This window comes from Enterobacter sp. B79-1, from assembly GCF_057444735.1.
In genome coordinates, this window is the sequence record NZ_JBYAZJ010000009.1 from 114,002 (window position 1) to 171,672 (window position 57,671).

Sequence of the window (57,671 nt, forward strand, 5' to 3'; positions counted from 1 at the left end):
TAGCTCACACTTATTCACTTCGCGCACGTTTGGATATTGCTTCTCTTTTGCCCCGGCAGGACAATGTTACCGATAACTGTTACCCGTAACAATTGACTGAGGGACACCCTTTGAGCACGACTAATCACGATCACCACGTTTACGTCCTGATGGGCGTGTCCGGTAGCGGTAAATCTGCCGTGGCGAGCGAAGTGGCGCATCAACTTCAGGCTGCGTTTCTTGATGGCGACTTCCTCCATCCGCGCAGCAACATCATGAAAATGGCCTCCGGAGAGCCGCTGAACGACGACGACCGCAAACCGTGGCTGCAGGCGCTGAACGATGCCGCCTTTGCGATGCAGCGTACTAACAAAGTCTCCCTGATCGTCTGCTCCGCGCTGAAAAAAACCTACCGCGACCTGCTGCGCGACGGTAACCCGAACCTCTCCTTCATCTATCTGAAGGGCGATTTCGAGGTGATTGAAAGCCGTCTGAAGGCGCGTAAAGGTCACTTCTTCAAAACCCAGATGCTGGTCACGCAGTTCGAAGCGCTGCAGGAGCCGGGTGCGGATGAGCAGGACGTCTTAGTGGTTGATATCGATCAGTCACTGGAAGGTGTTGTCGCCAGCACCATCGAGGTCATTAATAAAAGGCAGTAAGTTTTGAGTACATTAACGCTTGTTTTGACAGCGGTGGGTTCCGTATTACTGCTGCTGTTTCTCGTGATGAAGGCGCGTATGCATGCCTTCGTTGCTTTGATGGTGGTTTCTATTGGTGCAGGTCTCTTTTCCGGTATGCCGCTCGACAAGATCGCCGCGACGATGGAAAAAGGGATGGGTGGCACGCTGGGCTTCCTGGCGATTGTGGTCGCGCTCGGCGCGATGTTTGGCAAGATTTTGCACGAGACGGGCGCGGTCGATCAGATTGCCGTCAAGATGCTGAAATCCTTCGGCCACAGCCGCGCGCACTACGCGATTGGTCTGGCTGGCCTGATTTGCGCGCTGCCGCTGTTTTTCGAAGTGGCGGTCGTGCTGCTGATTAGCGTCGCGTTCTCGATGGCACGCCATACCGGTACGAACCTCGTGAAGTTGGTCATTCCGCTGTTTGCGGGCGTGGCGGCGGCCGCGGCGTTCCTGCTGCCGGGGCCTGCGCCGATGCTGCTGGCCTCCCAGATGCACGCTGACTTCGGCTGGATGATCCTCATTGGCCTCTGCGCCGCGATCCCGGGGATGATTATCGCCGGCCCGCTGTGGGGTAACTTCATCAGCCGCTACGTTGAGCTGCACATTCCTGATGACATCACCGAGCCGCACCTGGGCGAAGGCAAAATGCCTTCCTTCGGCTTCAGCCTGTCGCTGATCCTGCTCCCGTTGGTGCTGGTGGGTCTGAAAACCATCGCCGCGCGCTTTGTGCCGGTCGGTTCCAGCGCTTACGAGTGGTTTGAGTTCATCGGCCACCCGTTCACGGCGATTCTGGTGGCGTGTCTGGTGGCGATTTACGGCCTGGCAATGCGTCAGGGGATGCCGAAAGACCGCGTGATGGAGATTTGCGGTGCCGCGCTGCAGCCGGCGGGTATCATCCTGCTGGTGATCGGTGCCGGTGGCGTGTTCAAGCAGGTGCTGGTGGATTCCGGCGTGGGCCCGGCTCTGGGTGAAGCGCTGACCGGAATGGGCCTGCCGATTGCGGTCACCTGCTTCGTGCTGGCGGCGGCGGTGCGTATCATCCAGGGTTCCGCAACCGTGGCATGCTTAACGGCGGTCGGTCTGGTGATGCCGGTGATTGAACAGCTGAACTACTCCGGTGCGCAGATGGCGGCGCTGTCTATCTGTATCGCGGGCGGTTCGATTGTGGTATCCCACGTGAACGACGCAGGCTTCTGGCTGTTCGGTAAATTTACCGGTGCCACCGAAGCGCAAACCCTGAAAACCTGGACGCTGATGGAAACCATCCTCGGCACGACGGGTGCGATTGTCGGGATGATTGCGTTTACGTTGTTGAGCTAACTCCGGTTTTCTCCCTCTCCCAGTGGGAGAGGGTCGGGGTGAGGGCAACAGGCCGCAGAGGCCGTATGTTAGTCGGGTGGCGGCTTCGCCTTACCCGACCTACAAAAAAATCAGGTCCCGTAGGCCGGGTAAGCGTAAGCGCCACCCGGCTTTTTTACATCCTCACCCTTTCATCCACGCCCGTATCCCGTCCAGGAACATCTGTGTCGCCATCATCACCAGAATCAGCCCCATCAGGCGCTCTAGGGCGTTCACCCCTTTCTCCCCCAGCAGGCGCAGGAACAGCGACGACTGCAGCAGGATGATAAATGTCCCGCCCCAGGCAATCAGCAGGGCAATCACCAGGTGGCTCATCTGATTCGGGTACTGGTGCGACAACAGCATCAGCGTCGCCAGAATCGTTGGCCCGGCAACCAGCGGGATCGCCAGCGGCACGATGAACGGCTCTTCACCCGCAGGCAGGCCGCTGCTGCTGCCTTCCGCACTCGGGAAAATCATTTTGATGGCAATCAGGAACAGAATAATCCCGCCGGAAATGGAGACCGTTTCGGCGCGCAGGTTCAGGAAAGCGAGAATTTTTTCCCCGGCAAACAGGAAGATAAACATCACCAGCAGGGCGATGAGCAGCTCGCGGATCATGATCGCCCGACGGCGCTTCGGCTCGGTGTGCTTTAACACCGACATGAAGATCGGCAGGTTTCCCAGTGGATCCATTATGAGGATCAATAAAACCGCCGCGGAAATGATTTCACTCATGTAAATTATCCCTGAAAATCTCTATGGTTATTATGATAATTAGCTGTATTTCTGATTGCCGGGCAATCATCGATTAATTTCGCTTGCGACTTTGGCTGCATTTTGTAATGTGAAGCATATCCCAGTTCAATACTGGCTTGCACAATCAGCACACACCCTCAGCAGGAAAAAAATGCTATGAAAAACGTTGGTTTTATCGGCTGGCGCGGTATGGTCGGCTCTGTACTCATGCAACGCATGGTTGAAGAGCGCGATTTCGACGCTATCCGCCCGGTCTTCTTCTCCACTTCCCAGCTCGGCCAGGCTGCTCCGTCCTTTGGTGGTACCACAGGCACGTTGCAGGATGCTTACGATCTGGAAGCGCTGAAGGCACTCGACATTATTGTGACGTGCCAGGGCGGCGATTATACCAACGAAATCTATCCAAAGCTGCGTGAAAGCGGCTGGCAGGGCTACTGGATTGACGCGGCCTCTTCGCTGCGCATGAAGGACGATGCCATCATCATTCTCGACCCGGTTAACCAGGGCGTGATCACCGACGGCCTGAACAACGGCGTGAAAACCTTTGTTGGCGGTAACTGTACTGTCAGCCTGATGCTGATGTCCCTCGGCGGCCTGTTCGCGCAGGATCTGGTGGAGTGGGTCTCCGTGGCGACCTACCAGGCCGCGTCCGGCGGCGGCGCGCGTCACATGCGCGAGCTGCTGACCCAGATGGGCCAGCTGCACCAGAGCGTCGCGACCGAGCTGGCAAACCCGGCGTCCGCGATTCTTGATATCGAGCGTAAGGTCACTCAGCTGACCCGCAGCGGCGAGATGCCCGTGGACAACTTCGGCGTACCGCTGGCCGGTGGTCTGATCCCGTGGATCGACAAACAGCTGGATAACGGCCAGACCCGAGAAGAGTGGAAGGGCCAGGCTGAGACCAACAAAATCCTCGCGACCGCGAACACCATTCCGGTTGACGGTCTGTGCGTGCGTATCGGCGCGCTGCGCTGCCACAGCCAGGCTTTCACTATTAAACTGAAAAAAGATGTGTCTATTCCGACCGTGGAAGAGCTGCTGGCCGCACACAACCCGTGGGCGAAAGTGGTGCCAAACGATCGCGATATCACCATGCGCGAACTGACCCCGGCAGCCGTCACCGGCACGCTGACCACGCCGGTTGGCCGTCTGCGCAAGCTGAACATGGGGCCGGAGTACCTTTCCGCGTTCACCGTCGGCGACCAGCTCCTGTGGGGTGCCGCCGAACCGCTGCGCCGCATGCTGCGCCAGCTGGCGTAATAATTTGTTAAATACCGGGGGTGATTTTCACCCCTTTTTTTTGCGTACTACATGGAGTAACACGCGGATGTCTTATTTTTTATCAGGAGTCATTTAGAGCGTTGGCTATGCTTTAAGGAAGAGTCATTTCTTACCTGAGGTTCGAACGGAGCAGAAAGGATGCACATATTTGTGCTGTCCCGTTCAGGTCACATTAAAAGTCGTCCCGGAGCGCGTAAAAAGGACGACATAAAAAACAGGATGAATACCATGTCCGATCGTGTGGATAGAGACGTGATTAATGCGCTTATTGCGGGTCATTTTGCTGACCCCTTTTCTGTGCTTGGGATGCACCGAACGGAGGCTGGACTGGAAGTTCGGGCGCTGTTGCCGGATGCCACAGAAGTTTGGGTGATAGAACCCAAAACCGGCCGCAAGGTCGGTAATCTGGAATGCCTCGATTCTCGTGGCTTCTTCTCGGGCGTGATGCCCCGTCGTAAAAACCCTTTTCGCTATCAGCTTGCCGTCATCTGGCACGGTCAGCAGAACCTGATTGACGACCCTTACAGCTTCGGCCCGCTCCTGAAAGAGATGGACGCCTGGCTGTTGTCCGAAGGGACTCACCTGCGGCCCTATGAAACGCTGGGCGCGCATGCCGATACCATGGACGGGATCACCGGCACACGTTTTTCCGTGTGGGCACCGAATGCCCGGCGGGTTTCCGTAGTCGGGCAGTTCAACTACTGGGATGGCCGTCGTCATCCGATGCGCCTGCGCCGTGAAACCGGCATCTGGGAGCTGTTTATCCCTGGCGCGCAAAACGGCCAGCTCTATAAGTTCGAGATGATCGATGCCAACGGCAAGCTGCGCATTAAAGCTGACCCGTATGCCTTTGAAGCGCAGATGCGCCCGGATACCGCGTCGCTGATTTGTGGGCTGCCGGAGAAGATCGTCCAGACGGAAGAACGCAAGCAGGCCAACCGCTTCGACGCGCCAATCTCCGTCTATGAGGTGCATCTCGGCTCCTGGCGTCGCCACACCGATAATAACTTCTGGCTCAGCTATCGTGAATTGGCCGATCAGCTGGTGCCGTACGCCAAATGGATGGGCTTTACTCACCTTGAGCTGCTGCCGATTAACGAACACCCGTTTGACGGAAGCTGGGGCTACCAGCCTACAGGGCTGTATGCGCCAACGCGCCGCTTCGGCACGCGCGATGATTTCCGCTATTTCATCAATGCCGCGCATGCCGCCGGGCTGAACGTGATCCTCGACTGGGTGCCCGGCCACTTCCCGTCCGATGATTTCAGTTTGTCGGAATTTGACGGCACGAAGCTGTACGAGCACAGCGACCCGCGCGAAGGCTATCACCAGGACTGGAACACGCTGATCTATAACTACGGTCGCCGTGAAGTGACAAACTTCCTGGTGGGCAACGCGCTGTACTGGATCGAGCGCTTCGGTATTGATGCCCTGCGCGTCGATGCGGTGGCGTCGATGATCTACCGCGACTACAGCCGTAAAGAGGGGGAGTGGATCCCGAACGAGTATGGCGGCCGTGAAAATCTGGAAGCCATTGAATTCCTGCGCAACACCAACCGCATTCTCGGCGAGCAGGTGGAAGGCGCGGTGACGATGGCGGAAGAGTCCACCGACTTCCCCGGCGTCTCTCGCCCTCCGTCAATGGGGGGGCTGGGCTTCTGGTACAAGTGGAACCTGGGCTGGATGCACGACACGCTCGACTACATGAAGCTCGACCCGGTTCACCGTCAGTATCACCACGACAAGCTCACGTTCGGGCTGCTCTACAACTACACCGAAAACTTCATGCTGCCGCTGTCGCATGATGAAGTGGTGCACGGCAAAAAATCCATTCTTGACCGCATGCCGGGCGACGCGTGGCAGAAGTTTGCCAACCTGCGCGCTTACTACGGCTGGATGTTCGCTTTCCCGGGCAAGAAACTGCTGTTTATGGGCAATGAATTCGCGCAGGGCCGCGAGTGGAACCACGATTCCAGCCTCGACTGGCACCTGCTGGAAGGCGGTGACAACTGGCACCACGGCGTACAGCGTCTGGTGCGTGACCTGAACCTGACCTATCGCCACCACAAAGCGCTGCACGAGCTGGATTTTGACCCGTACGGCTTCGAGTGGCTGGTGGTGGACGATCGTGAACGGTCGGTATTTGTCTTTGTGCGCCGCGATAAAGCGGGCAATGAAATTATCGTTGCCAGCAATTTCACGCCGGTGCCGCGCGAACATTACCGCTTCGGCATTAACCAGGCAGGGAAATGGCGCGAAATACTGAACACCGATTCTATGCATTATCACGGCAGCAACGCGGGTAACGGCGGGCTGGTACAGAGCGACGCACTCGAAAGCCACGGGCGACCAAACTCCCTGAGCCTGACGCTGCCGCCGCTTAGCACCATCTGGCTGGTGCGGGAGGGGGAATGACGCAGCTAACGGCAGGTAATCCCGAACCGCTCGGGGCGCGCTTTGACGGGAAGGGGGTGAACTTCACGCTCTTTTCTGCGCACGCGGAGCGGGTAGAACTCTGTGTGTTTGACGGGGAAGGTAACGAGCACCGTTACGATTTACCGTCCCGCACGGGGGATATCTGGCACGGTTACCTGTCCGGCGGGCGTCCGGGAATGCACTACGGTTTTCGCGTTCACGGCGCATGGGAACCTTCACAGGGACACTGGTTTAACCCGGCGAAGCTGTTGATTGACCCGTGTGCGCACCGTGTGGACGGCGAGTTTAAAGACGACCCGATATTCCACGTCGGCTACGGTGAACCCGACCACCGCGACAGTGCGCCGCTCGCGCCAAAAAGCGTGGTGGTGAACGACCTCTACGACTGGGAAGACGATGCCCCGCCGCGCACGCCGTGGGGCAATACCGTCATTTACGAAGCGCATGTGAAAGGGCTGACGTATCTGCACCCGTCGATTCCCAAAGAGATGCGCGGGACCTATAAAGCGCTCGGGCATCCGACCATGGTTGCCTACCTGAAGCACTTAGGGATCACCGCGCTGGAGCTGCTGCCCGTGGCGCATTTCGCCAGCGAGCCGCGGTTACAGCGCCTTGGGCTGAGCAACTACTGGGGTTACAACCCGCTGGCGATGTTCGCCCTTGAACCCCGCTATGCCGCCCATCCTGAAAAAGCCCGGGACGAGTTCCGCGATGCGGTGAAGGCACTCCACGCGGCGGGCATTGAGGTCATTCTGGATGTGGTGCTCAACCACAGTGCCGAAAGCGATCTCGATGGCCCGACGCTCTCGCAGCGCGGAATTGATAACCGTAGCTATTATTGGATCAGGGAAGATGGCGATTATGAGAACTGGACCGGCTGCGGTAACACGCTCAATCTCAGCCATCCGGCGGTGACGCATTATGCGTATGAGTGCCTGAAATATTGGGTGGAAACCTTCCATGTCGACGGTTTTCGTTTCGACCTGGCCCCCGTCATGGGGCGCACGCCGGCGTTCAGCCAGCAGGCACCGCTGTTTGAGGCAATCAAAAATTGCCCGGTGTTGTCGCAGGTGAAGCTGATTGCCGAGCCGTGGGACATTGGTGAGGGCGGCTATCAGGTGGGAAATTTCCCGCCGCTGTTTGCCGAGTGGAACGATCACTACCGCGATGCCATCCGCCGCTTCTGGCTGGCGCGCGATCTGTCGTTGGGGGAATTCGCAGGACGTTTTGCCGGTTCCAGCGATCTCTTTAAGCGCGACGGCAAACGTCCGTCGGCCACCATCAACCTGGTAACGGCGCACGACGGTTTCACGCTTCGCGACTGCGTTTGTTTCAATCAGAAACACAATGAGGCAAACGGTGAGGAGAATCGCGATGGGACTAACAATAACCATAGCTTTAACCATGGTATAGAAGGGTTAGGCGGAAGTCTGGACGTGATCGAGCGGCGACGCGCCAGCGTTCACGCGCTGCTCACGACGCTTTTGCTGTCGCAGGGCACGCCGATGCTGCTGGCGGGCGACGAGCATGGCCACAGCCAGCACGGCAACAACAACGCCTATTGCCAGGATAACACCTTAACCTGGCTCGACTGGGGAGAAGCAAACAGCGGGTTGAACCATTTCACCGCGGCGCTGATCCACCTTCGCCAGCAAATCCCGGCGCTTACCGCCGACAGCTGGTGGGAAGAGGGCGACGGCAACGTTCGCTGGCTGAATAAAGACGCGCAACCGCTGAGCGCGCAAGAGTGGCAACACGGCATAACCTGTCTGCAAATCCTGCTCTCGGATACGTGGCTGGTCACGCTGAACGCGACGGATGACGTCGCAGAGATTGTTTTACCTGACGGGGAGTGGCGAGCCGTTCCCCCCTTTGCCGGAGCGGATAATCCGGTTGTTATGGCTGTCTGGCACGGGCCTGCGCACGGAGTGTGCGTATTCCAAAGATGATAAAAAAGGAGTTAGTCATGGTTAGATTAGAGAAGAACGATCCGTTAATGTTGGCGCGCCAGCTACCATTAAAAACTGTTGCCCTGATACTCGCGGGCGGGCGTGGAACCCGTCTGAAAGATTTGACCATCAAGCGCGCCAAACCGGCCGTTCACTTTGGTGGTAAGTTCCGTATTATCGACTTTGCGCTCTCCAACTGCCTCAACTCTGGCATTCGCCGCATTGGCGTCATTACTCAGTATCAGTCGCACACGCTGGTGCAGCATATCCAGCGCGGCTGGTCGTTCTTTAGCGAAGAGATGAACGAGTTTGTCGATCTGCTCCCGGCGCAGCAGCGCGTTCACGGGGAAAACTGGTATCGCGGCACGGCGGATGCGGTGACCCAGAACCTCGACATTATTCGCCGCTACAGCGCGGAATATATCGTCATCCTCGCGGGTGACCACATCTACAAGCAAGACTACTCGCACATGCTCATCGACCACGTCGAAAAAGGGGCGCGCTGCACCGTGGCGTGTCTGCCGGTGCCCGTTGCTGAGGCGACGGCGTTTGGTGTGATGCACGTGGATGCCGACGACAAGATTATAGACTTTGTTGAAAAACCGGCGAACCCGCCGACCATGCCGGGAGATGACACCAAATCGCTCGCCAGCATGGGGATCTATATCTTTGATGCAGAATACCTTTATGAGCTGCTGGAAGAAGACGACAAAGACGAAAACTCCAGCCACGACTTCGGTAAAGACATCATCCCGAAAATCACCAAAGCTGGCATGGCGTATGCACATCCTTTCCCGCTGTCCTGCGTGCAGTCAGACCCGAATGCGGAACCTTACTGGCGCGACGTCGGTACGCTGGAAGCCTACTGGAAAGCGAACCTCGACCTGGCGTCTGTTACGCCTGAACTGGATATGTACGACCAGAACTGGCCGATTCGCACCCACATGGAATCGCTGCCGCCCGCGAAGTTCGTGCAGGACCGCTCCGGCAGCCACGGCATGACGCTGAACTCGCTGGTTTCCGGCGGGTGCATTATCTCCGGCTCCGTGGTGGTGCAGTCCGTGCTGTTCCCCCGCGTGCGTGTGAATTCATTCTGTAATATCGACTCGGCAGTCCTGCTGCCGGATGTCTGGGTAGGGCGCTCGTGTCGTCTTCGCCGTTGCGTGATCGACCGTGCCTGCGTCATCCCTGAAGGGATGGTGATTGGTGAAAACGCGGAAGAAGATGCGCGTCGCTTCTACCGTTCTGAAGAGGGGATCGTGTTAGTCACACGGGAAATGTTGCGGAAGCTGCAAATCAAACAGGAGCGATGATGCAGGTTTTACACGTATGTTCTGAGATGTTCCCGTTGCTGAAGACGGGCGGGCTGGCGGACGTTCTTGGCGCATTACCGGCGGCGCAGATCGCCGGTGGGGTGGATACCCGAGTCCTGTTGCCCGCCTTCCCGGATATCCGGCGTGGTATTCCTGATGCAAAGGTCGTTACCCGCCGTGAAACCTTCGCCGGACGCATCACCCTGCTATTTGGACATTACAATGGCGTAGGGATTTACCTGATCGACGCGCCTCACCTGTACGACCGACCGGGTAGTCCGTATCACGATACGAACCTGTTCGCCTATACCGACAACGTGCTGCGCTTTGCGCTGCTCGGCTGGGTGGGGGCGGAGATGGCCGTCGGGCTGGATCCGTTCTGGCGACCGGATGTTGTACACGCGCATGACTGGCATGCGGGCCTGGCGCCTGCGTATCTGGCGGCGAAAGGTCATCCGGCCAAATCGGTCTTTACGGTGCACAACCTGGCGTATCAGGGCATGTACTATGCCCATCATATGAATGACATCGATCTGCCATGGTCGTTCTATAACATGCACGGTCTGGAGTTTAACGGGCAGATCTCGTTCCTGAAGGCGGGGCTGTACTACGCCGATCACATCACGGCGGTGAGTCCAACCTACGCGCGTGAAATCACCCAGCCCGAGTTTGGCTACGGTCTGGAAGGGCTGTTACAACAGCGCCACCGTGAAGGCCGTCTGTCGGGCATTCTGAACGGCGTGGATGAAAAGATCTGGAGTCCGGATACCGATCTCCTTTTGGCTGCGCGCTATGGCCGCGATTCGGTGGAAGACAAAGCCGAAAACAAACGCCAGCTGCAAATTGCGATGGGGCTGAAGGTGAACGACAAAGTGCCGCTGTTCGCCGTGGTCAGCCGCCTGACCAGCCAGAAAGGGCTGGATTTGGTGCTCGAAGCGCTGCCGGGACTACTGGAGCAGGGCGGCCAGCTGGCGCTGCTCGGCGCGGGCGATCCGGTGCTGCAGGAAGGTTTTCTTGCCGCCGCCGCAGAACATCCGGGGCAGGTGGGCGTGCAGATTGGTTATCACGAAGCATTTTCGCACCGCATTATGGGTGGGGCAGACGTCATTCTGGTGCCGAGCCGCTTTGAACCCTGCGGCCTGACGCAGCTTTACGGCCTGAAATACGGCACCCTGCCGCTGGTACGCCGCACGGGCGGGCTGGCGGATACGGTGTCCGACAGCTCTCTGGAAAACCTGGCGGACGGTATCGCCAGCGGCTTTGTTTTTGAGGACAGTAATGCCTGGTCGCTGCTTCGCGCGATTCGGCGTGCGTTCGTCTTGTGGTCCCGTCCATCGCTGTGGCGTTACGTACAACGTCAGGCGATGTCCATGGACTTTAGCTGGCACGTTGCGGCGCAGTCCTACCGCGACCTTTATCAACGCTTGATGTAACGAGGCGAAGTTACTGATATGAACGCTCCATTTAGCTACTCTTCACCCACGCTCAGCGTTGAGGCGTTAAAGCACTCCATCGCCTACAAGCTGATGTTCACCATCGGGAAAGATCCGGTTATCGCCAACAAACACGAGTGGCTGAACGCCACCCTGTTTGCGGTGCGTGACCGTTTAGTCGAACGCTGGCTGCGCTCCAACCGCGCCCAGCTCTCGCAGGAAACGCGTCAGGTTTATTACCTGTCGATGGAATTTTTGATTGGCCGCACCCTCTCCAACGCGCTGCTGTCGCTCGGTATTTATGACGACGTCAAAACCGCGCTGGAAGAGATGGGGCTGGATTTAGAAGAGCTGATCGACGAAGAGAACGACCCCGGCCTCGGAAACGGTGGTCTGGGACGTCTTGCCGCCTGCTTCCTTGACTCGCTGGCAACGCTGGCGCTGCCGGGCCGCGGGTACGGCATCCGCTACGACTACGGCATGTTCAAGCAGAACATCGTTGATGGCCGCCAGAAAGAGTCCCCGGATTACTGGCTGGAATACGGTAACCCGTGGGAGTTCAAGCGTCACAACACGCGCTATAAAGTGCGCTTTGGCGGGCGTATTCAGCAGGAAGGCAAAAAATCCCGCTGGGTCGAAACCGAAGAGATCCTCGCCGTAGCCTATGACCAGATCATCCCCGGCTACGACACCGACGCCACCAACACGCTGCGCCTGTGGAATGCCCAGGCCAGTAGCGAGATCAACCTCGGTAAATTTAACCAGGGCGACTACTTTGCGGCAGTGGAAGATAAAAACCACTCCGAGAACGTGTCCCGCGTACTGTATCCGGACGATTCGACCTACTCGGGCCGCGAGCTGCGCCTGCGTCAGGAGTATTTCCTCGTCTCCTCGACGATTCAGGACATCCTCAGCCGCCACCATCAGCTGCACAAAACCTACGCCAATCTGGCGGAGAAAACGGCGATTCACCTCAACGACACGCATCCGGTGCTCTCCATTCCGGAACTGATGCGCCTGCTGATCGACGAACATAAGTTCAGCTGGGATGACGCCTTTGAAGTGACCTGTCAGGTGTTCTCGTACACCAACCACACGCTGATGAGCGAAGCGCTGGAAACCTGGCCGGTGGATATGCTCGGCAAAATTCTGCCGCGCCACCTGCAGATTATCTTTGAAATTAACGACTACTTCCTCAAGACCCTGCAGGAGCAGTACCCGAACGATACCGGCCTGCTGAGCCGTGCGTCGATCATCGATGAATCCAATGGTCGCCGCGTGCGCATGGCCTGGCTGGCGGTGGTGATCAGCCACAAGGTCAACGGGGTGTCGGAGCTGCACTCGAACCTGATGGTGCAGTCGCTGTTTGCGGATTTTGCGAAGATTTTCCCGACGCGTTTCTGCAACGTGACCAATGGCGTTACGCCGCGCCGCTGGCTGGCGCTGGCGAACCCGCCGCTGTCTGACGTGCTGGACGAGAATATCGGCCGCACCTGGCGCACCGATTTGAGCCAGCTGAGCGAACTGGAACAGCACATTGATTTCCCGACGGTGAATAAAGCCGTGCGTGAAGCCAAGCTCCTCAACAAAAAGCGTCTGGCGGTCTGGCTGGCGATGCATCTGAACGTGGTGGCGAACCCGAAAGCGCTGTTCGACGTGCAGATCAAGCGTATTCACGAGTACAAACGTCAGCTGATGAATGTGCTGCATGTGATCACGCACTACAACCGTATCAAGGCCGACCCTACGGCTGACTGGGTGCCGCGCGTGAAGATCTTTGCCGGTAAGGCGGCTTCCGCCTATTACATGGCGAAGCACATCATTCACCTGATTAACGACGTGGCGAAGGTGGTGAATACCGATCCGGACATCGGCGACAAGCTGAAGGTGGTATTCATCCCTAACTACAGCGTGAGCCTGGCGCAGCTGATCATCCCGGCGGCGGATCTCTCAGAGCAGATTTCCACGGCGGGGACGGAAGCGTCCGGCACCAGTAACATGAAGTTTGCCCTGAACGGCGCGCTGACCATCGGCACGCTGGACGGCGCGAACGTCGAGATGCTGGAGCATGTGGGGGAAGAGAATATCTTTATTTTCGGCAATACCACGGAGGAGGTGGAGGAACTGCGCAGGCAGGGCTACAAACCGCGTGAGTATTATGAAGAGGATGAAGAGCTCCGTCAGGTGCTGACCCAAATCGCGACCGGGCTGTTTAATCCTGAAGAGCCCGGACGCTACCGGGACCTGGTGGATTCGCTGATTAACTTTGGCGATCACTATCAGGTGCTGGCGGATTATCGCAGCTACGTGGATTGTCAGGACCGGGTGGACGAGCTGTATCGTCAGCAGGAGAAGTGGACCATCACCGCGATGCATAACATCGCCAATATGGGGTATTTCTCGTCTGACAGGACCATCAAGGAGTATGCCGAGACGATCTGGCATATTGATCCGGTGCGGTTATAAAAGCAAAACGGCAACCCGGTTGCCGTTTTTAGTAGAGTAGGCCGGGTAAGGCGGAGCCGCCACCCGGCTTTTTACATCAGGACGCGAGGGACAATTCACGCTTTCCCGCATGCTGTTGCAGCCACTGCGCCACGCGAGACTGCTGCTCGGCGTTGAGCCACATCCCCTCTTTGGTACGACGCCAGATGGCATCATCCAGACGGCGAACCCACTCGTGCTCCACCAGGTAACGCAGCTCGGCTTCATACAGCTCATGACCGAAATGCTCGCCCAGATCGGCTAGCGCTTTCGCGTCACCCAGGAATAGCTCGGTGTTGCTGCCGTAGGTGCGGGCATAGTGGCGCGCCATGCCTTCGGTGATAAACGGGAAACGACGGCGCAGCTTCGCGGCGTAATCATCGCGGTTATCGCCGATATCACCGCCAGGCAGGACCGCGCCTTTGGTCCATGCCGGGCCAATGCCTTTATAGTACGGTGCCAGTTTTTCCAGCGCGTGCTCGGCCAGCTTGCGGTAGGTGGTCAACTTGCCGCCAAACACCGACAGCAGCGGCGCCTGGCCGTCTACGTCGTGAATATCGAGCGTATAGTCGCGGGTGATGGCCTGCGGTGAGTCAGACTCGTCATCGCACAGCGGACGCACGCCGGAGTAGGTCCAGACCACGTCATTGCGCGCCAGCTGCTTCTTAAAGTGCGCGTTATACACTTTCAGCAGGTAGTTCACTTCGCTTTCGTCGATCTCGACGTTTTTCGGATCGCCTTTGTACTCCACGTCGGTGGTGCCGATGATCGAGAACTCGTCCATCCACGGGATGACAAACACGATGCGTTTATCTTCGTTCTGCAGAATGTAGGCCTGCTTCTGGGTATGCACGCGCGGCACCACAATGTGGCTGCCTTTGATCAGGCGGATGCCGTACGGAGAAGGCAGGTGCATGCCGTCATCGAAGAACTGCTTCACCCACGGGCCGGTGGCGTTCACCAGACCGCGCGCTTTCCAGCTGAACTTCTCGCCGGTATCCACGTCTTCCGCTTCCACAATCCACAGACCGTTTTCACGACGCGCGGCGGTGGCGCGGGTACGGGTTTTCACCTCGCCGCCTTTTTTCTCTACCATCTGCGCATTCGCCAGCACCAGACGCGCATCGTCCACCCAGCAGTCGGAATATTCGAAACCGCGCACGATTTCAGGCTTAAGGACCGATTCTGAGCCAAAACGCAAACCGTTCGAACCCGGCAGGCTGGTGCGCTTACCCAGATGATCGTACATAAACAGACCAATTCGGATCATCCACGCCGGACGCAGATGCGGGCGATGGGGCAGACGGAAGCGCATCGGAATAGCCAGATGCGGGGCCATTTTCAGCAGCACTTCGCGTTCGGCCAGTGCTTCACTGACCAGGCGGAATTCGTAGTGTTCCAGGTAGCGCAGGCCACCGTGGATCAGTTTGGAGCTGGCGGACGAGGTCGCGCAGGCGAGATCGTTAGCTTCCAGCATCAGCACGGATAAACCGCGTCCTGCGGCATCGACCGCAATACCGGCACCGTTGATGCCACCGCCTATCACAATCAGATCTTTGGTTTCCATAACACCCTCACGCACTTTCGTTAAAGCTCAGAAATGTTCGATATCGCTCATAATAGCAAAGGAACGCGCTTTTGGTAACATCAAAAAAACAATTTAGAGTGATATGGATAACATAATGGCGTTTACCCGCCGCCAGGACGTACACTACGGGGTAAAATCTTGTCGTTGACCACAGTAAAGAGAACACCATGGATCAGTTTGAATGTATTAACGTAGAAGAAGCCCACCAGAAGATGCACCAGGGAAAAGCGGTGCTGGTGGACATCCGCGATCCGCAAAGCTTTGCGATGGGCCACACGCCGGGCGCGTTCCATCTCACCAACGACACGCTGGGCGCGTTTATGCGCGATAACGACTTCGAGACGCCGGTAATGGTCATGTGCTACCACGGCAACAGCAGCAAAGGCGCGGCGCAGTATCTGCTTCAGCAGGGTTACGACGCGGTGTACAGCGTCGACGGCGGCTTCGATGCATGGCATCGTCATTTCCCGGCAGAAGTGGAATACGCTTTTGAGCGCTGATCCCGCTATACTGTCCCCTTTTGTGTGGAAATAAGCGACCGTCGCCCATGTTGATGATTACCTCCTTTACCAACCCGCGCGTCGCCCAGGCGTTTGTCGACTATATGGCGACGCAGGGCGTTATCCTGACCATTCAGCAACATAACCAGACCGACGTTTGGCTGGCCGACGAAAGCCAGGCCGCGCGCGTAAATGAAGAACTGGCGCGTTTCCTTGAGAACCCTGGCGATCCGCGCTATCTGGCGGCAAGCTGGCAATCCGGCCACACCGGCAGCGGGTTGCACTACAGTCGTTTTCCCTTCCTTGCCACCATCCGCGAACGCGCAGGGCCGTTTACGCTGCTGCTGATGGCGGCCTGCATTATCGTCTTCATTATCATGAACGTGGTGGGCGACCAGAGCGTAATGATTGCCCTGGCGTGGCCGTACGATCCGTCGCTGCAGTTTGACGTCTGGCGCTACTTTACCCACGCGCTGATGCACTTCTCGGTGATGCACATCCTCTTTAACCTGCTGTGGTGGTGGTATCTCGGCGGTATCGTGGAGAAGCGGCTCGGCAGCGGCAAGCTGATCGTTATCACCATTATTAGCGCCCTGCTGAGCGGCTATGTGCAGCATAAATTCAGCGGCCCGTGGTTTGGCGGATTGTCAGGCGTGGTGTACGCCCTGATGGGCTATGCCTGGCTCAGAGGTGAACGCGACCCTGAAAGCGGCATCTATCTGCAACGCGGTTTGATAACCTTTGCGTTAATATGGCTAATTGCCGGATGGTTTGATCTGTTTGGTATGTCTATCGCCAACGGTGCGCACGTCACCGGGCTGGCCGTGGGGCTGGCGATGGCCTTCGCCGACACGCTCCATGCGCGAAAACGAACATAATTTTCAGGGATAATTGATGAAACAAACACAACGTCATGACGCCATTATCGAACTGGTTAAAAAACAGGGATACGTCAGCACCGAAGAGCTGGTGGAGCAGTTTGCCGTCAGTCCACAAACCATCCGTCGTGACCTGAACGACCTGGCCGATCAGAACCGCATTCTGCGCCACCACGGCGGGGCGGCGCTACCGTCCAGCTCGGTCAATACCTCCTGGCATGACCGTAAAGCCACGCAGACGGCAGAGAAAGAGCGGATTGCCCGCAAGGTCGCCAGCCAGATCCCAAACGGGGCGACGCTGTTTATTGATATCGGCACCACGCCGGAAGCGGTAGCCCATGCGCTGCTGGATCACGAGAACCTGCGCGTGGTGACGAACAACCTGAACGTGGCCAATACCCTGATGCAGAAAGACGATTTCCGCATCATCCTCGCGGGCGGCGAACTGCGCAGCCGCGACGGCGGGATTATTGGCGAAGCGACGCTCGATTTTATCTCCCAGTTCCGCCTCGACTTTGGCATTCTGGGGATCAGCGGCATCGACAGCGACGGCTCGCTGCTGGAGTTTGATTATCACGAAGTGCGCACCAAGCGCGCGATTATTGAAAACTCACGCCACGTGATGCTGGTGGTAGACCATTCCAAGTTTGGCCGTAACGCGATGGTGAACATGGGCAGCATCAGCATGGTGGATGCGGTTTATACCGACGTGATGCCGCCAGCGGGCGTGATGCAGGTGATTAAAGATAATAATTTGCAGCTGGAACTGTGCTAGAAGTTGTGTCGGGTGGCGCTGCGCTTACCCGACCTACAAAACCCGTAGGCCCGTGCAAGCGTAGCGCCGCCGGGCAATGAATTACACGCCGTACCCCATCATCTTCAACAATTGCTGCGCATGCTGCACCGCATCCTGGCGATGCGCCACACCCAGCTTCTGATACAAATTGCGGATATGCGTTTTGATGGTGGTCGCCGCCACCGCCAGCTCGCCGGCAATCTGCTCGTTGCTGTAGCCGGAATAAATCAGTCCGAGAACCTGCCATTCACGCTGAGTGAGCGGGCTGGTGCGGATAAGTTCCGGGACTTCCGGGTGGTTCAGCAGACGTTCTACAAAGTTCTCATCGAAATGCGCGAACTTATGGCGATGGTGCTGGTTAATCTCGCGCAGAATACGCTGAGCGCGATGCTGATCCAGTTCCGGCAGCGTATTGAGCTGAATAAGCTGGCGCAGCTGCTGCGCCATGACTTCGCCTTCAATGACAAAGTGGCTGACAAACCCGGTGCGGTTAGCCAGCTGTAGCGCTTCCAGCAGCACGCGCTGGGCGTCATTTTTACGCCCGGCCTGCCAGTAGAGCTGGTTCAGCAGCAGCAGGTTGCGGTTCAGGTCGCTCATCAGCCGCAGGCTGCGCGCGTTTTCGTTTAACTCCTCCAGCACGATCTCAGCCGGTTCAAACTCACCCAGCAGGATCTGCGCGCGGGCAATATTCCGCCACTGGCTCTGCAGGAAGTGGTTGTTAGCAAATTCCGGTTTCGGCGTTTGACGCAGCCAGTTGGCGGCGGACTTTTTATCGCCGATCATCTGCCAGTAAATCACCCGAACCTTATCGGCGTTTGATACCCAGTCGCTGTGGTACTGACCGTTGCCGAGCAGGTTCTCCAGGCGGTTAAGGTGGTTGCGGGCATTATCCAGATCCCCACGCGCCAGCGAACACTGGACCAGCAGCGCCAGACACTGCAGCTGCTGCTGCGGCTGGAAGCTGGAGAGTACGTCTACACCCTGACGGGCGCAGCTTTCGGCCTCATCCAGACGTGACCATGCCCACAGCAGCTGAGCGCGAATACGCAACAGGAACTCATGCATCGGCAGCTGTTCCAGATGCTGTTCACGAATCAGCTGGAACGCTTTTTCCTGATTTTCCCAGGCGGCCTGCAGGAACCCCTGCGCAAATAAAATCTCGCTCTGTTGGATCAGGCTCCACAGCGCGTAGTGCCAGACGTCGTGCCGACGTGCCATCTGCTCGGTTTGCTGCATCAGTGAAAGCGAACGGGTGAGGTCGCCTTTGCAGTGCAGCACTTCGCCGTGCACCGAGGTCGCAACGATGCGGCTGTAGAAGTTAGCCAGCGGAAGTTCATCCAGCGCGACCATTGCCAGCCGTTCAGCTTCGTCCGGGTCGCCGTCGTTAATGGCCACCTGAGCGCGCAGGGCGTTGAACTCGCCGTGCAGGGTGGCATCCATTTCGCTTTCCATCTCCTGCTCGGCGCGCGCCAGCAGGGTGTTAACTTCGCTGTAGCGATGCTGGCTCTGCATCAGCCAGGCCTGAAGCAGCACCAGACGCGGGTTCTCCAGCAGGCTTTCCCACGGCAGCGCTTTTAACGACTCTTCAAGCAGCGTCAGCTCGCTGTGGTTGAACAGGCCCCATGCATGGTTGAGGAGGATATCGCGCAGCATGCTGGCATCACCGGCGGCCAGCGCGTGGTGGATGGCCTCGCTCGGGAAGCCTTGTGCCATCCAGCTTTCGGCTGCGGCGCGGTGAATTTCCGGCAGTTCAACCGCCAGTTCCCATTGGCAGCGCTGGCGCAGGAAGCTGCCAAACAGCGGGTGATAGCTAAACCACTCGCCGGGGTCGTCCATGCGCGTCAGAAACAGCCCCTGACGTTCAATCTCTTCAAGCTGTAGCTGGCCGTTCTCACAGCCGGTGACGCACACGATCAGCGCATCGTTCATGGAACGCAGCAGGGAGCTCTTCAGCAAAAAATTACGGGTGGAGGGATCGACGCTGTCCAGCACCTCATCCACCAGATAATCAGAAAGGTGGCTGGCGTTGATGCCCGCCAAACGCCGCGCAGACTGATGCGCCGGACTGTTGTTTTGCCGGGCAGAGAGCGCGATCAGCTGCAGCGCCGTGGCCCAGCCCGCGACATCATCACACAGGCGGCTGCTTTCGGCGGCCTCAATCGGTGAGGTCAGGCGGCAGTCAAAGAACTGTTTCGCTTCCTGGTGGGTGAAGGCCAGCTGCTGGCTGCCCACTTCGAGAAGCTGATCGCGCACGCGCAGGTTGGCAATACCCAACTGCGGCAGGTTACGCGACAAGACAACTAAGGTCAGGTTTTCCGGCTGATGGCGCAGGAAGAAGCGCATCGACTCGTGGATCACCGGGTTTGTGATCAGATGATAGTCATCAATCACCACATAAAGCGGACGATGCCATTCGGCCAGTTCGATAAACAGCTGTGAGAAAAGGGAAGACAGGCTGGCGTACTGGCGTTTTTGCACCATCACCTCACTGGCGACACAGTGTCCGTTAGTGGCCTGTTGAATGGCGGCAATCAAATAGCTGGCAAAACGCTCCTGCTGGTTATCGCCCTCATCAAGGGAGTACCAGCCGAGATCGCTCTTACCTGCGGCCCATTGCGAAATGAGCGTTGTTTTTCCATAACCTGCAGGACTCGTAACCAGCGCCAGTCGGAAATTATGCGCGCCGGAAAGTTTAGCCAGCAGACGCTCGCGGACCACTGTATGGTCAAGACGAACCGGGCGACTTAATTTAGACGGAATCAACATAGGTTTCACTTCACTGTGGGGAACGAGAGATTTTATTTTTTTTGCGCTTCGTAATTAATGGATATAAGGTCGGCCAATAAGTTAACTATTGCAAGTTATGTCTGGATTTGGTGGCTGTGAATTTGCACTCTGTCACAAAACATTCAGGCAGATGATGGAACTTTCTGGAAAGGTCTTTGATGCCCCGTCAATGCTGGCTTGTATGGTTGTGTTGCGGCTGCGCTGAAACTGGTTTCAGAAAGGGATAGTGACGTTAAATTTAATATACTGCTGGTAAAGTTAAGGGGAATTAATAATCGCCTTAGTTATTACCCGATTGCAGAAATATTATTGTACGTAAGTAATCATTTCCGCGAGGAATAATTTCTTACGAAACTGCATTTCATTTTTTTGACACTCTTCCAGGATATCTTTTCTCCCGCCGTGCACACTTACAGAGTGGCCTCGATCACACTTTTATGCTCATCCCCGCTACTCCTCCCTGTCTAATCCCCCACAGGAGGAGGAAGAGGCGGAATGAGCCAGGCACACTAGCGCCAACATGTGTTTTCTTTCTACAGGATGCCAATTCCCTATGTCACAGCCTACCTTCAACAAAGCTCAATTCCAGGCTGCCCTGACGCGTCAGTGGCAGCGTTTTGGCCTTCGTGCTGCAAACGAGATGACGCCTCACCAGTGGTGGCAGGCGGTGAGCGGTGCGCTCGCAGAGCAACTGGATGCTCAACCGGTGGCGAAGCCTGTTAAGGGCCAGCGTCACGTGAACTATATCTCGATGGAATTCCTGATTGGCCGCCTGACCGGCAACAACCTGCTGAACCTCGGCTGGTATCAGGACGTCGGCGATGTGCTGAAAGAACACGACATTAATCTGACCGACCTGCTGGAAGAAGAGACCGACCCGGCGCTGGGGAATGGTGGTCTGGGTCGCCTGGCGGCCTGCTTCCTTGACTCTATGGCAACCGTTGGTCAGTCCGCGATTGGCTATGGTCTGAACTATCAGTATGGCCTGTTCCGTCAGTCGTTTGCCGACGGGCATCAGATGGAAGCGCCGGACGACTGGCATCGCAACACCTATCCGTGGTTCCGCCACAACGCGCAGCTCGATGTGCAGGTCAGCATTGGCGGGAAAGTCACTAAGCAGGGACTCTGGGAACCGGCGTTCACCCTTACCGGTGAAGCCTGGGATCTGCCGGTGCTCGGCTACCGTAACGGCGTGGCGCAGCCGCTGCGTCTGTGGCAGGCGAAGCATGCGCATCCGTTTAACCTGACCAAATTCAACGACGGCGATTTCCTGCGCGCCGAGCAGCAGGGTATCGACGCCGAGAAGCTGACCAAAGTGCTCTACCCGAACGACAACCACCTGGCGGGTAAAAAGCTGCGCCTGATGCAGCAGTACTTCCAGTGCGCCTGCTCCGTGGCGGACATTCTGCGTCGCCATCACCTGGCGGGCCGCAAGCTGGCGCAGCTGCCGGACTTCGAAGTGATTCAGCTCAACGACACGCACCCGACCATTGCCATCCCGGAACTGCTGCGCGTGCTGATCGACGAACATCAGCTGAGCTGGGACGACGCCTGGGCCATCACCAGCCGTACCTTTGCTTACACCAACCACACCCTGATGCCGGAAGCGCTGGAGTGCTGGGATGAGAAGCTGGTGAAAACGCTGCTGCCGCGTCATATGCAGATCATCAACAAGATTAACGACCAGTTTAAAACGCTGGTTGATAAAACCTGGCCGGGCAACAAAGCGGTCTGGGCGAAGCTGGCGGTGGTGCACGATAAGCAGGTGCGCATGGCGAACATGTGCGTGGTAAGCGGCTTTGCCGTTAACGGCGTGGCCGCGCTGCACTCGGATCTGGTGGTCAAAGATCTGTTCCCGGAATACCACCAGCTGTGGCCGACCAAATTCCACAACGTGACCAACGGCATCACGCCGCGTCGCTGGATCAAGCAGTGCAACCCGCTGCTGGCTGGCCTGCTGGACAGGATCCTGAAGAAAGAGTGGGCCAACGATCTGGACCAGCTCATCAACCTGGAAAAATACGCCGACGATGCGAAGTTCCGCGAGCAGTACCGCGCGATCAAGCTGGAGAACAAGGTTCGCCTGGCGGAGTTTGTGAAAGTGCGTACCGGGATTGAGATCAACCCGAATGCGATTTTCGATATCCAGATCAAACGCCTGCACGAGTACAAGCGTCAGCACCTGAACCTGCTGCACATTCTGGCGCTGTACAAAGAGATCCGCGAGAACCCGCAGGCCGACCGCGTGCCGCGCGTGTTCCTGTTCGGTGCGAAAGCGGCACCGGGCTACTACCTGGCGAAAAACATTATCCTCGCCATCAACAAAGTGGCGGCGGCGATCAACAGCGATCCGAAAGTGGGCGACAAGCTGAAGGTGGTGTTCCTGCCGGATTACTGCGTCTCGGCGGCTGAAATGCTGATCCCAGCGGCGGATATCTCCGAGCAGATCTCTACCGCCGGTAAAGAAGCGTCCGGTACCGGCAACATGAAGCTGGCGCTGAACGGCGCGCTGACCGTCGGTACGCTCGACGGAGCAAACGTCGAAATCGCCGAGAAGGTCGGTGAAGAGAATATCTTCATCTTCGGCCATACCGTGGAAGAGGTGAAAGCCATCAAGGCCAAAGGCTACGACCCGGTGAAATGGCGTAAGAAAGACAAAGTGCTGGACGCGGTGCTGAAAGAGCTGGAGAGCGGCAAATACAGCGACGGCGACAAGCACGCGTTTGACCAGATGCTGCACAGCATGGACAAACACGGCGGTGACCCGTATCTGGTGATGGCGGACTTCACGGCCTACGTTGAAGCGCAAAAACAAGTCGACGTGCTGTATCGCGACCAGGAAGCGTGGACCCGCGCGTGCATCCTGAACACCGCCCGCTGCGGCATGTTCAGCTCTGACCGTTCAATCCGTGATTATCAGGCCCGTATCTGGCAGGCAAAACGCTAAGGAAGCGCGATGGAGAGTAAACGTCTGGACAGTGCCGCGCAGGCGGCGGGGATCAGCCTCAGTTACATCAATGCGCACGGCAAACCGCAGTCTATTGGCGCCGACACCAAAAGACGTTTGCTGGATGCCATGCACAAAGCCGACGCGAAAGCGTCGGTTGCGCCGGTGCCGAACGTGAAGGTATTCACCGCAGGCAAAAAGATGCCGCTGGCGGTGGAGGGGCGCGGCGAGTTTAGCTGGCTGCTTACCACCGAAGAGGGGCATCAGCACAAAGGCCACGCCACCGGCGGCAAAACGCTCAACCTTCCGGCGAAGTTGCCGGAGGGCTATCACACCTTAACGCTCACCCAGGATGACCTGCGTTTCCACTGCCGGGTGATCGTCGCGCCAAAACGCTGCTACGAGCCGCAGGCGTTGCTCGAAGGCAAAAAGCTGTGGGGCGCCTGCGTGCAGCTCTACACCCTGCGTTCGGACAACAACTGGGGCATCGGTGATTTTGGCGACCTGAAAAAGATGCTGGTGGATGTGGGCGAGCGCGGCGGCGCGTTCATCGGCCTCAACCCGATCCATGCGCTTTATCCGGCGAACCCGGAAAGCGCCAGCCCGTATAGCCCGTCGTCCCGTCGCTGGCTGAACGTGATTTACATCGACGTTAACGCGTTAGATGACTTCAAAAACAGCAAAGAGGCGCAGGCTTGGTGGAACCTCAGTACCACGCAGCACGCGCTGAAGCAGGCGCGCGACGCAGACTGGGTGGACTACGCCACCGTCACCGCGTTGAAAATGGCGGCACTGCGTCTGGCATGGAAAGATTTTGCGAAGCGCGATGACGAGCAGATGACGGCCTTCCGTCAGTTTGTCACCCAGGAGGGCGAGAGCCTGTACTGGCAGGCGGCGTTTGATGCGCTGCACGCGTATCAGGTGAAAGAGGACGAAATGCGCTGGGGCTGGCCGGTCTGGCCGGAAGCGTATCAGACCGTCGACACGCCTGAAGTGAAAGCCTTCTGCAAAAAATACGCTGACGAGGTGGACTTCTATCTGTGGCTGCAGTGGCTGGCGTACAGCCAGTTTGCCGCCTGCTGGCAGGTGAGCCAGGGCTACAAGATGCCGATTGGCCTGTATCGTGACCTGGCCGTCGGCGTGGCGGAAGGCGGTGCGGAAACCTGGTGTGACCGCGAGCTTTACTGTCTGAAAGCCTCCGTCGGCGCGCCGCCGGATATCCTTGGCCCGCTCGGCCAGAACTGGGGCTTGCCGCCGATGGATCCGCACGTGATGGCGGCGCGCGCCTACGAGCCGTTTATCGACCTGCTGCGCGCGAACATGCAGAACTGCGGGGCGCTGCGTATCGACCACGTGATGTCCGTGCTGCGCCTGTGGTGGATCCCGTACGGTGAAACGGCCGATCACGGGGCGTACGTGCAGTACCCGGTTGACGATCTGCTGTCGATCCTGGCGCTGGAAAGTAAGCGACACCAGTGCATGGTGATCGGTGAAGATCTCGGTACCGTGCCGGTGGAAATTGTCAGTAAGCTCCGCGACAGCGGCGTCTACTCCTACAAAGTGCTCTATTTTGAAAACGACCATGAGAAAACCTTCCGCGCGCCGAAAGCGTACCCTGAACAGTCAATGGCAGTCGCGACGACGCATGACCTTCCTACGCTTCGTGGCTATTGGGAAAGCGGCGACCTGACGCTCGGCAAAACGCTGGGACTCTATCCTGATGAAGAGGTTCTGCGCGGCCTGTATCAGGATCGCGAACTTTCCAAACAGGGGCTGCTGGATGCGCTGCACAAGCATGGCTGTCTGCCGAAACGCGCCGGGCATAAGGCGTCGTTGATGTCGATGACCTCCACGCTTAACCGTGGTTTGCAGCGCTATATTGCCGACAGCAACAGCGCTCTGCTGGGCCTGCAGCCGGAAGACTGGATTGATATGGCGGAGCCGGTGAACATCCCGGGCACCAGCTATCAGTACAAGAACTGGCGTCGCAAGCTGTCCACAACGCTTGAGAAGATGTTTGCCGATGACGGGGTGAACAGGCTGATTAAGGATTTGGACAAGCGCAGAAGAGCGGTGGGTAAGAAGCGGTAGTTTCACCCTCACCCTAACCCTCTCCCAGAGGGAGAGGGAATAGAATGTAGGCCGGGTAAGCGTCAGCGCCACCCGGCTTTTTTACATCAAACCACCATATTCAACAGCAGCACCCCGACCAGACCGCACACCGAAATAATGGTTTCCAGCGCGGACCAGGACTTGATGGTTTCACCGATCGTCAGGTTGAAGTACTCCTTGAATAGCCAGAAGCCCGGATCGTTCACGTGAGAGAAAATCACGCTACCGGAACCGACCGCGATAACCATCAGCTCAGGACTTACGCCCGTGGTCGCAATCAGCGGGGCAACGATACCGCCTGCGGTGATCGCCGCAACGGTTGCAGAACCCAGCGCAATACGCAGCACGGCAGCAATAGACCAGGCCATCAGGAGCGGCGACACGTTGGTTTCATGCATCATGGCAGCGATGTATTTGTCCACGCCGCTGTCGACCAGAACCTGCTTGAATGCGCCGCCACCGCCGATGATCAGGAGCATCATGGCAATGATTTTGATGGAAGAGGTCAGCGTGTCGTTGATCTGATCCATTGAACGACCGCGGTTCAGACCGAAGGTGAACATCGCGATCAGCACCGCAATCAGCGTTGCCATCACCGGGTCACCGAGGAATTCCGCAACCGCCAGGAACGCGTGACCTTTTGGCAGGATCATCTCCGCCACGGCACGCATCGCCATCAGGATCACCGGTACCAGAGAAGTCCAGACGCTGACGCCAAAGCCAGGCATCTCTTCTTCGGTGAAGGTTTTGGCGCTGTACAGACCTTCAGGAATCGGCTTATCAATGCCTTTCAGGAAGCGCGCATAAACCGGGCCTGCCAGAATCACGGTTGGGATTGCCAGAATCGTACCGAACAGCAGGGTTTTACCCATATCCGCGTGGAAGATGGTGGCGATAGCGGTTGGACCCGGGTGCGGCGGCAGGAAGCCGTGGGTCACGGACAGCGCCGCAGCCATTGGCACACCGACATACAGCAGCGGGATGTTTGCCGCAGCCGCGATGGTGAACACCAGCGGCAGCATCAGCACGAAGCCCACTTCATAGAACAGTGCGAAACCGACGGTAAAACCGGTTAACACCACTGCCCACTGGATGTTTTTCTTGCCGAATTTGGCAATCAGCGTGGTGGCGATACGCTGCGCACCCCCGCAGTCCGCCAGCATTTTGCCGAGCATGGCGCCGAAGCCCATGATCAACGCCAGGCTGCCGAGCGTACCGCCGACACCGGCTTTGATCGAGCTGATGACTTTCACCAGCGGCATCCCTTGCATCAGACCGACTGCAAGTGCCACCAGAACCAAAGCGATAAATCCGTTCATTTTGAAACGGATCATCAAGAGCAGTAATAACACAACACCGATAGCGACGATGACTAATGGCATGATTTACCTGGCCTTTGAATTGTTATGGGTAACGTCATTGTTTCAACGACAAATTCCGATTGTCCCAACTGGGAACAGAGCGTTAACGGCACTCATACTGATGCCTGCGAAACCATTAAGTTTAGTCGGCTGTTATAAGGGTGTTGAGTGCCCACGAGAATGATACGGGTAACATGATGTGATTGAGAATCACCCTGGGAGGCTAAATTTGAATTATGAGACGCAGGTCAACATATAGAGGGGGGGCTGCGGGAAAACAAAAGCCGGGTGGCGGCTTCGCCTTACCCGGCCTACGATTCGGATGCAGTAACTGTTTTGTAGGCCCGGTAAGCGCAGCGCCACCGGGCAAGACAGACGGGTACTGAATTAGTAGTAAGAGTGCTCGCCGCGCTGGTGCTCGGTCAGATCGCGCACGCCTTTCAGTTCCGGGAATTCGTTCAGCAGCTGCTTCTCGATCCCTTCCTTCAGGGTCACATCGACCATAGAACAGCCGTTACAGCCGCCGCCGAACTGCAGGATCGCCAGACCGTCTTCCGTGATTTCCATCAGGGTTACACGGCCACCGTGTCCTGCCAGCTGTGGGTTGATCTGCGATTGCAGCAGATACTCAACGCGCTCCATCAGCGGGGCATCGTCAGACACTTTACGCATTTTCGCGTTCGGTGCTTTCAGGGTCAGCTGAGAGCCCAGCTGGTCGGTGACAAAGTCGATTTCCGCATCGTCAAGATACGGCGCGCTCAGTTCATCGACGTACGCGGTGAGCTGTTCAAATTTAAGGGCGGTGTCAGTTGCTTCCACAGCGTCCGGAGGACAATACGAGACACCACATTCTGCATTCGGAGTGCCTGGATTGATCACAAACACGCGGATCTGCGTCCCTTCTTCCTGATTTGCCAGCAATTTGGCAAAGTGCGCTTGTGCAGAATCGGAAATACGGATCATAGCTTTGGCCTAATAGTTGACTAAATTACCTGGGTATAATCATACGCCCATTGAAGAAGGGCTACAAGGTACGGCACAGACACCATACCTGAACCGACGCGGCGCCGCTTTGCAAAAGCAGTCGGGAAAGTTCAGCAACGGTACTGCCCGTGGTGACGACATCATCCACAAGCGCGATATGGAGGCCGTGAACCGGCAATTCAAGGCGAAAGGCATTTTTCAGGTTTCTTTTGCGAAGCCGGGCGCTGAGCTGATGCTGTATTGCGGTTGCCTGCACGCGCCTGAGCGCTGAGGCAGCGTAACGGCATCCGAGCCAGCGGGCGAGCGGACGACAGAGCAGGTCGCTTTGGTTATAGCCGCGCCGCCAGTGGCGACGGTGGTGCAGGGGGACATTCATCAGCATGTCGACCCGCGGCAGCGCGCGCGTTCGTCGTGCCTGCAACACGGCGAGAAGCAGCAAGCGGGCAAGAGGCGTCGCCAGTACGCTTTGGTGGGAAAACTTCAGTGCGTGGATAAGTGAACTGAGCGGCGGAACATAATTATCCACCGCCACAAGCGCTTGCCACGGCGGCGCTTTTTTTAGGCAGCGACCGCAGGGGATCGCCAGGCTGACCGCCGGTAACCCACACTGCGGACACCCGGCGATTCGTCCTTCCAGCGAGCGGGTACAGACGGAACACATCCCCCACGCGCTGAGCGCAAGCGGCATTCGGCATAGCCAGCACAAGCCGGGCACTGTTAGCATAGGCAACCTCCATGTAAAAAAAGAGAACGATAGCTGATGAAGACGCTGTGGTGGCAGACCGTCGGGACGGGAAATTGTCATCTTGTGCTGCTGCACGGATGGGGACTGAATGCGGAAGTGTGGCGTTGCGTAAGTGAGGAACTCGCCTCGCAATTTACGCTGCATCTGGTGGATTTGCCGGGCTATGGCCGCAGCCGTGGCTTTGGCGCGATGTCGCTTGATGAGATGGCGCAGCAGGTTCTGGATGCCGCGCCGCAAAACGCCGTCTGGCTGGGCTGGAGCCTGGGTGGGCTGGTGGCAAGCAAAATTGCGCTGGATAACCCCGGGCGCGTGAGCGCGCTGGTTACCGTGGCCTCGTCCCCGAGTTTTAGCGCGCAGGATGCGTGGCCGGGTATCAAGCCTGAAGTGCTGGCCGGGTTCCAGCAGCAGCTAAGCGAAGACTTCCAGCGGACGGTGGAACGTTTTCTCGCGCTGCAGACGATGGGAACAGAAACCGCGCGTCAGGATGCGCGCACGCTGAAGCAGACCGTGCTCTCGCTGCCGATGCCTGACGTTGAGGTGCTTAACGGGGGGCTTGAGATCCTGAAAACGGTCGATCTGCGTGAACCGCTGGCGTCGCTGGCGGTCCCGCATCTGCGTATTTATGGTTATCTGGACGGGCTGGTGCCGCGCAAGGTGGTTCCGCTGCTGGATGATCTGTGGCCGGAGAGCCAATCGCTGGTGGTCGCTAAAGCGGCACACGCGCCGTTTATCTCGCACCCTGGCGAGTTTTGTTCGGCGCTGTCCGGCTTTATTCGCGCAGTGCCCACCACTCCCTGAGGCAGGCTTTCCCTTCCGGGCAACGTTTACAGCTGCCGGACAAACAACCGTCCGGCTCTTCCTGAATGCGCACGGCTTTTCCCATCGCTTCGAGTCTTTCCAGCATGGCATCGATCATCGGCTGGGGCGTATGCAGGCTGAGGCTTAGCTGCGTTGCCTCCATGCGCCCCTGTAACGCCAGTAAATCACGAACCTGAATCAACGATGCCATCTGTTTGCCCCTTAGTGACAGTCGCCAGCCGGGCTGTTGCAGCAGGAGGTCGGCGTTTTACGCGTCGCCAGCAGGTTGATATCAACGCGGCTCCGCGCCCGGCGCAGCAGGCCCATCACCATCACGTTAAACAGGATCACCGCCAGGATGCAGACCAGGCTGTAACGCGGGTGCTGGCTGAAGTTAACGGTCTGATAGAACACCGTCGCCAGGGAGTAAGCGATATTCAGCCCCCACAGAATGGAGAAGCCCATCCAGCCGCGGCTGGACTCACGGGCAATCGCCCCCATTACCGAGATGCACGGAATGTACAGCAACACGAAGATGAGGTAGCTGTAGGCCGCTGACGCACTGCCGAATTTCTCGCTCATCACGCCCATGGCGCCGGTCGCCATTTCGCCGTCGCCTTTGCTGGCCTCAATCGGATTCGCCAGCACGCTCAGGCTGAAGGTGTCTTTCAGGCTCTGCCAGGTTTCCTCAACGGCACCCAGCAGTTCGTCGCCGAGGTGAAACTCTGCCGGATTGAACTCTTGCTCCTGAATGTTCTCTGCGGTGTAGAGCGTGTTCAGCGTCCCGACAACCACCTCTTTCGCCATTGCGCCGGTGAACAGGCCAACGGTCGCCTGCCAGTTATCCTCCTGCACGCCAATCGGTTTGAAGACCGGCGTGATGACGCGGCTGACGGAGGCGAGGGCAGAGTCGTTGATGTTATCTGCCGCCTGACCGCTCAACGTGAAGCTGTTCAGCGCGCTCAGGAAGATACTGACGATGACAATCACTTTACCGGCGCGCAGCACGAAGCCTTTCAGGCGCTGCCAGGTCTGGATCGCCAGGCTCTTCAAATGCGGTACGTGGTAAACCGGCAGCTCCATCACAAACGGTGACGCTTCACCGCGCATAATGGTGTGCTTCAGCATCAGACCGGTCAGGATTGCCATCACGATGCCGAGCACGTACAGCGAGAAGACCGCCAGCGCGCCCTGCTGACCAAAGAAAGCGGCGGCAAAGACCGCAAAGATGGCCAGGCGCGCGCCGCATGACATAAATGGCGCCATCATGATGGTCATCAGCCGCTCGCGCGGCGCATCAAGCGTACGTGCACCCATCACCGACGGCACGTTGCAGCCGAAGCCAACGATCAGCGGCACGAAGGATTTACCCGGCAGCCCCAGCGCCTGCATCAGGCGATCCATCACGAACGCCGCGCGAGCCATATAGCCGGAGTCTTCAAGGAAGGAGAGGAACAGATACATCATGCCGATCTGCGGCACCAGCGGCAGCACGGTGTTGATACCGCCGCCAATCCCCTGGGCGAGGAAGATAGTTAGCCATTCCGGGAAGTGCAGGGTGTAGCCCAGCCACTGGATACCGTGCACGAATATCGCGACGGAACCGGCGTCAAAGACAGGCTGGAGCGCGCCGCCGATGTTAATGGCAAGCAGGAACATCAGGTACATCACCAGCAGGAAGATGGGCAAACCGAGGAAGCGGTTGAGCACAATCTTATCTACGGCGGCGGTAAAGCGGCTGGGTTCCGCCGTCAGGGCGTTGCTGACCACGTCGCAAATCGCGGCGATGGCCTGATAGCGCGCGTCCGCGATGTGCAGCGCCGGGTCATCCAGCTCGTCGCTCAGGCGTGCCAGCGCCACGTCCAGTTTATCTGCTGCGTCACCGGCATAGGCGCGGCTGTAGATATCGCCTTCCAGCATCTGCAGGCCGAGCCATTGACGCTGTCTGGCAGGCATGGCGGTGTCCATCTCCTGCGCCAGCTGGCTGGCTTCGCGAAGCAGCGGCTGCGCGTAGTGCACCAGTTCAACGTCGGCGTTACCTGCGTGGCGGTCAACGGCCAGCTTCAGGGCGTCAATGCCGCGCCCGCGGGTAGAGACCAGCGGAACCACCGGGCAGCCCAGGCGGGCGGAGAGGGCATCGACGTCGATGCGTAATTTCTGCTTCTCTGCGATATCGAGCATGTTAAGCGCCACGATGCAGGGAATACCCAGCTCAAGCAGCTGCAGCGTCAAATAGAGATTGCGCTCAAGGTTGGACGCATCCACCACGTTGATGAGCAGATCCGCATCGCCGCTCAGAATATAGTGGCAGGCGATCTGCTCATCGAGCGAGGTCTGGGATGAAATCGTGGTGAGCGAATAGGTGCCCGGCAGGTCAACCAGCGTGACCTGATTGTCCGTCGTCGTGAACTGGCCTTCTTTGCGTTCAACCGTCACGCCTGCCCAGTTGCCGACGCGCTGGCGCGCACCGGTTAACTGATTAAATAAGGTTGTCTTGCCGGAATTAGGATTGCCAATTAAGCCAATAGTTAATTTTTTCATTGTAATATACTCACTGAACCGCTGGCTTGTTATTGAGATAACGCTTCGACTTCAATTAAGGCGAGGTCTTTCTTACGCAGTACCAGATTGACGCGTCGGGTTTCGATATGAACGGGGTCGCCCAGCGGGGCCACGCGTACTACCTGGAATGACGAGCCGGGTAGCATGCCGAGTGACAAGAGCTTTTGCCGATAGGCGGGGCTAATTTCACGAGTAAAACCGGTAATTTTCCATGCACTGTCTGGAGTGAATTGCATAGCGCCTGATTCCACGAGAGGTTAAATAATCTACACAATGATGATAATGAGAATAGTTTTTATCAGCAATATTAAAACTGTGACGGAATGTTGTTAATCGTATTAATTTGCGGTCTGATTGACCTTGCTCAATATTTGCAGAATTACCCGGGAAGGAATAAAAAGCTTATTTGTTAATGGAGTGATAAATAGTGGTTTAAATATGGGGTCACCATATTTATTTTAATTCCCTGCGGTCTGCTTGCCGGGCGGCACTGCGTTTGCCCGGCCTACAAAATCGTAGGCCCGGTAAGCGTAGCGCCACCGGGCATTGACAACCTTAGCGTTTCTTACCCATTGCCGCCGCTAGCGCATCCATCATCGCGCTGTTGCCCGCAGGCTGCGCGTCACGCCCGCGCGGTTTCGCGGCCTTCGCTGCCGGACGCTGCTGTTCGCGACCGCCGCCGTTGCCGCCGCGGCGCGCGTTGGTTTCGCCCGGCTGCTCGTCCAGACGCATGGTCAGGGCGATACGCTTGCGCTGCAGATCTACTTCCAGCACTTTCACCTTCACGATGTCGCCCGCTTTGACCACGGTATGCGGGTCTTCAACGAACTTGTCGGCGAGGGAAGAGATATGGACCAGACCGTCCTGATGCACGCCGATATCCACAAACGCGCCAAAGTTGGTGACGTTGGTGACCGCACCTTCCAGCACCATGCCCGGCAGCAGGTCGTTCATGGTCTCCACGCCGTCGGCAAAAGTCGCGGTTTTAAACTCAGGACGCGGATCGCGGCCCGGTTTTTCCAGCTCTTTGATGATGTCGCTAACCGTCGGCACGCCAAACTGCTCGTCGGTGAAATCCGATGCTTTCAGGTTACGCAGCGCGCTGCTGTCGCCCATCAGGTCTTTCAGCGCCTGCTGGGTCGCGGCCAGAATGCGCTCCACCACAGGGTAGGCTTCCGGGTGAACGGTAGAGGCATCGAGCGGGTTATCGCCGTGGTTGATACGCAGGAAGCCCGCGCACTGCTCAAAGGCTTTCGGCCCCAGACGGCTCACCTTCAGCAACTGCTGACGGTTCTGGAACTGGCCGTTCTCATCACGCCAGGCGACGATGTTCTGCGCCATCATGCGGGTTAAGCCCGCCACGCGGGTCAGCAGGGGAACGGAGGCGGTGTTCAGGTCAACGCCGACGGCGTTTACGCAGTCTTCCACCACTGCATCCAGCTTGCGCGCCAGCTGCGTCTGGCTCACGTCGTGCTGATACTGGCCCACGCCGATGGATTTCGGGTCGATCTTAACGAGTTCGGCCAGCGGATCCTGTAAACGGCGTGCGATAGAGACCGCGCCGCGCAGGGAAACGTCCAGGTCCGGGAACTCCAGCGCTGCCAGTTCAGACGCGGAATAGACGGATGCGCCCGCTTCGCTGACGATCACTTTCTGCGCCGTCACTTTCGGGAACTGTTTCTGCACGTCGAGGTAGAAACGCTCGGTTTCGCGTGAGGCCGTACCGTTGCCGATGGCGACCAGTTCCACGTTGTACTTCTCGCACAGCGCCGCCACCACGACGGCCGCTTTCGCTGCCTGACCGGTGTGCGGGTAAATAGTGTCGGTGGCGACAAGCTTGCCGGTGCCGTCAACGACGGCAACCTTCACGCCGGTACGCAGGCCCGGATCGAGACCCATGGTCGCGCGCAGGCCAGCAGGGGCGGCCATCAGCAGGTCGTGCAGGTTGCGGGCGAAAACGTTAATGGCTTCGTCTTCGGCGCGCTCGCGCACGGTGCCCATCAGCTCGGTTTCGAGGTGCATCAGCACCTTAATACGCCAGGTCCAGCTCACCACGCCTTTACGCCAGCTGTCCGCCGGGGCGTTGTTCAGGCGCAGGCCGAGGTGATCGATAATGATCTGCTCGCAGTGGCTCTCTTTCGGCGGCTCGTCAAACTGCGGGTCGGCGTTCAGGGAGAGCTGGAGCACGCCTTCGTTGCGGCCGCGGAACATCGCCAGCGCGCGGTGTGAAGGGGCGGTAGAGATCGGTTCGTGGTGATCGAAGTAGTCGCGGAATTTCGCACCTTCTTCCTCTTTACCCGTGACGACGGTAGAGACGATGTGGGCATTTTTCCACAGGTAATCACGCACTTTAGCGAGCAGGGCGGCGTCTTCAGAGAAACGCTCCATCAGAATGTAGCGCGCGCCGTCGAGGGCGGCTTTGGTGTCCGCTACGCCTTTGTCAGCGTCGATAAATTTCGCCGCTTCGGTATCAGGATCGTGGGACGGCTCGTTCCACAGCAGGTCGGCCAGCGGCTCCAGGCCCGCTTCAATCGCAATCTGCCCGCGCGTGCGGCGCTTCGGTTTATACGGCAGATAGAGATCTTCGAGTTCGGTTTTGCTCAGGGTACCGTTAATGGCGCTTTCCAGCTCGCTGGTCAGTTTGCCCTGTTCGCCGATGGATTTGAGGATCGCCTGACGACGTTCTTCCAGCTCGCGCAAATAACCCAGACGGGTCTCCAGGTTACGCAGCTGCGTGTCATCCAGACCGCCGGTGACTTCCTTACGATAGCGTGCAATAAACGGCACGGTGTTCCCTTCATCAAGCAGGCGAACGGCAGCTTCTACCTGTTCGGCTCTGGCCTGAATATCACCCGCAATAATGCGGCAGAGCGAATCTTTCATCATGGCTTTATCATCTGTTGAGTCGAAAAAATCAGGGGATAGTTATACGGGCTGACACGGCAAAATGCCAGCCGGGGAGGGCGCTCTCGGACTATTTAACGTACTCGATTTCGTTCACGTACCAGCTGGCTTCACCGGAAGGGGTCTGCACGACGGCCAGATCGCCCACTTCCTTTTTCAGCAGCGCGCGCGCCATGGGTGAGTCGATGGAGATGTAATCCTTACGACCAAAAATTTCATCGTAGCCAACAATGCGAAACCGCAGGGTGTTGCCGTCATCGTTTTCAATTTCTACCCACGCGCCGAAGAACACTTTGCCCTCCTGCTGCGGGGAGTAATCGACAATTTTCAGGTTCTCAAGGCACTTCGTCAGGTAGCGAACCCGGCGGTCGATCTCACGCAGTCGCTTTTTGTTGTACTGGTAATCCGCATTTTCGCTGCGATCGCCCAGGCTTGCGGCCCAGGTGACTTTTTTGGTCACCTCGGGACGCTCTTCGCGCCACAGGTAATCCATCTCTTTTTTGAGTTTCTCGTACCCTTCGCGGGTGATCAGGGGCGTTTTCATGGTGAAGCCTTTGCTGCCGGTTTACTGTCTTGCGCACAATACGTACCACACAGTGTAACAGACAGGATTAATAATGATTTATGTGATGAAATGAGCAGATAAGCTGCTGTTAAATATGCTTTGTAACAATTTCGACTAGAATTTATACCAGAATTAGCTGGTCGAATACGTGCACTTTTTTAGAATACGCTGTTACAAAGACTATCCGAACCTTTGGGAGTAGACACAATGCAAGAAAACTACAAAATTCTGGTCGTGGATGACGACATGCGCCTGCGCGCGCTGCTTGAGCGTTATCTGACCGAGCAGGGCTTCCAGGTTCGTAGCGTCGCGAACGCTGAGCAGATGGACCGTCTGCTGACCCGTGAATCTTTCCACCTGATGGTCCTTGACCTGATGCTACCGGGCGAAGACGGGCTTTCCATCTGCCGCCGTCTGCGCAGCCAGAGCAACCCGATGCCAATCATCATGGTGACGGCGAAGGGCGAAGAGGTTGACCGTATCGTGGGCCTCGAAATTGGCGCAGACGACTACATTCCAAAACCGTTTAACCCGCGCGAGCTGCTGGCGCGTATTCGCGCCGTGCTGCGCCGTCAGGCGAACGAACTGCCGGGCGCCCCGTCCCAGGAAGAAGCGGTGATTGCCTTCGGTAAGTTCAAGCTGAACCTCGGCACCCGTGAGATGTTCCGTGAAGACGAGCCAATGCCGCTCACCAGCGGCGAGTTTGCGGTACTGAAAGCGCTGGTCAGCCACCCGCGCGAGCCGCTCTCCCGTGACAAGCTGATGAACCTGGCGCGCGGTCGCGAATACTCCGCAATGGAACGCTCCATCGACGTGCAGATCTCCCGCCTGCGCCGCATGGTGGAAGAAGATCCTGCGCACCCTCGTTATATTCAGACCGTGTGGGGTCTGGGCTACGTGTTTGTCCCGGACGGCTCTAAAGCATGAGGCGAATGCGCTTCTCGCCGCGAAGCTCGTTTGCCCGCACCCTGTTATTGATCGTCACCCTGCTGTTCGTCAGCCTGGTGACGACCTATCTGGTGGTGCTGAACTTTGCGATCCTGCCGAGCCTCCAGCAGTTTAATAAGGTCCTTGCCTACGAAGTCCGTATGCTGATGACCGATAAGCTGCAGCTGGAGGACGGCACGCAGCTCGTCGTTCCCCCGGCGTTTCGCCGTGAAATCTACCGTGAGCTGGGCATTTCGCTCTACTCCAACGAAGCGGCGGAAGACGCTGGCCTGCGCTGGGCGCAGCACTACGAATTCCTCAGCCAGCAGATGGCGCAGCAGCTGGGCGGCCCAACGGAAGTACGCGTTGAGGTCAACAAAAGCTCGCCGGTCGTCTGGCTGAAAACCTGGCTCTCACCCAACATCTGGGTGCGCGTCCCGCTGACCGAAATCCATCAGGGCGACTTCTCGCCGCTGTTCCGCTACACCCTGGCCATCATGCTGCTGGCGATAGGCGGCGCGTGGCTATTTATCCGTATACAGAACCGACCGCTGGTCGACCTGGAGCACGCGGCGCTGCAGGTCGGTAAAGGGATAATTCCTCCACCGCTGCGCGAGTATGGCGCCTCAGAAGTGCGTTCGGTGACGCGTGCGTTTAACCATATGGCAGCAGGCGTGAAGCAGCTGGCGGATGACCGTACGCTGCTGATGGCGGGGGTCAGCCATGACCTGCGCACGCCGCTGACGCGTATTCGCCTGGCGACGGAGATGATGGGAGAAGAGGACGGTTACCTTGCCGAGTCCATCAATAAGGACATCGAAGAGTGTAACGCCATCATTGAGCAGTTCATCGATTACCTGCGCACCGGGCAGGAGATGCCGATGGAAATGGCTGACCTGAACGCGGTGCTGGGCGAGGTGGTGGCGGCGGAAAGCGGCTACGAGCGCGAGATTGATACCGACCTGCAGGCGGGGGAGATCCAGGTGCGCATGCATCCGCTCTCCATCAAACGTGCAGTGGCGAACATGGTGGTCAACGCGGCTCGCTACGGTAATGGCTGGATTAAAGTCAGCAGCGGGTCTGAACTCAACCGCGCCTGGTTCCAGGTGGAAGACGATGGCCCTGGCATTAAGCCTGAGCAGCGTAAGCATCTGTTCCAGCCGTTTGTGCGTGGCGACAGCGCGCGCAGCACCAGCGGAACCGGTTTAGGCCTGGCGATTGTGCAGCGTATTATCGATAACCATAACGGATTGCTGGAGATTGGCACCAGCGAGCGGGGTGGGCTGAGCATTCGCGCCTGGCTGCCGGTACCGGTGACGCGGGGGCAGGTGAAAGAGAGTTAAAAAAGGGTGGCACTCGCCACCCTTTTTTGTAGGTCGGGTAAGGCGAAGCCGCCACCCGACATGGACTACAGTTTTGGACCCGCATTCACCAGCGCAGCACCCGCCGGGGTATCGGTGTACTTCTCGAAGTTCTCGATAAACAGCTTCGCCAGCGATTCCGCTTTCTCACGCCACTGCTCCGGCGAACCGTACGTATTGCGCGGGTCGAGGATATGCGTATCCACACCCGGCAGCGACGTTGGGATCGCCAGGTCAAACATCGGCAGCGTGAAGGTTTCAGCGTCGTCCAGAGAACCATCCAGAATCGCGTCGATAATCGCGCGGGTATCCTTGATGGAGATACGTTTGCCCGTACCGTTCCAGCCGGTGTTCACCAGGTAGGCCTGTGCGCCGGATGCCTGCATGCGTTTTACCAGCACTTCAGCGTACTGCGTCGGGTGCAGCGACAGGAAGGCCGCGCCGAAGCAGGCGGAGAAGGTTGGGGTTGGCTCCGTCACACCGCGCTCGGTACCCGCCAGCTTGGCGGTAAAGCCCGAGAGGAAGTGGTACTGCGTCTGGCTGGCAGTCAGGCGAGAAACCGGTGGCAGCACGCCGAACGCATCCGCTGTCAGGAAAATCACCTTCGTGGCATGACCCGCTTTTGACACCGGCTTCACGATATTGTCGATGTGGTAGATCGGGTAAGAGACGCGGGTGTTTTCGGTTTTCGACGCATCGTCGAAGTCGATGGAGCCGTCGGCACGCACGGTGACGTTTTCGAGCAGCGCGTCGCGGCGGATCGCGTGGAAGATATCCGGTTCGGCCTCTTCAGACAGGCGAATGGTCTTCGCGTAGCAGCCGCCTTCAAAGTTGAATACGCCGTCGTCGTCCCAGCCGTGTTCGTCATCGCCAATCAGGCGACGTTTTGGATCGGTGGACAGGGTGGTTTTCCCGGTGCCGGACAGGCCGAAGAATACCGCCACGTCGCCTTTCTCGCCGACGTTCGCCGAGCAGTGCATAGAGGCGATACCGCGCAGCGGCAGCAGGTAGTTCATGACCGAGAACATCCCTTTCTTCATCTCGCCGCCGTACCAGGTACCGCCAATCAGCTGGATACGCTCGGTCAGGTTGAAGGCAACAAAGTTTTCGGAGTTCAGGCCCTGTTCTTTCCACTGTGGATTCGTGCATTTCGCACCGTTCATCACGATGAAATCTGGGGTAAAGTCCTGCAGCTCTTCGTCGGTAGGACGAATAAACATGTTTTTCACGAAATGCGCCTGCCAGGCCACTTCGGTAATGAAACGCACGGAAAGTCGGGTGTCGGCGTTAGCGCCGCAGAAAGCGTCGATAATGAACAGGCGCTTGCCGGAGAGTTGGTGAGTGACGAGCCCTTTCAGATGCTGCCAGGTCTCCGGGGAGAGCGGTTTGTTGTCGTTCTTCCCTTTGCCCTTATCAGCCCACCACAGCGTATCGCGGGTGGTTTCGTCTCGGACGATATACTTATCTTTCGGCGAACGACCGGTAAAAATACCGGTATCGACGGCGATAGCACCAAGGTTTGTCAACACACCTCGCTCGTATCCTTCCAGTGCTGGATTGAGCTCTTCCTGATACAGCGTATCGTAATCGGGGTTGTAGACGATTTCCTGGACGTCGTGAATACCATAAGCCATGAGATCTTGCGGGGTTAAACCAGTAACACGCATATCACTGCTCCTTAGCCAATATGTACTGCCTGAAATTGTAGGGTTTTTCTGAGGTTGTTAACCGCGACGGGGCTCATAGATTTACGTATCTGGACAAAACCCTTACTAACGGAAAACGCTGCGACTCCAGTCACAGCGCAGGCGGATTATCGCAGGAATCGCTTTTTGGTTGTGGAAAATGTTCCTAAAAGGTTAAGGGCTGGTGAATTTAACCGAAGGAATGTGAATGTAATCGTATACACGTAAGAAAATTACGTAAGAGTTACATAGGGAAAACGATTCAGCTTGGGGGGAGTTTTTTACTCCTCACCCCAGCCCACTCCCAAAGGGGAGAGGGTTAGGGTGAGGGGAAAGAGGTTTAGTGAACCTGCGGATCCGCCGGGGAGGCGTTATTGCGGATCTCGGCGATATCCATCGAATTGAACACGTAGTGCGTACCGCAGTAGTCACAGTGCATGTCGATTTCACCGTCTTCCGCCATGATGCTGTCGATCTCTTCGTCAGGCAGCGTTTTCAGGGCGCCCGCGCAGCGCTCGCGGGAGCAGGTGCACTTAAACTCCACCGCCTGCGGGTCGTATACCGTCACTTCTTCTTCGTGGTACAGACGCCACAGCACGTCGGTCGCCGACAGGTTGAAGAGCTCTTCTGCTTTGACGGTTTCGGTCAGCGTCGCCAGGTGCTCAAAATCATTGGTCTGCGCATCCTGTGCAGGCAGAACCTGCAGCAGCATACCGCCAGCAGCAGGCTGACCGTCAACTTCACCGGTGCGGATGAACAGACGGGTTGGCAGCTGTTCAGACCGCATGAAGTAGTCTTCCAGGCAGGCTGCCAGGGTATCGCCTTCCAGCCCGACCACGCCCTGATAGCGCTCGCCTTCCTCCGGGGAGATGGTGATCACCAGATAGCCATTGCCGACCAGCGTTTTCAGATCCGCATTTTCAGGGACTTCGCCCTGAACGCGCGCAACGCCGCGCATCTGCTGCTGGTTGTTGCCGTTGATCACCGCCAGCGTCATCGGGCCGTCACCCTGCAGCTGCACGGTGATATCGCCAGCGAATTTTAGCGTGGCGGTCAGCAGGCTGGTGGCAACCAGCAGTTCGCCCAACAGGGTTTTCACCGGCAGCGGGTAGTTGTGGTTTTCCAGAATCTGTTTCCAGGTTTCGGATACGGTGACCAGCTCGCCGCGCACGGCGAATTGTTCAAACAGATAGCGGTGTAATTGGTCGTGTTGGGCCATTTTCATCTCTCGTGCAGGTGAGGGTTACTCGGTCTCACCGTGTTTAAATTTCATCAGATCGCGGCGCTCTTTTTTATCCGGTCGCCGGTCCGGGTGAGGCATCGTCAGCGCGTTCATTTTGCGCGCCAGCGCGGTTTTCTCACGCTTTTCAATGCTTTCAGCTGTCTCTTCATAAAGCTGTGTGGCTTCGGTTGCGGGACGTCGCTGTTCGGTAATGGCTTTAATCACTACCGTTTTTTCATCATTACCCTGGCGCAGCGTTAAGGTGGCATTCAGCTCAACCATCTTGCTCGGCTTGCTGCGCTGACCGTTGTAATGCACTTTGCCACCATCAACCATTTCGCGGGCAAGGGCGCGCGTTTTATAAAACCGGGCCGCCCATAGCCATTTATCCAGTCTTACCCCATCAGAGGGTTTTTCTTTCATGGCGTCTCCTTCACGGTGAGTGAGGGGATCATCCGGCGATAGTCGTTCAGCCCCGGATGCCGCAGGTAGCTTTTTTCAGCCAGTCCGGAATCAGGATTGGTCACGCCCAGACAATAGCGAATGCCAAACGTCGCGGCGGCATCCAGAATCGGCTCGCTGTCGTCAATAAAAAGCGTACGTTCCGGCTGCAAACCGGTCTTTTCCGCCACCGCATGCCACAACCGCTGATCCTCTTTCGGATAACCAAATGTGTGGGTGGAAAGTAATAAATCAAGGTGTGACGCCAGACCGGTATGTTCCAGCTTCACGGCCAGATTATGAGGATGCGCGTTAGTCAGCAAAATGCGGCGCTTACCGCTGGCTTGCAGGGCATCCAGGAACGGCACCGTATCGTCGCGCAGTACCGCGCGTGGCCCTTGGGCGGTGGTCATGGCACAAATATCCAAACCGAGGCGCTCGCTCCAGTAGTCCAGACAGTACCAGTTTAGCGTATGCTGCACGGCGCTATATTGCGAACGAATGAATTCCTGCGCTTCTGCCGGAGAGATACCCTGCTGTTTACCGTATGTTTCGGGCACCAGTTGTTGCCAGAAAAAGTTATCAAAGGCGAGATCGAGCAGCGTGCCGTCCATATCCAGCAGGACGGTATCGACCTCCTGCCAGGCAATATCAAGATGCATTTAGGGGAACTCCAGCCAGAAGAAACGTGCGCGACAGGGTAGCACAACTTGCCGCGCAGTGACGTTATCCGATCAGGCTCTCAGAGGATGAGATGAGTTTAGGATTGAGGCAATTTTCGTAATACTGCTGAATCTCAGCAAGCCGGGTGCGCGAACGCTGATAGCGGCGCAAGGCCATAAAGCCGTTCCAGAAAATGCATGCCAGCATCGCCATCATCAGCAGAGAGGTGCCGATATAACGCCACAATCCTGCGCTATCCGGCATTCGGTGCAGGTCGACATGGCGCGTGCCATTGGCGTCTGTGAAGATACGTGTGACGATCCCTTCCGCGCTGAACGGCGTTTGCATCAGCATTTGAGCAAGGCGCTGGAACTCTCCCCACTGCTCCTGAGCCGGGTAGTCATATAACGCAACTTGCGGATAAGGCTGATCAACCAGATCGCTCCCCTCATCGCTGACAATCACAAAGCCGCCCGGAGCCGGGCTGTTTAACGCCTGGGCTGCTCGGGTGGTTTCGCGCATCACAAACGGCGCGGTGGAGGTGGCGACCAGGTTATCCAGAGATTCAGCGCTGACCGGACGCAGCAGCACGTTGACGCCGTCCAGGCGTCCTGCTTCCGCGCGTTTCACCAGTGCATCCCAGTCCTTGCTGTTCCCGAGATTCACCAGTGCATTTTTAAGCCGCACGCACTCGTCCTGAGCAGAACAGAGATCCTCTGTTTTCAGAACGATTTCACCAAAGTCATCCAGCAGTACCATGCCAGATTTCTGAATTGCCGAACGCAGGGCAGGGCTAACGCGGGAATCGTCATCCGGTTTCGGATGCAGCTGGCGGCTGACCGTCTCGGTGAGCGCCGTGGCTTTATTCACGACATCGGATTCAGGCAGCGGCAGCGGAGGCGCATCGTTCCAGATAATTTGCGAACAATCAAACGGCATAAACGGCGAATTCTGACGTGTGTTCCATGCGCCAGGCGCATGGATGTTACACATTCCGGTCCCTTGCAGACGCAGCGTATCACCCACGCGTATGCCGGCGTCTTCCAGTTGCTTCACGCTGGTGGCTTCAACCGTCTGCGCCCCTTTAATCCATGACAGGGTGAACTTAATGGGCATATCCAGCGGCACGAAAAGTAGCAGCATCAAAAAGACCAGCGCTGCGCCGCCAGCAATGACCGTGCTGCGAAGCCAGTGCTGAAGCGGGAAGTTTTTCACTTCATCGTGCAGGGACAGATAACGCCCCTGACGCACCACGTGGCGGTCGAGGTAGATATCGATATCGGTTTTATGCCCTAAATCCTGGGCGATCCACGGCTGCCAGTGGCGCGGATAGATAAGGTCGATAATACCGAGCGAGATATTATTGAGATGCTCCTGATCGTTCTCGCCGAAGAGACCCCAGCGCTTTGGCGTTCCACGCAGGCAGTGAATTTCACGCAGCGACGTTTTCGTCGGAGGGGCAAACAGACCCCACAATCCGGCCGCCAGGAGCAGAACTGCGCCGCCCGCAAGCCAGGGAACGAAAACATCTGGCGTGAGCAGGCAGAAGAAAAAGAGCAGAAATGCCGCAACAATCAGCACCGCTTCACGAATACCATCCGGACGGCTTAAGGCGTACTCTTCATGCGTCTCCTGACGAATGTTCAGCAGTTCAATCTGCTCTGTCTCTTCACCGCGAATGCTGGCCTGCGTTGAACTTGCCCGTTCCAGCGCGAAGCGCGGCGCTTCATGCACGTACTCATTGAGGTGATGGCCGTTTAGCGAGATAACCAGCGGCAGGGAGTCGGTATGAATCAGCTCTACGCTGTTTTCATCATTAATGTACTGTTCCCAGAATGGCGGGAGATGGACCTCGACAGAATCCAGGTAATAACGCCATTTGTTAGGGTCGTCAGTCGTAATGCCGTAACGGGTGATCGAGCGCGTCACGCAGAGCACGGTGTCGCTTTGTGCGTTAAGATTGAGGGAGACCGGCGCAGTACTGGCACCCGTTGGCCCTGGAGACTGCTGAGCGCGGTTCAGGTTATCGAGGTAGTGTTCAATGGCGCTGCGTTCTTCAGGCGCGAGCTTACGTGTCGTCGCACCCGCAAAAGCGTTTAAAAAGGGCAGTCGATATCGACGCTGTACGCGACGCCTGTACGCCCACCCTGCAACCAGCGCGGCGGCCAGCATAGCAGTGAGAACAATCAAAATGGTGCTCATGCTTTCCCCATCTTACTTATCTTACAGGTGTAGTCAGTAGCACCTTTAACATGAATGAGAGTCTGTGGTTGGCTATCGGCAAGTATGGAGTCGAACTTGAGCATTCTGAAGCGCATCCCAGTGACCGATGATAATAGCAAAGCCTGTGATGGCGCGATATCAGCAAATTCCTGGAAACATTTCAACCTCTTGACATTTGTTTTGAATTAAGGATTGATTCCAGTTACGTTGCATAAATGTAAATAAAGTACAATTGACATTGCCCAAACCGTGCGGCATATCGCACAATAACGCCAGTTCACACAGCAAAGACCCGTCAAGATGAGCAAACCACTACAAAAACCCACCATTCTGAGCGTTGAAACCGTCGCTAAATCGCGCCTGTTTAATGTGGAAAGTGTGGACCTGGAGTTCAGCAACGGTGTGCGTCGCGTTTACGAACGTATGCGCCCCTCTTCGCGTGAAGCAGTGATGATTGTCCCCATCGTTGACGATCACCTGATCTTGATCCGTGAATACGCGGTAGGAACTGAATCTTACGAACTTGGATTCTCCAAGGGCCTGATCGATCCGGGTGAGACCGTTTTCGAAGCCGCCAATCGTGAACTGAAAGAAGAGGTCGGTTTTGGCGCGAATGAGCTGTCGTTCCTGAAAAAACTGAGCATGGCACCGTCCTATTTTTCCAGCAAAATGAATATAGTGGTGGCGGAAGATCTCTATCCAGAATCGCTGGAAGGAGACGAGCCGGAGCCGCTGCCGCAGGTTCGCTGGCCGCTGGCGCATCTGATGGATTTACTGGAAGATCCGGACTTTAACGAAGCGCGTAACGTGAGCGCCCTGTTCCTGGTACGCGAGTGGTTGAAAGGGCAGGGGCGGCTGTAGGTCATAAAAAAGCCGGGTGGCGGCTTCGCCTTACCCGGCCTGGAATTCTTTGCCCGGTTTTTACCGGGCATTTTTATGCTTAAAACAACTCGTGCGTTTCGCCGTTATCGATAATTTCTGTTCCCACCTCATGCACCGCCTGCCTGGTTGGCTGCGTGCCTTCGATGAAATACTCTTCACGGCTATTTCCGCCATTGGCGAGCTGCCCGGTGTTGCGGTCAATGTTGACCGTCACAATGCCCGGCGGAGGCGTTAGCGGCTGCTCCGGCACGCCTTCCAGAACGGATTTCATGTATGCATCCCACGCCGGTTGCGCACTCTTCGCGCCGCCTTCGTAACCGGAGATCTGATCTTTAATCGCGCCGGAGGCGGTGGTACGACCCAAATCGCGGCGGTGATCGTCAAAGCCGATCCAGACAGAAGTGACCACACCCGGCCCGTAACCGGAGAACCACGCATCTTTCGAGCTGTTGGTGGTCCCCGTTTTCCCGCCGATGTCGCGGCGCTGCAGATCACGTCCGGCACGCCAGCCGGTGCCTTGCCAGCCCGGTTCACCAAAGATATTGGTATTCAGCGCGCTCTTAATCAGGAACGACAGCGGCGTGTTGATCACGTGCGGGGCATACTCCTGCGCACCGGTCTGGGCAACCAGCGCCTGGTTAGCCTGCTCCAGCTGAGGCTGTGGTACCGCTGAGTTCTGCTGTTCCTGAGAAATGGCGACATCTTCCATGTCTTTGTTTTCAAGTACGTTAGACTTCTGCGTATCGCCGTAAATGACCGGAATATCGCACTCTGCACAGGCGATTTTTGGTTTCGCCTCGAACAGCACGCCGCCCTGGTCGTTCTCAATTTTACTGATGAAGTACGGATCGATCAGGAACCCGCCGTTCGTCATTACCGCATAACCGCGCGCGACCTGAAGCGGCGTAAAGGACGCGGAGCCCAGCGCCAGCGATTCGGTATGGACGATATTCTGCGCCGGGAAGCCGAAGCGCTGCAGATACTCTGCCGCATAGTCAACGCCCATGGCGCGCATGGCGCGAACCATCACCACGTTTTTCGACTGTCCCAGACCCTGACGAAGACGAATTGGGCCTGCATATTGCGGTGGAGAGTTCTTCGGCTGCCAGTCAGAACCCGCACCGGCATCCCAGCGGGAAATCGGTACGTCGTTGAGAATACTGGCGAGCGTCAGCCCTTTATCCATCGCGGCGGTGTAGAGGAACGGCTTGATGTTAGAGCCAACCTGACGCAGCGCCTGAGTGGCACGGTTAAATTTGCTCTGGTTGAAGTCAAACCCGCCGACCAGCGCCATCACCGCACCGTTTTGCGGATTAATGGAGACGAGCGCGGAGTTCACGTCTGGCACCTGTGCCAGCCACCACGCATCGCCCACCTGGCGAACCCAGATTTGCTGACCCGTCTGCACCGCGTCTGTCACTTTGCGCGGCGTCGGGCCTTGCAGCGTGTCAGAGCGGTACGGACGGGCCCAGCGGATCCCGTCCATTCGCAGCGAGACGGACGTGCCGTCAGCCAGCAGAGCGACGGCCTCCTGCGGATCGGCCTGTGTGACAACGGCTGGCAGCAGCGGGCCATAGGTTGGTAGTGTTTTCAGCGAGTCGGTGATTTTCTTGCTGTCCCACGCGCTTTCGCCCACTTTCCACAACACGTTCGACGGGCCGCGGTAGCCGTGGCGCATGTCGTAATCCATCACGTTGTTACGCACGGCCTGCTGTGCCGCCTGCTGAACTTTGCGGGTCACTGTGGTGTATACGCGATAGCCGTCTTCATAGGCCTTCTCGCCATAACGGCTCACCATCTCCTGACGAACCATCTCGGTGAGATACGGTGAGGAGAAGGCGATTTCCGGCGCATGGTAGTTGGCGTCGATAACATCGCTGCGTGCCTGGTCGTACTCGGTCTGGCTGATGTAGCCTTCGCTCAGCATACGCGACAGCACCACGTTACGACGCGCAGTCGCACGGTCCATGGAGTAGAGCGGGTTGAACGTGGATGGCGCTTTCGGCAGACCAGCGATGGTCGCCATTTCGCTCAGCGTGAGTTGTTCTACCGGCTTACCGAAGTACACCTGCGCAGCAGCGCCAACGCCATAGGCGCGGTAACCGAGATAGATTTTGTTGAGGTAAAGCTCAAGGATCTCGTCTTTGCTCAGCAACTGCTCGATGCGGATCGCGAGGAACACCTCTTTGATCTTACGCGTCAGCGTCTTTTCAGGGCTGAGGAAGAAGTTACGCGCCAGCTGCTGCGTAATGGTACTGGCCCCCTGAGAGGCATGACCGGAGAACAACGCTATGCTGGCGGCGCGGAAAATCCCCACCGGATCGACGCCGTGGTGCTCGTAAAAACGGCTGTCCTCGGTGGCGATAAAAGCGTTCACCATCACGGGAGGAATTTGCTTTAAGGTCAGCGGGATACGGCGTTTTTCGCCATATTGCGCCATAAGCTCGCCATCGGCGCTATAGACCTGCATTGGGATCTGGAGTCGCACATCACGAAGCGTGGCGACATCAGGTAGCTGCGGCTCAATATATTTGTACAAACCATAAATCGAGCCTGCTCCCAGCAGAATGCAACAGACTGCAAGGATCAATAAATACTTTACGAACTTCACCGGAGATTTCCCATCTGGTTTCACTTGGGCAGTTTCTAAACAATCGCGCGGTAGTATAAAGGCAAGCCTGATTCATTGATATAGCCGTCACTCTGACGGGCGATAAGGAGATCGTGAAGTATGGCTTTCAAAACCTGGCAAACGGGCATTCATATTCAACAAGATAGGGTGCTCATTGTAGCGCTGACCAAAGAGAAGTCAGGGTGGCGTTTACGGCGCTGGTGGGCTGTTTCCCTGGCAGACGGGATTATCCGCGACGGGAAAATTCTCAAGCCAGAACATCTGGTTGCCGCGTTACGCGACTGGCGGCGGGCGTTGCCCCATTACCACCGGGTATTCCTCTCATTTCCCGCTGCGCGCACGTTACAACGCTCGCTGCCGCGCCCGTCCATGGCCCTTCGTGACAGCGAGCAGGTTTCCTGGGTGGGTTCCACGCTGTCCCGGGAGCTGGAGATGTCCACAGACGGGCTGTGCTTTGACTATGTGGAGGACACGTTCAGCAACACATTTCATGTTACGGCGGCGCAAAACAACGAAGTCGATGCCCTTTTGTTGTTGGCAAAAACGCTGCGCTTGCGGTTAGCGGCTATCACGCCGGATGCAGGCGCGTTAGGGAATCTTCTGCCTGCCGTTGCCCCTGCTCAGTGCGTCGCCTGGCGGGATCGGCACCAGTGGCTGTGGGCGATGCGCCACCAGTGGGGACGGCGCTACGTCACAGACGCGAAAGATGTCATCGAGCTGGCGGCCCTGCTTGCGCTCTCTTCTGATGACATCGTTCAGTTCGATGCCACACGTGACCCCTGGAAACTGCTGGTCAGTTGCCAGCCTCCCTTACCCGAGTGCGGTGCTGATTTTACCGTCGCGCTGGCGTTGGCCATGAGTGAGGTGCCTGAATGAGCACGGCGAATTTTTTACCGTGGCGACAGCAGCGCCGGATGCGCTGCCTGCGCTTCTGGGGCGTGCTGTTTATCGCTTCATTGCTGGTGACGCTGACCCTCGGGCTTGGCCTGCGGATGAATCATGACGTGAAGCTGCGTGGGCTACAGAGTGAACTGGCGGGAATCAACGCGGTGCAGCAAATACTGAAAACACGTCAGCGCCCCTCTGCGCCCCTAGCAACGACTGAGGTGGAATCTCGTCCCGTCGCATGGCAACCGGCACTGGAGTCACTCTCTGCCGTGATGCCAGCGCAAGCCTGGCTTTCAGCGTTACGTTATCAACCGCCTGTGCTTACGGTGAGCGGGTATGCCTCCGCCCTCCCGGCGCTTGTGGCCATGACGGATGCGCTGAAACAGGTGGCAGGGTTTAGCTTCGGGTCTGCTGGTGAACTGCAGCAGGATAGCCAGGGCCGCTGGGTGTTCACTTTTCAGCTTAAGCGCCGGGGGTAGGCCGTGGAACAACGTCTGCAACGCTGGGTAGAAATCCGCTCTTCTGTGCGGGTGATCTGCTGGTGCGTGGTGTCCGGGGTTATTGCCATGGCCGTATGGGGGCTTCTGGTCCGGCCCGCTGGGTTGAAGTGTGCAGAACTCGAGGCGTTATCCATTCGCGCCAGGCAATTGAATGCCGCGTTGTGGCCTGGGGCCGGACGGCAACCCGTGGCGCCAGCCCGGCGCGAGATGCCGCCCGTTCAGCCCTTCTCGCCGCTGGATTTTCAGGACAAGAGAACCGCACTGGTGCACTGGAAACCGCAGCAGAACGGCGGGGAACTGGTGCTGGATGCGCTATGGTCAGATGTCCCAGCGCTGTTTTCCCGTCTGGCGCAGCAGGCGGTGAGCATCAGCGCATTTAACCTTGTCCCTGAAGGCGCAACGCTACGCCTGAGCCTGCAGCTGGAGAGCGATCATGCGCAGTAAGGTGCGCTACCTGATTCTCTTTTCGCTGCTGTTTCTGACTGGAATGCGCGATCCCTTCCAGCCCCCGGAGGATAGCTGCGCGGTTGGGCAGCTCGCCCGGTGGCGATATCAGGGAATGGTGAGTGGCAGCATGGAAACCGGCATTTTGCGCGACGGGCAACAGCGCTGGCACCGCGTGAAAAGGGATGAACGTTTACCGCCTGGCTGGCGAGTGAGCAAGATGGATCAACAACAGCTGACCGTGGATGTCGGGGACCTGTGTGAACCGACGCAATGGACATGGCAACGAGAAGGAACGAATAAAAGTGACGTTAAGGATACTGCTGTTACTGCTGGCGATCAGCCAGCCCCTGTGGGCCGCCGCGCCAAAACCCGTCACCCTCGTGGTGGATGATGTCCCTGTCGTACAGGTGCTGCAGGCGCTAGTGGCGCAGGAGAACCGTAATCTGGTGGTATCGCCGGATGTGACGGGCTCGCTTTCGTTGAATTTAACGCGCGTGCCCTGGCGACAGGCGCTACAGACGGTGGTGACCAGTGCCGGGCTGGTCCTTCAGGAAGATGGCGGCATCTTTTATGTCCATACTGCCGCCTGGCAGCGCGAGCAGCAGGCACGGCGGTTGCTTGAGGCACCGCTCGTCTCACAGAGCATTCCGTTCACCTGGGCGGATGCCGGAGACGTGCAAAAAAACGCCGAAAGGCTCCTGAGCCCGAAGGGCAGTTTATCCGTCGATAAGCGCACAAATCGACTGTGGGTGCGGGATAATCAGAGCGTCGTGGACGTGCTAAAGCGTTGGGCGGAGCAGATGGACCTGCCCGTTGAGCAAGTGGAGCTTTCGGCCCATATCGTCACCATTAACGAAAAAAGCCTGCGTGAACTGGGGGTTAAATGGAATCTCGCAGAGGCTACAGAGGCCGGTAAAGTGGGGCAGGTCACGACGCTCGGGGCAGATCTGTCGGTCGCCAGTGCAACCACGCACGTCGGGTTTAACATCGGGCGCATCAACGGCAGGCTGCTGGATCTGGAACTGTCTGCACTTGAGCAAAAACAGCAGGTGGATATTATCGCCAGTCCACGGTTGCTGGCGTCCCATATGCAACCGGCCAGCATCAAGCAGGGCAGCGAAATTCCGTATCAGGTCTCCAGCGGCGAGAGCGGCGCGACCTCCGTGGAATTTAAAGAGGCCGTGCTAGGGATGGAGGTCACGCCGGTGGTGCTGCCGGGAGGGCGCGTGCGTCTGAAGCTTCACATCAGCGAAAACATGCCGGGCCAGGTGCTTCAGCAGGCCGATGGCGAAACGCTGGCAATTGATAAACAAGAGATAGAAACGCAGGTGGAGGTAAAAAGCGGAGAAACGCTTGCGCTGGGCGGCATTTTCTCGCAAAAGAATAAAACCGGGAGTGATAGCGTGCCGGGGCTGGGGAAAATCCCCTGGATTGGGCAACTGTTCCGTCACGACGGCAAAGATAACGAGCGGCGCGAGCTGGTGGTGTTTATTACGCCACGCCTGGTCGGTATTCATTAATGGGTAACGATCCCCGCAATGATTTTGCATTCAGTTTGTTGCAGATGTTTGACGTGGGGCATGAATTAGCATACAAGGAGTACCGATTTGAGTTGGACTTACGTCTTATTACCTTATGCGTCTGGTGCGGTGATTTAATCAGTTGCCAAACAAGCCGGAGTATTGAGATAATTTTTAGTCTGACTCTCGCTCTATTGCATATGAGGTTTCAGTTCATGTCCTGCTACGCTGGGTGTCTGCGAAGCGGGGATTACCATTAACGAATAGTCTTAGTAGTACCGAAAAAATGGCAGAGAAACGCAATATCTTTCTGGTTGGGCCTATGGGTGCCGGCAAAAGCACTATTGGGCGTCAGTTAGCTCAACAACTCAATATGGAATTTTACGATTCTGATCAAGAGATTGAGAAACGAACCGGAGCGGATGTGGGCTGGGTCTTCGATGTAGAAGGCGAAGAAGGTTTCCGTGACCGAGAAGAAAAAGTGATCAACGAACTCACGGAAAAACAGGGCATTGTGCTGGCAACTGGCGGCGGCTCTGTTAAATCTCGCGAAACCCGCAACCGTCTCTCCGCCCGTGGTGTAGTGGTCTATCTTGAGACAACTATCGAAAAACAACTGGCACGTACGCAGCGCGATAAAAAGCGCCCGCTGCTGCAGGTTGAAACGCCACCACGTGAAGTTCTGGAAGCCCTGGCAGGCGAACGCAATCCTCTGTACGAAGAGATTGCTGATGTGACCATTCGTACTGACGATCAGAGCGCTAAAGTGGTTGCAAACCAGATTATTCATATGCTGGAAAGCAACTGATTCTGGCTTTATATACACTCGCCTGCGGGTAAAAGCATTTAAGGTGGATGTCGCGTCATGGAGAGGATTACAGTTACTCTCGGGGAACGTAGTTACCCTATCACCATCGCGGCTGGTTTGTTTAACGACCCAGCTTCCTTCTTACCACTGAAAGCGGGTGATCAGGCGATGCTGGTCACCAATGAGACACTGGCTCCGCTTTATCTTGACCGCGTGCGCCACCTGCTTGAGCAGGCGGGCGTGAAGGTCGACAGTGTGATTCTGCCCGATGGCGAGCAGTATAAAAGCCTGACGGTGCTTGATACCGTCTTTACCGCACTTCTGCAAAAACCGCACGGTCGCGATACGACACTGCTCGCCCTCGGCGGCGGTGTTGTAGGCGATCTTACAGGCTTTGCAGCCGCCAGCTATCAACGTGGCGTGCGCTTTATTCAGATCCCAACGACCTTGCTGTCACAGGTCGACTCTTCTGTTGGTGGCAAAACCGCCGTCAACCATCCGCTCGGTAAAAACATGGTTGGCGCATTCTACCAGCCGGCATCGGTGGTGGTGGATCTCGACTGTCTGAAAACCTTACCTGAGCGTGAGCTGGCGTCTGGTCTTGCAGAAGTGATCAAATACGGCATTATCCTTGACGGTGAGTTCTTCACCTGGCTGGAAGAGAATATGGATGCCCTGCTGCGCCTTGACGGGCCAGCGTTGGCGTACTGTATTCGTCATTGTTGTGAGCTGAAAGCAGAAGTCGTTGCAGCAGACGAGCGCGAAACGGGCTTACGTGCTTTACTGAATCTGGGGCATACGTTTGGTCACGCGATCGAAGCGGAAATGGGCTACGGCAACTGGCTTCATGGCGAAGCGGTCGCGGCCGGTATGGTCATGGCTGCGCGTGCGTCTGAGCGCCTGGCTCAGTTCAAACCGGAAGAGACAGCGCGCATTATTGCGCTGCTTGAACGTGCCGGGTTGCCAGTGACAGGGCCGCAGGAGATGTCTGCGCAGGCGTATCTACCCCACATGATGCGCGATAAAAAAGTATTGGCAGGTGAGATGCGTCTGGTACTCCCGCTTGCAATAGGGAAGAGTGAAATGCGCGGCGGAGTGCCGCACGATGTCGTTCTTGGCGCTATCGCTGATTGTCAGCAGGCGTAACAACTAGAAAGGTCAGGCCACTGTTACCGGTGGTCGTTTAGCTTCAGGTGAAATGCAAAGTCGTTGGCATAAGCCTTTGAGTGGGGTGTTAAATGGATGAATTCAAACCAGAAGACGAGCTGAAACCCGATCCCAGCGATCGTCGTACTGGTCGTTCTCGTCAATCTTCAGAACGTGATAACGAGCCGCAGATCAACTTTGACGATGTTGATCTGGATGCAGACGATCGTCGCCCTTCACGCAGCCGTAACGCGCGTGATGAGCGAGAAGAAGAGGATTATGAGTCCGAAGAAGATTCAATGGACGAAGAGCCTGTAGAGCGTCGCCCGCGTAAACGTAAAAAAGCGGTAGCGGCGAAACCGGCTTCCCGCCAGTACATCATGATGGGGCTGGGCGTTCTGGTACTGCTGCTGCTGATTGTCGGCATTGGTTCCGCGCTGAAAGCACCCTCAACGAATTCAGCCGATCAGACGGCTTCTACCGAGAAGAGCATCAACCTGTCAGGTAACGATGCGACCGACCAGGCAAACGGTGCGCAGCCTGCACCGGGTACCACGTCTGCAGAGCAGACTGCGGGTAATACAACGACTCCGCAGGATGTATCTTTGCCGCCAGTCTCTTCTACCCCGACCGAAGGGCAGGCACCTGCTACGCCAGAGGGCCAGCAGCGTGTAGAGGTTCAGGGCGATCTGAACAACGCACTGACGCAGCCTCAGAACCAGGATCAGATGAACAACGTGGTGGTCAACTCTACGCTGCCAACTGAACCTGCAACCGTCGCGCCGATTCGCGGTAGCAATGCACAACCGCAAGCAACGGCAACCGCGCCGACAACGGAAACCAAACCGCGCCAGACGCAGACTGCACCGCGTCAGGAACGCAAACAGGCCGTGATTGAGCCGAAGCGTGAAAGCAAGCCGCAGACTGTGGCTAAAGCGCCTGAAGTGAAAGCGCCAGTGCAGACCAAACCTGCAGTGAGCGAGCCGGTGAAAGCGCCAACGGCAACAGCAGCGCCAAAAGCGACAGCAACCACAACGGCACCTGCAGCGACGGCAGCACCAACGGCAACGGCAACCACTTCCAGCGCAGCAGCAGGTAAAACGGCAGGCAACGTGGGTTCTCTGAAATCTGCGCCATCCGGCAATTACACCCTGCAGCTGAGCAGTTCGTCTAACTATGACAACCTCAACGGTTGGGCGAAGAAATCAAATCTGAAAAACTACGTTGTTTATCAGACGACCCGCAACGGGCAGCCGTGGTATGTGCTGGTGAGCGGTGTGTATGCTTCTAAAGATGAAGCGAAACGCGCCGTTGCAACACTGCCCGCTGATGTCCAGGCGAAGAACCCGTGGGCGAAGCCGATTCATCAGGTGCAGGCCGATCTGAAGTAATGTTTAAAGCGCAGGATGCTGTCGGAGCTTTCTCCACAGCCGGAGAAGGTGTAATCAGTTAGTCAGCATGAAAAAAAATCGCGCTTTTCTGAAATGGGCAGGGGGGAAATACCCCCTGCTCGACGATATTAAAAAGCACCTGCCGAAAGGCGAGTGTCTTATCGAGCCCTTCGTGGGCGCTGGATCGGTATTCCTGAATACCGATTTTTCTCGTTATATCCTGGCGGATATCAACAGCGACCTTATCAGCCTCTATAACATTGTTAAGCTGCGTACCGATGAGTATGTGGAAGAGGCGCGGAAGCTGTTTACCCCTGAGAACAACCATCCTGACGTTTACTATCAGTTCCGCACTGAGTTTAATCAGAGCCAGGATCCGTTCCGTCGCGCACTGTTGTTCCTCTACCTCAACCGCCATGGCTACAACGGCCTGTGCCGGTATAATCTGCGCGGTGAATTTAACGTGCCGTTTGGTCGCTACAAGCGTCCTTACTTCCCGCAGGATGAGTTGTACCACTTTGCTGAAAAAGCGCAGAATGCAGAATTCCACTGTCTCTCCTATGAGGAGTGCATGGAGCTGGCTGGCGTAAACTCGGTCGTCTACTGCGACCCGCCTTACGCCCCGCTCTCTGCGACGGCGAATTTTACCGCTTATCACACCAACAGCTTCAGCCCTGCCGAGCAGGCGCGTCTGGCGGAGATGGCGGAAAAGCTGGTCAGCAAAAGAATTCCGGTGTTAATTTCGAATCACGATACCCCTGATACGCGCGAATGGTACAAAGCCGCGAAGCATTTTCAGGTCAAGGTGCGGCGTAGCATTAGCAGCAACGGCGGCACACGTAAAAAGGTGGACGAACTTCTGGCTCTTTATCGCCCCTGAGCCGTTTTGCCCGCCGGTAAATACATTTCAAGGAGATGCGGATGAAACAGTTTTTGATTGCTCCCTCAATTCTGTCGGCCGATTTTGCCCGCCTGGGTGAAGACACCGCCAACGCACTGGCGGCTGGCGCGGATGTCGTCCATTTTGACGTTATGGATAACCACTACGTTCCCAATCTGACCATCGGTCCTATGGTGCTTAAAGCGCTGCGTAGCTACGGCATTACCGCACCGATTGACGTGCACCTGATGGTAAAACCGGTTGATCGCATCGTGCCTGATTTCGCCGCGGCGGGTGCCAGTATCATCACTTTCCACCCGGAAGCCTCAGAACACGTTGACCGCACGCTGCAGCTGATCAAAGAGAACGGCTGTAAAGCGGGCCTGGTCTTTAACCCGGCTACGCCGCTGAGCTATCTCGACTACGTGATGGATAAGCTGGACGTGATCCTGCTGATGTCCGTTAACCCGGGCTTTGGCGGCCAGTCGTTCATTCCTCAGACGCTCGATAAACTGCGTGAAGTGCGCCGTCGTATTGACGAGTCAGGTTACGATATTCGTCTGGAAGTGGATGGCGGCGTGAAAGTGAATAACATTGGTGAAATTGCGGCTGCGGGCGCGGATATGTTCGTTGCAGGCTCAGCGATTTTCGACCAACCGGATTACAAAAAAGTCATTGATGAAATGCGCCGTGAACTGGCGAAGGTAAGTCATGGATAAATTGCAGGCAACCCGGGGTATCGCATTTGACCTCGACGGCACGCTGGTCGACAGCGCGCCTGGCTTAACGAGCGCCGTCGATCAGGCGCTGTATGCGCTCGAATTACCCGTTGCGGGCGAAGAGCGCGTGGTGACGTGGATTGGCAATGGCGCAGATGTGCTGATGGATCGCGCCCTGACCTGGGCTCGTCAGGAACGCGCATCGCAGCGTGCTGCGCAGGGTAAACCGAGCGTCGATCACGCCGACATTCCTAAAGATGAGCAGCTGCGTATTCTGCGTAAACTGTTCGATCGTTTCTACGAAGAGACCGTTGAAGAGGGCAGCTTCCTGTTCCCGGATGTTGAACAAACGCTGAGCGCACTTCACGCCAAAGGCATCCCGCTGGGTCTGGTGACGAACAAGCCGACGCCGTTTGTCGCACCGCTTCTGGAAGCGCTGGATATCGCGAAGTATTTCTCCGTGATTGTGGGCGGCGACGACGTGCAGAACAAAAAGCCGCACCCGGAACCGCTTCTGCTGGTGGCAGGAAAATTATCCTTAACGCCTGCGGAGCTGCTCTTTGTCGGTGATTCCCGTAATGATATTCTGGCTGCCAGAGCGGCAGGCTGTCCTTCCGTGGGATTAACCTATGGCTACAACTACGGTGAGGCCATCACGCTGAGTGAGCCGGATGTCGTGTTCGACCACTTCAAAGATTTGTTGCCCGCACTCGGGCTTTCGCACAGTGAACATCAGGAATTGAATAATGACTAAGCCCATCGTTTTTAGTGGCGCACAGCCGTCAGGTGAATTGACCATTGGTAACTACATGGGTGCGTTACGTCAGTGGGTCAGCATGCAGGATGACTACCATTGCATTTACTGCATCGTGGATCTCCATGCGATTACCGCGCGTCAGGATCCTGAGAAGCTGCGCAAAGCCACGCTGGATACCCTGGCTTTATATCTGGCCTGCGGTATCGATCCAGAGAAGAGCACCATCTTCGTTCAGTCTCACGTGCCAGAGCACGCACAGCTGGGCTGGGCGCTGAACTGCTACACCTATTTCGGCGAGCTGAGCCGCATGACCCAGTTCAAGGATAAATCCGCGCGCTACTCTGAAAACATCAACGCCGGTCTGTTTGACTATCCGGTGCTGATGGCGGCTGACATCCTGCTGTATCAAACCAACCAGGTGCCGGTGGGTGAAGACCAGAAGCAGCACCTTGAGCTGAGCCGTGATATCGCCCAGCGCTTCAACGCGATTTACGGCGATGTGTTTAAAGTGCCAGAGCCGTTCATTCCGAAATCCGGTGCGCGTGTAATGTCGCTGCTGGAGCCGACCAAGAAGATGTCCAAGTCTGACGATAACCGCAACAACGTTATCGGCCTGCTGGAAGACCCGAAATCGGTGGTGAAAAAGCTCAAGCGTGCGGTCACCGATTCCGACGAGCCGCCTGTTGTCCGCTACGACGTGCAGAACAAAGCGGGCGTCTCCAACCTGCTGGATATTCTCTCCGGTGTCACCGGCCAGAGCATTCCTGAGCTGGAGCAGCACTTCGAAGGTAAAATGTATGGCCACCTGAAAGGTGAAGTGGCAGACGCCGTTTCCGGCATGCTGACCGAGCTTCAGGAGCGCTATAACCGCTATCGCAACGACGAAGCCTTCCTGCAGAAGGTCATGAAAGACGGCGCGGAAAAAGCCAGCGCGCGCGCGTCCGAAACCCTGAAAGCGGTGTACGAAGCGATTGGATTTGTCGCGAAACCTTGAGTCTGCTTGCCGGGTGGCGCTGACGCTTACCCGGCCTATGGGATCGTGTAGGTCGGGTAAGGCGGAGCCGTCACCCGACTAAAAACCACACTCTCCAAAACTAAAAAACCGGGAAATCCCGGTTTTTTTACGCCTGAAAATCGCTTACTGCTGCGCCGCCGGGCCGCAACCGCCGATGATCTTCGAAATGGAGATCGCCGGGTGCAGCAGGTAATCATAGCTGCAGTTATTTTTGGTGTTTTGCACGTGACCGGTGCAGGCGGTCAGAGTCGATAACAGGCCAACCAGAACGGCGGCTTTTGCCAGTTTGAACATACGCATTCCTTGTCTTGAAACTTAAATTGGATGTAACACGAGGGAATAAATGGAAAAGTTCCATTTCAGGGCGGTATGTTATCGACAG

At 57.1% G+C, this 57,671-nt stretch carries 47 protein-coding genes; 29 read left to right on the forward strand and 18 right to left on the reverse strand.

What is annotated here, in order from left to right; translation table 11 throughout:
• Nucleotides 1-110: 110 nt before the first annotated feature.
• Nucleotides 111-638 carry a gluconokinase gene (gntK, locus tag AC2T6E_RS20390; RefSeq protein ID WP_010436461.1) on the forward strand — a complete coding sequence of 176 codons (528 nt, stop codon included), beginning with the start codon at nt 111-113 and terminating at the stop codon, nt 636-638.
• Nucleotides 639-641: 3 nt separating this feature from the next.
• Nucleotides 642-1,982 (forward strand): gluconate transporter, encoded by a 1,341-nt coding sequence (gntU, locus tag AC2T6E_RS20395; RefSeq protein WP_010436459.1) that lies wholly within the window; start codon nt 642-644, stop codon nt 1,980-1,982.
• Between the two features lie 162 nt (nt 1,983-2,144).
• Here the strand turns inward: gntU and yhgN are convergent, their stop codons facing one another.
• On the reverse strand, nt 2,145-2,738 hold the full coding sequence (yhgN, locus tag AC2T6E_RS20400; RefSeq protein WP_003861574.1) for an NAAT family transporter YhgN: 594 nt from the start codon (nt 2,736-2,738) through the stop codon (nt 2,145-2,147).
• A gap of 177 nt (nt 2,739-2,915) precedes the next feature.
• Here yhgN and asd point away from each other — a divergent pair, with 177 nt between their 5' ends.
• The 6 genes from asd (at nt 2,916) to glgP (ending at nt 13,637) form a co-directional block, all read left to right on the forward strand.
• On the forward strand, nt 2,916-4,019 hold the full coding sequence (gene asd, locus AC2T6E_RS20405; protein WP_486693051.1) for an aspartate-semialdehyde dehydrogenase: 1,104 nt from the start codon (nt 2,916-2,918) through the stop codon (nt 4,017-4,019).
• 249 nt (nt 4,020-4,268) lie between these two features.
• Nucleotides 4,269-6,455, forward strand: a complete 2,187-nt coding sequence (glgB, locus tag AC2T6E_RS20410; protein WP_481977886.1) for a 1,4-alpha-glucan branching enzyme — start codon at nt 4,269-4,271, stop codon at nt 6,453-6,455.
• On the forward strand, nt 6,452-8,425 hold the full coding sequence (gene glgX, locus AC2T6E_RS20415; protein WP_486693054.1) for a glycogen debranching protein GlgX: 1,974 nt from the start codon (nt 6,452-6,454) through the stop codon (nt 8,423-8,425). Before glgB ends, glgX begins: the two co-directional genes overlap by 4 nt.
• A gap of 17 nt (nt 8,426-8,442) precedes the next feature.
• Nucleotides 8,443-9,738: a glucose-1-phosphate adenylyltransferase gene (gene glgC / locus AC2T6E_RS20420; RefSeq protein WP_042718928.1), complete on the forward strand. Its 1,296-nt coding sequence runs from the start codon at nt 8,443-8,445 to the stop codon at nt 9,736-9,738.
• Nucleotides 9,738-11,171 carry a glycogen synthase GlgA gene (gene glgA / locus AC2T6E_RS20425; protein ID WP_089598546.1) on the forward strand — a complete coding sequence of 478 codons (1,434 nt, stop codon included), beginning with the start codon at nt 9,738-9,740 and terminating at the stop codon, nt 11,169-11,171. The genes glgC and glgA overlap by 1 nt, the downstream gene beginning before the upstream one ends.
• An 18-nt stretch (nt 11,172-11,189) precedes the next feature.
• Entirely contained in the window at nt 11,190-13,637 is a 2,448-nt protein-coding gene (gene glgP / locus AC2T6E_RS20430; protein WP_089598547.1) for a glycogen phosphorylase, read from the forward strand.
• Between the two features lie 76 nt (nt 13,638-13,713).
• On the opposite strand, the gene glpD is transcribed toward glgP, so the two are convergent.
• Nucleotides 13,714-15,222 carry a glycerol-3-phosphate dehydrogenase gene (gene glpD / locus AC2T6E_RS20435; protein WP_108417706.1) on the reverse strand — a complete coding sequence of 503 codons (1,509 nt, stop codon included), beginning with the start codon at nt 15,220-15,222 and terminating at the stop codon, nt 13,714-13,716.
• A 188-nt stretch (nt 15,223-15,410) separates the two neighbouring features.
• Between glpD and glpE the strand changes: the two genes are divergently transcribed.
• From glpE to AC2T6E_RS20450, 3 genes are read left to right on the forward strand one after another with little or no spacing between them, the layout of a single operon-like run.
• Nucleotides 15,411-15,743, forward strand: coding sequence for a thiosulfate sulfurtransferase GlpE (gene glpE, locus AC2T6E_RS20440; protein WP_006177908.1), 333 nt, complete (start codon nt 15,411-15,413; stop codon nt 15,741-15,743).
• Nucleotides 15,744-15,790: 47 nt separating this feature from the next.
• Nucleotides 15,791-16,621, forward strand: coding sequence for a rhomboid family intramembrane serine protease GlpG (gene glpG, locus AC2T6E_RS20445; RefSeq protein ID WP_325828775.1), 831 nt, complete (start codon nt 15,791-15,793; stop codon nt 16,619-16,621).
• A gap of 16 nt (nt 16,622-16,637) precedes the next feature.
• Entirely contained in the window at nt 16,638-17,396 is a 759-nt protein-coding gene (locus AC2T6E_RS20450) for a DeoR/GlpR family transcriptional regulator (RefSeq protein ID WP_008503060.1), read from the forward strand.
• A gap of 81 nt (nt 17,397-17,477) precedes the next feature.
• On the opposite strand, the gene malT is transcribed toward AC2T6E_RS20450, so the two are convergent.
• Entirely contained in the window at nt 17,478-20,183 is a 2,706-nt protein-coding gene (gene malT, locus AC2T6E_RS20455; RefSeq protein ID WP_486693059.1) for an HTH-type transcriptional regulator MalT, read from the reverse strand.
• Nucleotides 20,184-20,757: 574 nt separating this feature from the next.
• Here malT and malP point away from each other — a divergent pair.
• Both malP and malQ read left to right on the forward strand, forming a co-directional pair.
• Complete coding sequence (malP, locus tag AC2T6E_RS20460) at nt 20,758-23,151, forward strand: maltodextrin phosphorylase (protein WP_108417708.1); 2,394 nt, start codon at nt 20,758-20,760, stop codon at nt 23,149-23,151.
• Between the two features lie 9 nt (nt 23,152-23,160).
• Nucleotides 23,161-25,242, forward strand: a complete 2,082-nt coding sequence (gene malQ / locus AC2T6E_RS20465; protein ID WP_010436431.1) for a 4-alpha-glucanotransferase — start codon at nt 23,161-23,163, stop codon at nt 25,240-25,242.
• Nucleotides 25,243-25,328: 86 nt separating this feature from the next.
• On the opposite strand, the gene gntT is transcribed toward malQ, so the two are convergent.
• The 3 genes from gntT to gntX all read right to left on the reverse strand — a co-directional run bounded on the left by gntT (nt 25,329) and on the right by gntX (nt 28,332).
• Complete coding sequence (gene gntT, locus AC2T6E_RS20470; RefSeq protein WP_108417710.1) at nt 25,329-26,645, reverse strand: gluconate transporter; 1,317 nt, start codon at nt 26,643-26,645, stop codon at nt 25,329-25,331.
• Nucleotides 26,646-27,011: 366 nt separating this feature from the next.
• Nucleotides 27,012-27,587, reverse strand: a complete 576-nt coding sequence (nfuA, locus tag AC2T6E_RS20475; RefSeq protein ID WP_010436427.1) for a Fe-S biogenesis protein NfuA — start codon at nt 27,585-27,587, stop codon at nt 27,012-27,014.
• A gap of 61 nt (nt 27,588-27,648) precedes the next feature.
• A complete protein-coding gene (gene gntX / locus AC2T6E_RS20480) occupies nt 27,649-28,332 on the reverse strand; it encodes a DNA utilization protein GntX (RefSeq protein WP_174340025.1) in 684 nt (227 codons plus the stop codon).
• A gap of 36 nt (nt 28,333-28,368) precedes the next feature.
• Here gntX and bioH point away from each other — a divergent pair, with 36 nt between their 5' ends.
• Nucleotides 28,369-29,151 (forward strand): pimeloyl-ACP methyl ester esterase BioH, encoded by a 783-nt coding sequence (gene bioH, locus AC2T6E_RS20485; protein WP_108417711.1) that lies wholly within the window; start codon nt 28,369-28,371, stop codon nt 29,149-29,151.
• Here the strand turns inward: bioH and feoC are convergent.
• The 5 genes from feoC to greB form a co-directional block, all read right to left on the reverse strand.
• Nucleotides 29,123-29,362, reverse strand: a complete 240-nt coding sequence (gene feoC / locus AC2T6E_RS20490; protein WP_108417712.1) for a [Fe-S]-dependent transcriptional repressor FeoC — start codon at nt 29,360-29,362, stop codon at nt 29,123-29,125. The genes bioH and feoC overlap by 29 nt on opposite strands.
• A gap of 11 nt (nt 29,363-29,373) precedes the next feature.
• Nucleotides 29,374-31,692 (reverse strand): Fe(2+) transporter permease subunit FeoB, encoded by a 2,319-nt coding sequence (gene feoB, locus AC2T6E_RS20495; RefSeq protein ID WP_260663308.1) that lies wholly within the window; start codon nt 31,690-31,692, stop codon nt 29,374-29,376.
• A 29-nt stretch (nt 31,693-31,721) separates the two neighbouring features.
• Nucleotides 31,722-31,949 (reverse strand): ferrous iron transporter A, encoded by a 228-nt coding sequence (gene feoA, locus AC2T6E_RS20500; RefSeq protein ID WP_010436417.1) that lies wholly within the window; start codon nt 31,947-31,949, stop codon nt 31,722-31,724.
• A gap of 319 nt (nt 31,950-32,268) precedes the next feature.
• The gene (locus AC2T6E_RS20505; protein WP_126816066.1) at nt 32,269-34,599 is read right to left on the reverse strand and encodes a Tex family protein; all 2,331 of its coding nucleotides are present in this window, start codon (nt 34,597-34,599) and stop codon (nt 32,269-32,271) included.
• 88 nt (nt 34,600-34,687) lie between these two features.
• The gene (greB, locus tag AC2T6E_RS20510) at nt 34,688-35,161 is read right to left on the reverse strand and encodes a transcription elongation factor GreB (RefSeq protein ID WP_010436410.1); all 474 of its coding nucleotides are present in this window, start codon (nt 35,159-35,161) and stop codon (nt 34,688-34,690) included.
• A 228-nt stretch (nt 35,162-35,389) separates the two neighbouring features.
• Between greB and ompR the strand changes: the two genes are divergently transcribed.
• Together ompR and envZ are read left to right on the forward strand one after the other, a co-directional pair.
• Entirely contained in the window at nt 35,390-36,109 is a 720-nt protein-coding gene (gene ompR, locus AC2T6E_RS20515) for an osmolarity response regulator transcription factor OmpR (protein WP_001157751.1), read from the forward strand.
• Nucleotides 36,106-37,452: a two-component system sensor histidine kinase EnvZ gene (gene envZ, locus AC2T6E_RS20520; RefSeq protein WP_023309494.1), complete on the forward strand. Its 1,347-nt coding sequence runs from the start codon at nt 36,106-36,108 to the stop codon at nt 37,450-37,452. Before ompR ends, envZ begins: the two co-directional genes overlap by 4 nt.
• Nucleotides 37,453-37,517: 65 nt before the next feature.
• On the opposite strand, the gene pckA is transcribed toward envZ, so the two are convergent.
• The 5 genes from pckA to AC2T6E_RS20545 form a co-directional block, all read right to left on the reverse strand.
• The gene (gene pckA, locus AC2T6E_RS20525) at nt 37,518-39,137 is read right to left on the reverse strand and encodes a phosphoenolpyruvate carboxykinase (ATP) (protein ID WP_447853693.1); all 1,620 of its coding nucleotides are present in this window, start codon (nt 39,135-39,137) and stop codon (nt 37,518-37,520) included.
• A gap of 358 nt (nt 39,138-39,495) precedes the next feature.
• Complete coding sequence (gene hslO, locus AC2T6E_RS20530; RefSeq protein ID WP_010436401.1) at nt 39,496-40,374, reverse strand: Hsp33 family molecular chaperone HslO; 879 nt, start codon at nt 40,372-40,374, stop codon at nt 39,496-39,498.
• Nucleotides 40,375-40,398: 24 nt separating this feature from the next.
• A complete protein-coding gene (gene hslR / locus AC2T6E_RS20535) occupies nt 40,399-40,800 on the reverse strand; it encodes a ribosome-associated heat shock protein Hsp15 (protein ID WP_042718914.1) in 402 nt (133 codons plus the stop codon).
• Nucleotides 40,797-41,480 (reverse strand): GMP/IMP nucleotidase, encoded by a 684-nt coding sequence (gene yrfG, locus AC2T6E_RS20540; RefSeq protein WP_211447763.1) that lies wholly within the window; start codon nt 41,478-41,480, stop codon nt 40,797-40,799. The genes hslR and yrfG overlap by 4 nt, the downstream gene beginning before the upstream one ends.
• Before the next feature lie 64 nt (nt 41,481-41,544).
• Entirely contained in the window at nt 41,545-43,683 is a 2,139-nt protein-coding gene (locus AC2T6E_RS20545) for an intracellular growth attenuator family protein (protein WP_089598562.1), read from the reverse strand.
• Between the two features lie 321 nt (nt 43,684-44,004).
• On the opposite strand from AC2T6E_RS20545, the gene nudE reads away from it, so the two are divergent.
• Entirely contained in the window at nt 44,005-44,565 is a 561-nt protein-coding gene (gene nudE / locus AC2T6E_RS20550; protein ID WP_010436390.1) for an ADP compounds hydrolase NudE, read from the forward strand.
• A gap of 79 nt (nt 44,566-44,644) precedes the next feature.
• On the opposite strand, the gene mrcA is transcribed toward nudE, so the two are convergent.
• Entirely contained in the window at nt 44,645-47,197 is a 2,553-nt protein-coding gene (mrcA, locus tag AC2T6E_RS20555; RefSeq protein ID WP_120159449.1) for a peptidoglycan glycosyltransferase/peptidoglycan DD-transpeptidase MrcA, read from the reverse strand.
• Between the two features lie 120 nt (nt 47,198-47,317).
• Here mrcA and AC2T6E_RS20560 point away from each other — a divergent pair, with 120 nt between their 5' ends.
• The 12 genes from AC2T6E_RS20560 (at nt 47,318) to trpS (ending at nt 57,268) form a co-directional block, all read left to right on the forward strand.
• The gene (locus tag AC2T6E_RS20560) at nt 47,318-48,094 is read left to right on the forward strand and encodes a type IV pilus biogenesis protein PilM (RefSeq protein WP_148401274.1); all 777 of its coding nucleotides are present in this window, start codon (nt 47,318-47,320) and stop codon (nt 48,092-48,094) included.
• Complete coding sequence (locus tag AC2T6E_RS20565) at nt 48,091-48,585, forward strand: PilN domain-containing protein (RefSeq protein ID WP_214595011.1); 495 nt, start codon at nt 48,091-48,093, stop codon at nt 48,583-48,585. Before AC2T6E_RS20560 ends, AC2T6E_RS20565 begins: the two co-directional genes overlap by 4 nt.
• A 3-nt stretch (nt 48,586-48,588) precedes the next feature.
• Nucleotides 48,589-49,050 (forward strand): HofO family protein, encoded by a 462-nt coding sequence (locus AC2T6E_RS20570; RefSeq protein WP_226347983.1) that lies wholly within the window; start codon nt 48,589-48,591, stop codon nt 49,048-49,050.
• Nucleotides 49,040-49,444: a HofP DNA utilization family protein gene (locus AC2T6E_RS20575; RefSeq protein ID WP_182401691.1), complete on the forward strand. Its 405-nt coding sequence runs from the start codon at nt 49,040-49,042 to the stop codon at nt 49,442-49,444. Before AC2T6E_RS20570 ends, AC2T6E_RS20575 begins: the two co-directional genes overlap by 11 nt.
• Nucleotides 49,356-50,573 carry a DNA uptake porin HofQ gene (gene hofQ, locus AC2T6E_RS20580; protein ID WP_126816061.1) on the forward strand — a complete coding sequence of 406 codons (1,218 nt, stop codon included), beginning with the start codon at nt 49,356-49,358 and terminating at the stop codon, nt 50,571-50,573. Before AC2T6E_RS20575 ends, hofQ begins: the two co-directional genes overlap by 89 nt.
• A gap of 286 nt (nt 50,574-50,859) precedes the next feature.
• The gene (aroK, locus tag AC2T6E_RS20585) at nt 50,860-51,381 is read left to right on the forward strand and encodes a shikimate kinase AroK (protein WP_010436374.1); all 522 of its coding nucleotides are present in this window, start codon (nt 50,860-50,862) and stop codon (nt 51,379-51,381) included.
• Nucleotides 51,382-51,438: 57 nt separating this feature from the next.
• Entirely contained in the window at nt 51,439-52,527 is a 1,089-nt protein-coding gene (gene aroB / locus AC2T6E_RS20590) for a 3-dehydroquinate synthase (protein WP_486693070.1), read from the forward strand.
• A 92-nt stretch (nt 52,528-52,619) separates the two neighbouring features.
• Nucleotides 52,620-53,918 carry a cell division protein DamX gene (damX, locus tag AC2T6E_RS20595; protein WP_454540144.1) on the forward strand — a complete coding sequence of 433 codons (1,299 nt, stop codon included), beginning with the start codon at nt 52,620-52,622 and terminating at the stop codon, nt 53,916-53,918.
• Between the two features lie 67 nt (nt 53,919-53,985).
• Nucleotides 53,986-54,798 carry an adenine-specific DNA-methyltransferase gene (gene dam, locus AC2T6E_RS20600; protein ID WP_042715393.1) on the forward strand — a complete coding sequence of 271 codons (813 nt, stop codon included), beginning with the start codon at nt 53,986-53,988 and terminating at the stop codon, nt 54,796-54,798.
• A 41-nt stretch (nt 54,799-54,839) separates the two neighbouring features.
• A complete protein-coding gene (gene rpe, locus AC2T6E_RS20605; RefSeq protein WP_010436362.1) occupies nt 54,840-55,517 on the forward strand; it encodes a ribulose-phosphate 3-epimerase in 678 nt (225 codons plus the stop codon).
• Complete coding sequence (gene gph, locus AC2T6E_RS20610) at nt 55,510-56,271, forward strand: phosphoglycolate phosphatase (protein WP_100167359.1); 762 nt, start codon at nt 55,510-55,512, stop codon at nt 56,269-56,271. The genes rpe and gph overlap by 8 nt, the downstream gene beginning before the upstream one ends.
• On the forward strand, nt 56,264-57,268 hold the full coding sequence (trpS, locus tag AC2T6E_RS20615) for a tryptophan--tRNA ligase (protein WP_010436358.1): 1,005 nt from the start codon (nt 56,264-56,266) through the stop codon (nt 57,266-57,268). The genes gph and trpS overlap by 8 nt, the downstream gene beginning before the upstream one ends.
• A 144-nt stretch (nt 57,269-57,412) precedes the next feature.
• Here the strand turns inward: trpS and AC2T6E_RS20620 are convergent, their stop codons facing one another.
• Nucleotides 57,413-57,583, reverse strand: coding sequence for a YhfL family protein (locus AC2T6E_RS20620; RefSeq protein ID WP_008503029.1), 171 nt, complete (start codon nt 57,581-57,583; stop codon nt 57,413-57,415).
• Nucleotides 57,584-57,671 lie beyond the last annotated feature (88 nt).

What these genes read in the sequence shown, in the direction of transcription:
- yhgN (WP_003861574.1), bottom strand. Translation starts at nt 2,738, where the DNA reads ATGAGTGAAATCATTTCCGCGGCGGTTTTATTGATCCTCATAATGGAT.
- asd (WP_486693051.1), top strand. Translation starts at nt 2,916, where the DNA reads ATGAAAAACGTTGGTTTTATCGGCTGGCGCGGTATGGTCGGCTCTGTA.
- glgB (WP_481977886.1), top strand. Translation starts at nt 4,269, where the DNA reads ATGTCCGATCGTGTGGATAGAGACGTGATTAATGCGCTTATTGCGGGT.
- glgX (WP_486693054.1), top strand. Translation starts at nt 6,452, where the DNA reads ATGACGCAGCTAACGGCAGGTAATCCCGAACCGCTCGGGGCGCGCTTT.
- glgC (WP_042718928.1), top strand. Translation starts at nt 8,443, where the DNA reads ATGGTTAGATTAGAGAAGAACGATCCGTTAATGTTGGCGCGCCAGCTA.
- glgA (WP_089598546.1), top strand. Translation starts at nt 9,738, where the DNA reads ATGCAGGTTTTACACGTATGTTCTGAGATGTTCCCGTTGCTGAAGACG.
- glgP (WP_089598547.1), top strand. Translation starts at nt 11,190, where the DNA reads ATGAACGCTCCATTTAGCTACTCTTCACCCACGCTCAGCGTTGAGGCG.
- glpD (WP_108417706.1), bottom strand. Translation starts at nt 15,222, where the DNA reads ATGGAAACCAAAGATCTGATTGTGATAGGCGGTGGCATCAACGGTGCC.
- glpE (WP_006177908.1), top strand. Translation starts at nt 15,411, where the DNA reads ATGGATCAGTTTGAATGTATTAACGTAGAAGAAGCCCACCAGAAGATG.
- glpG (WP_325828775.1), top strand. Translation starts at nt 15,791, where the DNA reads ATGTTGATGATTACCTCCTTTACCAACCCGCGCGTCGCCCAGGCGTTT.
- AC2T6E_RS20450 (WP_008503060.1), top strand. Translation starts at nt 16,638, where the DNA reads ATGAAACAAACACAACGTCATGACGCCATTATCGAACTGGTTAAAAAA.
- malT (WP_486693059.1), bottom strand. Translation starts at nt 20,183, where the DNA reads ATGTTGATTCCGTCTAAATTAAGTCGCCCGGTTCGTCTTGACCATACA.
- malP (WP_108417708.1), top strand. Translation starts at nt 20,758, where the DNA reads ATGTCACAGCCTACCTTCAACAAAGCTCAATTCCAGGCTGCCCTGACG.
- malQ (WP_010436431.1), top strand. Translation starts at nt 23,161, where the DNA reads ATGGAGAGTAAACGTCTGGACAGTGCCGCGCAGGCGGCGGGGATCAGC.
- gntT (WP_108417710.1), bottom strand. Translation starts at nt 26,645, where the DNA reads ATGCCATTAGTCATCGTCGCTATCGGTGTTGTGTTATTACTGCTCTTG.
- nfuA (WP_010436427.1), bottom strand. Translation starts at nt 27,587, where the DNA reads ATGATCCGTATTTCCGATTCTGCACAAGCGCACTTTGCCAAATTGCTG.
- gntX (WP_174340025.1), bottom strand. Translation starts at nt 28,332, where the DNA reads ATGCTAACAGTGCCCGGCTTGTGCTGGCTATGCCGAATGCCGCTTGCG.
- bioH (WP_108417711.1), top strand. Translation starts at nt 28,369, where the DNA reads ATGAAGACGCTGTGGTGGCAGACCGTCGGGACGGGAAATTGTCATCTT.
- feoC (WP_108417712.1), bottom strand. Translation starts at nt 29,362, where the DNA reads ATGGCATCGTTGATTCAGGTTCGTGATTTACTGGCGTTACAGGGGCGC.
- feoB (WP_260663308.1), bottom strand. Translation starts at nt 31,692, where the DNA reads ATGAAAAAATTAACTATTGGCTTAATTGGCAATCCTAATTCCGGCAAG.
- feoA (WP_010436417.1), bottom strand. Translation starts at nt 31,949, where the DNA reads ATGCAATTCACTCCAGACAGTGCATGGAAAATTACCGGTTTTACTCGT.
- AC2T6E_RS20505 (WP_126816066.1), bottom strand. Translation starts at nt 34,599, where the DNA reads ATGATGAAAGATTCGCTCTGCCGCATTATTGCGGGTGATATTCAGGCC.
- greB (WP_010436410.1), bottom strand. Translation starts at nt 35,161, where the DNA reads ATGAAAACGCCCCTGATCACCCGCGAAGGGTACGAGAAACTCAAAAAA.
- ompR (WP_001157751.1), top strand. Translation starts at nt 35,390, where the DNA reads ATGCAAGAAAACTACAAAATTCTGGTCGTGGATGACGACATGCGCCTG.
- envZ (WP_023309494.1), top strand. Translation starts at nt 36,106, where the DNA reads ATGAGGCGAATGCGCTTCTCGCCGCGAAGCTCGTTTGCCCGCACCCTG.
- pckA (WP_447853693.1), bottom strand. Translation starts at nt 39,137, where the DNA reads ATGCGTGTTACTGGTTTAACCCCGCAAGATCTCATGGCTTATGGTATT.
- hslO (WP_010436401.1), bottom strand. Translation starts at nt 40,374, where the DNA reads ATGGCCCAACACGACCAATTACACCGCTATCTGTTTGAACAATTCGCC.
- hslR (WP_042718914.1), bottom strand. Translation starts at nt 40,800, where the DNA reads ATGAAAGAAAAACCCTCTGATGGGGTAAGACTGGATAAATGGCTATGG.
- yrfG (WP_211447763.1), bottom strand. Translation starts at nt 41,480, where the DNA reads ATGCATCTTGATATTGCCTGGCAGGAGGTCGATACCGTCCTGCTGGAT.
- AC2T6E_RS20545 (WP_089598562.1), bottom strand. Translation starts at nt 43,683, where the DNA reads ATGAGCACCATTTTGATTGTTCTCACTGCTATGCTGGCCGCCGCGCTG.
- nudE (WP_010436390.1), top strand. Translation starts at nt 44,005, where the DNA reads ATGAGCAAACCACTACAAAAACCCACCATTCTGAGCGTTGAAACCGTC.
- AC2T6E_RS20560 (WP_148401274.1), top strand. Translation starts at nt 47,318, where the DNA reads ATGGCTTTCAAAACCTGGCAAACGGGCATTCATATTCAACAAGATAGG.
- AC2T6E_RS20565 (WP_214595011.1), top strand. Translation starts at nt 48,091, where the DNA reads ATGAGCACGGCGAATTTTTTACCGTGGCGACAGCAGCGCCGGATGCGC.
- AC2T6E_RS20575 (WP_182401691.1), top strand. Translation starts at nt 49,040, where the DNA reads ATGCGCAGTAAGGTGCGCTACCTGATTCTCTTTTCGCTGCTGTTTCTG.
- aroK (WP_010436374.1), top strand. Translation starts at nt 50,860, where the DNA reads ATGGCAGAGAAACGCAATATCTTTCTGGTTGGGCCTATGGGTGCCGGC.
- aroB (WP_486693070.1), top strand. Translation starts at nt 51,439, where the DNA reads ATGGAGAGGATTACAGTTACTCTCGGGGAACGTAGTTACCCTATCACC.
- damX (WP_454540144.1), top strand. Translation starts at nt 52,620, where the DNA reads ATGGATGAATTCAAACCAGAAGACGAGCTGAAACCCGATCCCAGCGAT.
- dam (WP_042715393.1), top strand. Translation starts at nt 53,986, where the DNA reads ATGAAAAAAAATCGCGCTTTTCTGAAATGGGCAGGGGGGAAATACCCC.
- rpe (WP_010436362.1), top strand. Translation starts at nt 54,840, where the DNA reads ATGAAACAGTTTTTGATTGCTCCCTCAATTCTGTCGGCCGATTTTGCC.
- gph (WP_100167359.1), top strand. Translation starts at nt 55,510, where the DNA reads ATGGATAAATTGCAGGCAACCCGGGGTATCGCATTTGACCTCGACGGC.
- trpS (WP_010436358.1), top strand. Translation starts at nt 56,264, where the DNA reads ATGACTAAGCCCATCGTTTTTAGTGGCGCACAGCCGTCAGGTGAATTG.
- AC2T6E_RS20620 (WP_008503029.1), bottom strand. Translation starts at nt 57,583, where the DNA reads ATGTTCAAACTGGCAAAAGCCGCCGTTCTGGTTGGCCTGTTATCGACT.